Here is a 57,401-nt window from a genome sequence, read left to right on the forward strand (position 1 = left end):
CGCGGAGGTTGGACACCATCAGGTTGATGTTGTCCTTGAGCTCGGCGACCTCGCCGCGTGCCTCGACGGTGATGGAGCTCGACATGTCGCCCTGGGTGACGGCGCTGGCCACCTCGGCGATGGCGCGTACCTGGGTGGTGAGGTTGGAGGCGAGTTCGTTGACGCCGGTGGTGAGCCGCTTCCACGTGCCGTAGACGCCCTCGACGCGGGCCTGGCCGCCCAACTGGCCCTCGCTGCCCACCTCGCGGGCCACGCGGGTCACCTCGGAGGAGAACGAGGAGAGCGTGTCGACCATGGTGTTGATGGTGGTCTTGAGCTCCAGGATCTCGCCGCGCGCGTCCACGTCGATCTTCTTCGACAGGTCGCCCTGGGCCACGGCGGTGGCGACCTGGGCGATGTTGCGTACCTGCGAAGTCAGGTTGTCCGCCATGAAGTTGACGTTGTCCGTCAGGTCCTCCCACACGCCGGAGACGCCGCGCACCTGCGCCCGGCCGCCGAGGTTGCCCTCGGTGCCGACCTCGCGGGCCACCCGCGTCACCTCGTCGGCGAAGGCGCGCAGCTGGTCGACCATGGTGTTCACGGTGTCCTTCAGCTGCTGGATCTCGCCGCGCGCGTCCACCGAGATTTTCTTCGACAGGTCCCCGTCGGCGACGGCCGTGGTGACCTGGGCGATGTTGCGGACCTGCGAAGTCAGGTTCGACGCCATGAAGTTGACGTTGTCCGTCAGCTCCTTCCACACCCCGGACACCCCGCGGACCTGCGCCTGACCGCCGAGGTTGCCCTCCGTGCCCACCTCACGGGCCACGCGCGTCACCTCGTCGGCGAACGCGGAGAGCTGCTCGACCATCGTGTTGATCGTCGACTTCAGCTCCAGGATCTCGCCCTTCGCCTCGACGTTGATGGTCTTGCCGAGGTCGCCCTGGGCGACGGCGGTGGCGACCTGGGCGATGCTGCGGACCTGCGAAGTCAGGTTCGACGCCATGAAGTTGACGTTGTCCGTCAGGTCCTTCCACACCCCGGAGACCCCGCGGACCTGCGCCCGGCCGCCGAGGTTGCCCTCCGTACCCACCTCACGGGCCACGCGCGTCACCTCGTCGGCGAACGCGGAGAGCTGCTCGACCATCGTGTTGATCGTCGACTTCAGCTCCAGGATCTCGCCCTTCGCCTCGACGGTGATCTTCTGGCTGAGGTCCCCGTTGGCGACGGCCGTGGTGACCTGGGCGATGCTGCGGACCTGCGAAGTCAGGTTCGACGCCATGAAGTTGACGTTGTCGGTGAGGTCCTTCCACACCCCGGACACGCCCGGCACATGTGCTCGGCCGCCCAACTGCCCCTCGGTGCCCACCTCGCGGGCCACGCGCGTCACCTCGTCGGCGAAGGCCCGCAGCTGGTCGACCATGGTGTTCACGGTGAGCTTCAGTTCGAGCAGCTCGCCCATCGCCTCGACCGTGACGTGCTGGGTCAGGTCCCCTTGGGCGACCGCCGTCGTGACGACCGCGATGTCGCGGACCTGGGCGGTGAGGCGTGCGGCCATCGCGTTCACGGCCTCGGTCACGAAACGCCAGTCGCCCGAGAGCCCCTGCACCTTCGCCCGCTCGCCGAGCCGGCCCTCGGTGCCGACCTCGCGGGCGACCCGGGTGACCTCGCCGGTGAACAGTGAGAGCTGGTCCGCCATGCGGTTCACGCCGCGCCCCAGGCGGCGCAGATCGCCGCGGAGCTGGCGCTTGCCGTCGTGCAGTTCGACCCGCTGAGTCAGATCGCCGTCCGCGACCGCGTCGAGTACGCGCGTGACGTTCCCGACCGGCACGACGAGCGCTTCGAGAAGGGAGTTGGCCGCGTCCACGCTGGTGGTCCAGGCCCCGTGCCCCGGGCTGGCCGCGAGCCGCTCGTCCAGGCGGCCGCCCCTGATCACTTCCTGCCGTACGCGCTGGAGCTCCGCCGCCATGTGCGCGTTGCGCATGACGATCTGGTTGAACACCTCGGCCAGCTCCGCCGTCGCTCCGTCGGCCGGGACCTCCGCCCGTACGGAGAAGTCCCCGTCACGGAAGGCGATCATCGTGGCGAGGAGGGGTCTCAGCTCGGCTGCGCTCAGGCGGTCCCGCTCGGTCTCCCCGGAGGCCCGGACACCCTGGGAGACCGCCTCGGAGCCTGATCCGCGAGGAGGGTTGTCGAGCTGTTCCCGCTCACGCGCCATTCCGAAATGTCCTTCTTTGCGAGGTACGCAAGGATTAACCCTTCTAGTGAGATTTAGACTACATTCATCGCGCTGAGCGCCGGAACCGAGTCAGGAGGGGCCCGTGGGTACCTCCGCAGACCCCCTGGAATCCGTGTCGCGGCTCCGCCTGCCCGCCGACGACCTGGCCCCTTCCGCCGCCCGCAAGTTCCTCCGCGCCACCCTCGCCGGCCTGGCCGCACCCCCGGCTCCCGGCCTTCCAGCGGTCGTCAGCGAGCGCCTCGTCGACGACGCCGTGCTCCTCGTCAGCGAGCTGACCACCGCGACCCTCGCCCGCGGCGGCTTCGAGATCGAGATCGGCTGCCGCGTCGAGTCCGGCCCCGACACCCGCCACGGCCTCCCGGCCCCGCCGCCCCCGGACGGTACGCGGCGTCTTGGCATCGTCGTCGAGGTGCTCGACCGCCACCTCTCCGGCGCCGGGCCCGCCGGATCCGACCTGCGGAGCAGCCTGCACGGGCACGGCCTACGCCTGCTGAGCGCCCTCGCCGACACCTGGGGCGTGACCTGCCGGCAGGCCGAGGAGAGCGTGTGGTTCCGCCTCGACAGCCTCATCGAAGGCCGGCCCGGCCCCCCGGACCGCGAGACCGCCGCCCCCGATGCCCAGGGCACGGCGCCCGACCGCACCGGCCCCGCCCCCGAGCGGTCCGACCGGGCCGGGGCGTCCTTCCTCGCCGAGGTCAGCGAGCTGCTCGCGGGCCAGCTCGACGAGGACATGGTCACCGCGCTCACCAGCCAACTCCTCGTGCCGAGGCTCGCCGACTGGTGCGCCGTGTGGCTCACCACCACCAACGGCCGGATGCGGATCTCCCGCGTCTGGCACCGGGACGAACAGCAGATCCGTACGCTCCGCAGCGCCCTCGAACAGGAGCGCCCGCCGCCGGACACACTGACCACCACCACCGCCCTCACCTGGCCCTGGCCCGAGGGCGCGGACGCCGTCGAGCCGGGCGGCTCCGCGCTGCTGTTCCCGCTGGTCGCGAGCGGCCGCTGCCACGGCGCGCTGCTCGTCGGCCGGGCCGGGCTGCCCCGTATGACGGACGCCGTCGTACGCCTCACCCAGGACGTGGCGCGCAGAGCCGCCCAGGCGGTGGTCACCGCCCGCCACTACACCCGGCAGGCAGACATCAGCCACTCCCTGCAGCGCCGCCAGCTGCCCACCTCGCTCGCCTCGATCCCGGGCGTCGACACGGCCATCGTGTACGAGCCGAGCGGCGAGGGTCAGACCGTCGGCGGCGACTTCTACGACCTGTTCCCGATGGGCGAGAGCCGCTGGTGCTTCCTGCTCGGCGACGTCTGCGGCCACGACCTGGAGGCCATGTCCGTCACGGGCCTGGCCCGCCATCTCGTACGGCTGCTCGCCCGCGAGGGCCACGGTGTGGAGGCCCTGCTCCACCGGCTGAACCTCGCGATGGCCGAGGAGGGGGCGGAGGCGGTGGCGGTCGGCGGCGAGCAGGCCGGCTCCCGTTTCCTGAGCCTGCTCTACGGCGAGCTGGAGCCCGAGCCGGTCGCGGGCGGCGCGCGGCTCACGGTGGCCAGCGCCGGGCACCCGCTTCCGCTGCTCCTCTCGGCCGACGGCGCGGTACGCCCGGCCGCGGACCCGCAGATGCTGCTCGGCATCGACGAACGGGCCGAGTTCCGCGCGAACTCCTTCCACCTCGCGCCCGGCGAGATCCTGCTGTGCGTGACGGACGGCGTGACCGAACGCCGCCGGGGCAACCGGCAGTTGGACGACGACGACGGCCTCGCCGAACTCCTCCGCGGCTGCGCGGGCCTCGGCGCCAAGGCGGTCGCGGAGCGCGTACGCCAGGCCGCCCACGACTTCGGCCCCGACCCGATCGACGACGACCTCGCGGTCCTGGTCCTGGAGGCGCTGCCCGTGGCGGGGGCGGGGCGGGAGGCGGGTTCCGGTACGGGGGTGGAGGGCTGAGCAGCCGCCGCTGAGCACCTTCCGCTGCGCCGGACGGATGCGGAGCGGGTGCCTGTGGCGCGATCCTGGAACCGGGGCGCCGAGGAACGCCGAGGAACACAGCGGCCGAACACAGCGGACGACCACAGCGCTGGAGGACACCATGTCGCACACCACCGATTGGACCGCGCGCGTCCACCTGGTCGAGGAGGAGCGCACGACCAAGGTCAGCGTCGAGCTGGACACGGGCAGCAGTCGCCTCACCGCCCACGGCACCGCGCGCTGCAACCCCGCGGACAACGACGTACCCGCGATCGGCGACGAGCTCGCCGCCGCCCGAGCCCTGGAGAACCTGGCGCAGCAGCTCAAGCGCACCGCGTACCACGACATGGCTGCGGCGGGGACGTCCCGCGAGCAGCCGGTCGCCAGGCCTTATGTCGGCTGGCCGGACGTCGAGGAGGCCTAGTGGCCGGACGCCGCCTCAGTGACTTGTTCGGCAATCCGCCCTTGAGGAGGCGTAGTTGAGCTGGAGCAACGGGCCGAGGAAAGGCTGTGCGCGGCATGACGCGTAAACGGGTCGTCGTCACCGGCGAGGTGCAGGGCGTCTTCTTCCGGGACACCTGCCGCCGCACGGCGCTGGAGTACCGGGTGGCGGGCTGGGTGCGGAATCTGCCGGACGGTTCGGTGGAGGCGGTGTTCGAGGGCGAGCCGCACCATGTGGCGATCCTCGTCGAGTGGGCGAGAAAGGGTCCGCCCGCCGCGACCGTGCGGGACCTGTCCGTGATGAACGAGGAGGCGGAGGGCCTCGAAGGCTTCGAGGTCCGCCCCACGCCGTGAGACCTGTGCATCGGTGAGCCAGGCGCCCCGCACTCCTGCGCCCCGGCGAGGGCCCGGCGCCCGTGACGCCTGCGGCCCGGTGAGCCCGGCGTCCCGTGACTCCTGCGCACCGGTGACTTCTGCGGCCCTGTGAGCCCGACGCCCCATGTCGCCGCGCCACATGCCCCCGCGCCCTCGCGCGTCCACCCCCCCATGTCTCCGCACCCCGCGCCCACCTCGGCACCATGTCCCCTCGGCCCATGACCTCGTGCCGTCGCGCGTTCCACACCCCAGGACCCCGAGGCCCATGTCCCCGCATCACATAGCCCCGCGCCCCATGACCTAGCGGCCCCACGCCCCCGCGGCCCACGCCCCCGCACCCAACGTCCCCGTGCCCCCGTACGGCCCGCACCCCATGCCCTCGTGCCCCACGTCTCCCCGGCACATGGCCCCATGCCTCCGTACGTCCCGTGCCCCCATATGCCCCCGCGCCACCGGTGGCACCCTGGATGTGTGGACAGGCCACATGTGAACGAGCCGGGAGTCGGGCTCCCGAATGAGTCGGGGGTCGGGCTCCTGGTCTTCTTCCCCGACGAGCTCCGGCTGTTTCTGCCCGCCCGTTGCCGGGGCGCGGGGCCGGTCCCCGCGGGGCTCGACGGGACCTCCTCGCTCGGGCACGTCGTGGAGGCGCTGGGCGTGCCGCTGACGGAGGTCGGCTCGCTGTGCGTCGGCGGGCGCGCCGTCGATCCCGCGTACCGGCCGCGCCCCGGCGACCGCGTGACGGTGCGGCCCGTACGGCGGCCGCAGCGGCCGCGGCCGGAGCCGCCGAGGTTCGTCCTCGACGTCCATCTGGGCGCGCTCGCCCGGCAGTTGCGGCTGCTCGGCGTGGACACCGCGTACCGCAACGACATGGGGGACGCCGAGCTCGTCGCGCAGGCGAACGCCGAGCGCCGGGTGCTCCTCACCCGGGACCGCGGGCTGCTGCGCCGCAGGTCCCTGTGGCTCGGGGCGTACGTGCACGGGGCGGACCCGGACCGTCAACTCGCCGACGTGCTCGACCGGTTCGAGCCGCCCCTCGCGCCGTGGACCCGCTGCACGGTCTGCAACGCGGCCCCGCTCACGGAGGTGCGGAAGAGCGAGGTGGCGCCGCTGCTCGCCCCCGGCACCCGCCGCACCCACGAGTCGTTCACGCGCTGCCCGGGGTGCGGGCGGGTGTACTGGCGGGGTGCGCACAGCCGCAGGCTGGAACGGATCGTCGCGACCGCGCGGCACCGGACGACAGACCAGCGGTAACAGCCCCGGCGGCTCAGCGCTCCAGGAGCGCCATGGCCGCGTTGTGGCCGGGAATGCCGCTGACGCCGCCGCCGCGGATCGCGCCCGCGCCGCACAGGAGGACGTTCCGGTGGCCGGTCTCCACGCCCCAACGCCCGCTGCCCTCCTCTCCGTACGGGAAGGACAGGTCGCGGTGGAAGATGTGGCCGGACGGGAGGCCGAGTGCGGCTTCGAGGTCCTGCGGGGTCTTGGCCTCGATGCAGGGGCGGCCGTCGGCATCGACGGCCAGGCAGTCCGCGATCGGCTCGTCGAGGCAGGCGTCGAGGGCGGCCACGGTGGCGCGCAGGGCCTCGGCGCGCGCCGCGTCCGCGTCGCCCGCGAAGAGCCGGGCCGGCATGTGCAGGCCGAACAGGGTGAGCGTGTGGTGGCCGCTCGCCGCCAACTCCGGTCCGAGGATGGACGGGTCGGTGAGGGAGTGGCAGTAGATCTCGGACGGCGGCGTGCCGGGGATGCGGCCCGCCGCGGCCTCGCGGTAGGCGGTTTCGAGCTGGCTGTACGACTCGGCGATGTGGAAGGTGCCGGCGAAGGCGTCGCGGGGGTCGACGCTCCGGTCGCGCAGCTTCGGCAGCCGGCGCAGCAGCATGTTCACCTTCAACTGCGCGCCTTCGGGGGCAGGTTGGGCCGGGTCGTGGTCGTCGCCGAGGAGGCGGCTGAGGGTGGCCGGTGCGACGTTCGCGAGGACGGTGCCGGCGGCGGCCTTCGTCTCGCGCCCGTCGTGCCGCTCTCCTTCCACCGGCCGGAAGCGGACCTCGGCCTCGGCGCCGTCCGTGTCGATCCCCACGACCTCCTGGTCGAGGAGGATCTCGGCGCCGGCCGCGCGAGCGGCGTCCGCGAGCGCGCCGGTGAGCGCGCCCATGCCGCCCACGGGCACGTTCCAGTCTCCGGTGCCGTTGCCGATCACGTGGTAGAGGAAGCAGCGGTTCTGCAGCAGCGACTCGTCATGGGCGTGCGTGAACGTGCCGATCAGCGCGTCGGTGAGCACGACGCCCCGCACCAGGTCGTGGGAGAACCTCGCCTCGACGGCCTCGCCGAGCGGACGCTCGAACAGCGCCTCCCACGCCTCCTTGTCGTCGACGATGCGCTCCAGCTCGGCCCGGTCGGGCAGCGGTCCGGTCAGGGTCGGGAAGACCTTGCGGGCGACCTGCTGCGTCATCCCGTAGAACTGCTGCCAGGACTCGAAGTCGTGGTCAGAGCCGGTGAGTTGACGGAACGACTCGCGGGTCCGCGCGGCGTCCTCCTCGACGAGGAGCCCGCTCGGCCGGCCGCCCACGACGGTCGGCGTGTACGAGGAGATCCGGCGCTGCCGGGTACGGAACTTCAGCCCGAGGTCCTGGACGATCTTCTGCGGCAGCAGGCTGACCAGGTACGAGTAGCGGGACAGGCGCGCGTCCACGCCGTTGAACGCCTGCGCCGACACGGCGGCGCCACCGGCGTGGTCCTGCCGTTCCAGTACGAGGACGCTGCGCCCGGCACGAGCGAGGTACGCGGCGGCGACGAGGCCGTTGTGTCCGGCGCCGACGATCACGACGTCGTACGAGGAACGGGCGGGGGAAGAAACGGAGTGCACTGTGTTCTCCAGACGGTGGAGTACGGCGAATTGAGGGCTCACGGGCTGCAGTCGCACCGCTGCCCGGCGAATGTTTCCCGGCACGCGCCGCAACGGTATTCGGGCACGCGGAAGCCACCTGACCGGAAGAGACCGGAGGAAACCCGGAAGGACCGGAAGGGAGGAAAAAGGGAAGAGAGAAGAGGGAAACCTCGCCGGGCAGCGGCGAAACTACAGACCGGTCTGCCAGTGCGGCTCAGGAATGAGGTGACCCAGGACCGAATACCGGCGCACCAGCACCGATCCGGGTGCTGTCGCCGCGGCGCAGAGCGCGTCGCAGGTCCGTCGTTGGGTCACCGGAACTTTCTAACATCGCGCCGGATGCCGATCAATAGCGCGTCCACCACGGACATTTGACGCCGCGGAGTTCCGGGGCCACGACCACGGCCGAAGGTCACGCCGAGGCCCGTTCCTCCGTACGCGAGGCCTGTCCGGCGGGCCGCTCGCCGGAGCCCGTGACGGAGTCCGCGACGGACCCCGCGACAGGGGCGGAAGCGGTGGCTCCGCGACGCCGGCCCCGCCCCGCCGAGGCGACCGCGCTGGTGAGCCCGCCCGCGAGCAGGCCCCAGAAGGCGGAGCCGATGCCGAGGAGCGTCACGCCGGAGGCCGTGGCGAGGAAGGTGACGACGGCCGCCTCCCTGGACGCGGGGTCCGAGAGGGCGCCGGCCAGGGACGCCTCGATCGTGGCGAGCAGGCCGACCCCGGCGACGGCCAGGACGAGCGCGTGCGGCATGGCGGTGAGCAGCGAGGCGACGGTCGCGCCGAGCAGGCCGACGCACAGGTAGAAGCCGCCGGCCCACACCGCTGCGAGGTAGCGCCGCCGCCGGTCCGGGTGGGCCTCGTCGCCGGTGCAGATCGCGGCGGTGATCGCCGCCAGGTTGAGGCCGAACGCCCCGAACGGCGCCAGGACCGCCTGCACGGCCCCGGTCCACGTGAGGACGGGCGAGACCGGCACCTCGTATCCGGAGGCGCGCAGCACGGCGACGCCGGGGAGGTTCTGCGAGGCCATGGTGACGACGAACAGCGGTACGCCGACGCTGACCAGGACCTTCCAGTCGAACTCGGGGGACGTGAACACCAGTTGCGCGAAGGAGAGTCGGACCCGTTCCAGGTGCCAGCCGCCGGTGAGGACGGAGGCGACGATTCCGCCGCCGAGGGCGAGGAGAACCGCGTACCGGGGCAGCAGCCGGCGGGCGAGGAGGTACAGCGCGAACACCGGGAACGCGATCGCGAAGCTGCCGCCCATCTGGGAGAACAGCCCCGTCCCGAAGTCCAGGAGCACACCGGCGAGCAGCGCGGACGCCAGCGGTACGGGGATCCGGTCCATGATCCGCGCGAACCATCCCGTCAGGCCGCTCACCAGGATCAGTACGCCGCTGAACACGAACGCACCCACGGCCTTCTCCATGGAGACCCCGGTCAGGCTCGTGGCGAGGAGCGCCGCGCCCGGCGTGGACCAGGAGGTGAGGACCGGCGCCTTGTAGCGCAGCGAGAGGCCCGCGCTGGTCACGGCTATGCCGACGCCGAGCGCCAGCATCCACGAGGAGACCTCCCGCGTGTCCGCCCCCGCGGCCCGCGCCGCGGTGAAGACGATCGCCGCGGCGCTGGTGACGCCGACGGTGACCGCGATGAGCGCCGCCGTCACGGCCGAGGGAGGTGCGAGGGCGCGTATACGAGCGAGCGGGGACATGTGGGCATCACTTCCGGGAGGGGCGCGCGGGTTCAGCGCGGGAGGCGGCGACGGGCGGGGGTTCATCGACGCGCGAGGGTTCACGTCCAAGCGTTCCACGAACGGAACGTTCTGTCTGTGGAACACTAAGGACGCTGGCGGCGAAACGTCAAAGCACCCCCGGGGCGCGGTCGCGGACCCGGGCACAGGAACGGACGGGACGGACGGGCACGGGCGATGGGTCTGAACGACGAAGTCGGGCGCAGGCTGAAGCAGTTGAGGCAGGCCGACGGCCTGTCCCTGTCGGAGCTCGCACGCCGCTCGGGCGTCGGCAAGGGCACGCTCTCGGAGCTGGAGACCGGCCGCCGCAACCCCACGCTCGAAACGCTGTACGCCCTGACCACCGCGCTCGGCCGCCCACTCAGCGCCGTCCTCGACGACCCCGCCCCCGGCCCGGCGGCGCGCGCCGGCGGAGTCTCCGGCAGCGCCGTCACGGCGGTGCTCCTGGAGCGGTACGAGGACGCCGACGCGGCCACCGACGTCTTCCGCATCACCATCGCGGAGGGCGCGACCCAGGAGTCGGCCTCGCATGTCCCGCACACGACGGAGAGCCTGATGGTGCTCTCCGGGACGGCGGTCGTCGGCCTCCCCGACGCCCCGCAGACGGCGGGCCCCGGCGGCCACGCGCACTGGCCGGCCGACGCCCCGCACGTCTACCGCGCGCCGCACGGCGAGGTGCAGGGCGTGCTCTTCGTCCGGTACCCGAAGGACGCGCGGCAGCCGAAGGACGCCCGGTAGCCGAAGGACCCCAACGCTCGAAGGGCGCCCGGCAGCCGTAGGGCACCGACGCGAAGAGCCCCACCCGGTGAACGAATGTCCGACTTTGCACCATTGACTCCGTTAGCCACGCTCTCTACCGCATTAATGGCTTACGTAAATCATCGCCCGAATTACCCGCGACTCGCGCGAATTACCCCAGCTAATACACTGCCGTCCACATTCCACAGCAGTGCCCAATTCAGTGAATCGGGTCACATCGGGCGCCCGGGTGCAACCGTACGGCGAAAGCGCACATCCGCTTGCGCGCCAAGAGAGTTGGGCGTTGTCGATCTCGGCGGGCCGAGCTCCACGGAATGCGATAACACTCTCCGTGTATTCCTCGTTCGAATTCCTCTCTTGTTCCTTCCGGAGTTTCTCGCTTAACGTCACCGTCATTCCGGACGGAACGCCGAATCCTGCCGCTGTCCGGAAAACCTCACACCCACTCACGTACGCACGGCAGGAGCGGGGGACCCAGGTAAGCCGCCGATCCGGACTCCGGAACGGCTCGGGGTGAAGTCGCGCACAGCGCGGCCGGACATCTCCCGTCCGAACCCGACAGCTCACCTCGTAGGCGACGGAGAGGAAATTCGCCATGCCTGCAAACGGAAAGCACCGCCGTCTCAAGCCCCGTTCGCTCACCCGGGGAATCGCCGCCGCAGGCACGGGCGGCCTCGCGCTCGTCCTCCCGCTGATCGCCGCCAACGCCGCGAGCGCAGCGCCGGCCGCGACCGTGCAGACCAGCACGGCCGCCAAGCCCGCCGCCGCGAAGACCTATGTGGTCGTCGCGGGCGACACCCTCTCCGAGATCGCCCAGAAGCAGTCCGTCAGCGGCGGCTGGAAGAAGCTGTACGCGGACAACCGCAGCGTCGTCGGTGACGACCCGCGGCTGATCCACCCCGGCGTCAAGCTCACCCTCGGCAAGAAGGCCGCGGCGAAGGCGGACGCCTCCCGCGCCTCCGCCGAGCGCGCCGACCGCTCCGAGCGCACGACCGCCGTCCAGGCCGCCGCCGCCCCGGCGAAGAAGTCGTACACCAACGACCTCGACGGCTGGATCAAGGAATCCCTCGACATCATGGCCGAGCGCGGCATCCCCGGCACCTACGAGGGCATCCACCGCAACATCATGCGGGAGTCCTCCGGCAACCCGCTGGCCATGAACAACTGGGATATCAACGCCCAGAACGGCACCCCGTCCAAGGGCCTGCTGCAGGTCATCGCCCCGACGTTCGAGGCGTACCACGTGCCCGGCACGTCGACCGACAGCTTCGACCCGGTCGCCAACATCACCGCCGCCTGCAACTACGCGGCCGACCGGTACGGCTCGATCGACAACGTCAACGGCCCGTACTAGAACGCCCGTCGGCCCTCCTGAAGGCCGAGCCCCGAAGGGGGCGGCACGACCGCGGATCCCGTCCGCCGCCGCGCCGCCCCCTTCGCGTACGTCCGCTTCCCGTACGTCCGCTTCCCGTACGTCTGTCTCCCGTACGCGGGCCGGTCAGCCGCGCAGCGACGCCGAGATGTCCTCCAGGCTGCGGCCCTTCGTCTCGGGCAGCTTGCGGTGCAGGTAGACGACGCCGAGCAGGCCGAAGAGCCCGTAGATCCAGAACAGGCCGGTGGGCGTGAGGGCGTTGATGGTGGTGAGGACGGTGAGGGAGATCGCGAAGTCGAGGCCCCAGTGGGTGACGTTGCCGAAGGAGCTGGCCTTGCCACGCACCGCGGTCGGGAAGATCTCGCTGTTGATGAGCCAGATCGCCAGGCCCAAGCTGGGCGCGAACGCCGCGATGTAGAGGCAGAGGCCGGCCACGAGCAGGCCGCCGGAGACGGGCCGGCCGTCGTCGCCCATCAGGTACAGCGCCCCCAGGAGCACAAGGGCCAGGACCACGACCGAGGTGCCGCCGAGCAGCAGCGGCCGGCGGCCGACCCGGTCGACGAGGAGCAGCGCCGCGAACGTCAGGCACATGTTGACCAGGCCGATGCCGAGCGAGGACAGGATCGCGGCGGAGCTGCCGAAGCCGGCCTGCTTGAGCATGGTCGGCGCGTAGTAGATGACCGCGTTGACGCCGACCAGCTGGTTGGTGGCCGCGACGACCACGCCGAGGAGGACGGCGGGGCGCATCGCGGGGCGCAGCAGATCGCGGTAGCTGGTCCGGGTCTCAGCCGCCGACAGAGCCTCGATCTCGGCGAGTTCGGCCTCCGCGGCCTCGGGCGTACGGGTCCGCAGCAGGGCCGCGCGCGCCTCCTCCCGGCGGCCGCGGCCGAGGAGCCAGCGCGGGCTCTCGGCGAGGCGCAGCACGCCGAGGAGCATCGCGAGGGCGGGGACCAGGCCGAGGCCCAGCATCCAGCGCCAGCCCTCGCCGTCGTCGAAGAGGTAGCCGACCAGGTACGACACGAAGATGCCGACCGTGATCATGAGTTGGTTGAGCGAGACGAGGCGGCCGCGGGACTCGGCCGGGGCGATCTCCGCGATGTAGGCGGGCACGGTGAGCGAGGCCGTGCCGATCGCGAGGCCGAGCAGGACCCGCGCCACGATCAGGACCTCGACGCCCGGCGCCACCGCGGAGACGACCGCGCCGACGGCGAAGACCGCGGCCCCGACGAGCAGCGTGCGCCGTCGCCCCGCCGCGTCCGTGACGGCCCCCGCGCCCAGGACGCCGACGATCGCGCCGAGCAACAGCGAGGCCACGGTGACCTGTTGCATCCCGTCGGAGAGGCCGAACTCCGGCGCGATGAACAGCAGGGCCGACGAGATGATCCCCGTGTCGTACCCGAAGAGGAAGCCGCCGAGCGCGGCGACCGCGGACGCGCCGAGCAGCGAGCGGCGCGCGGCGGCGGTCAGCGGCGGGGAACCCGGCGGTGTGGTGGTTCCGACTGTGTGCGTCTGCGACATGGGGCGGCTCCTGACGGTGAAACAGGTCGAGGCGTACGGGAGTTGGGGTGCGGTCCCCCGATCGGCGGCCGGGCAGGGCTGACCGTCGGGGTCCGTCGGCCCGCACGGGTCGGCTGGGCGGGACGACGGACCCCGACCGGTGCTGCTGCCGAGGAAGTCGGGGGGATCGAGCGGCTCAGGGGCGGTCACGGACGCCGTCACGGCACGCGTCGTCGGATGCCGTCATGGACGTCCGGTCGGGAAGCGACCGGCCCCGGTGCAGCATCGTGACGGCAGCGAGCGATCTGCGCAACCGTTTGCGCAATCGTTTTCGCGAGTTGGCTCACGTACGATCGCCGTAACCACCGGGCGCACCGGAACCGGAACCGAACCGACCGGACCCACCGGCGCCGCCCCCGCCCTGATCTCACCGAGGAGCCGCTCATGGCGAAGATGGCCGATGTCGCCCGCCGGGCCGGCGTCTCCGTGTCGACCGTCTCGCACGTCATCAACGGCACCCGGTACGTCAAGGACGAGACCCGCGAGCTCGTCCTCGACGCGGTCCGGGAGACGGGGTACACGCACAACACCGTCGCCCGCTCCCTGAAGACGTCGAGCACCCTGACCCTCGGCCTGGCCGTGTCGGCGGTGGGGAACCTGCACTTCGCGGAGCTGGTGTCGGCGGTGGACGCGGCCACCCGGGCCTCGGGTTACACCCTCCTGATGGCCGACACCCACGATGACCCGGCCGAGGAGCTCAGCGTCGTCAGGACGCTGCACGAGCGGCGCGTGGACGGCCTGTTGCTCGCCACCGCCGCAGGCCCGCGCGGAGCGGCCCTGCGGTACGTGAAGAACGCGGGGCTGCCGACGGTCCTCATCGACCGCTGCGCGTCCCCCGCCTTCGACCAGGTCGCGACCGCAAACGTGGAGGCCACGGCACGGCTCGTCGACCACCTCGCCGACCTCGGGCACACCCGCATCGGCCTGGTCGCCGGGCGGCGCGGCCTGCGCACCAGCGGTGAGCGGCAGCGGGGCTGGAAGCGCGGCATGGAGCGCAAGGGCCTCACCGCGTCCGACGATCTCGTCGCGGTCGGCGACTCCCAGGCGTACCCGGCGGAGTTGGCCACCGAACGCCTGATGGCCGGCCCCGACGCCCCCACCGCGCTGGTCTCGGGCAACAACCAGATGACGCTCGGCGTGCTCCGCGCGCTGGCCCGGCTCGGCCGCAAGGTGCCCTCGGACGTGGCGCTCTGCGCCTTCGACGACTTCGAGTGGGCCGACCTGATGCACCCCGCGCCGACGGCGATCGCCCAGCCCGTGCAGGAGACCGGGCGGCGGGCCGTGGAGCTGCTCATGGAGCGCATCGCGGACCCGGAGGGCGAGCGCCGAACGGTCCTCCTGGAGCCGACCTTCGTCCACCGGGAGTCGTGCGGTTGCTCCCCCTCGGCGTGAGACGACCGCAGCAGGCTCTCAACCTCCGGTCGGGGCAAGGGGGTTGACGTACCCGCAGTCGATGGTTTTACGTGACGGGGCGGTGACCGGGCAGGCTCGTCGGCTGGCGGCCCGGACCGCCGCAGATCCCTTCAGCCCCGCATGTCCGGTCGATCGGGAACGGCCCGGTGCGGTGGCGGATCCGCTTTGCCGCGCGACCTTGCGCGACGACGCGCGACTTGCGCGACGACCCCTCACCCGAACCTCGCTCCTCGATGTGGAGAGACTCATGCCGTTCCCCAGCCGCCGCTCCGTCCTGGCCTCCGCCCTCGGAGTCACCGCCGCCACCGTCCCCCTCCTCGGCGGTACGGCCGCCGCAACCCCCGCCACCCGCGCCTCGTCGTCCGGCGCACGCGCCGAGACGTACCGCCCCCGGCTGCACTTCTCCCCCGCTAAAAACTGGACCAACGACCCCAACGGGCTGATCTTCCACGAGGGCCGCTGGCACCTGTTCTTCCAGTACAACCCCGAGGGCGACGTCTGGGGCAACATGTCCTGGGGCCACGCCGTCAGTTCGGACCTGCTGCACTGGGAGGAGCGCCCGGTCGCCATCGCGCACGACGAGCAGGAGATGATCTTCTCCGGCTCCGTGGTGTTCGACGAGCGCAACACCAGCGGCCTCGGCACCGCGGGCCGGCCCCCGCTCGTCGCGATCTACACCAGCACCCTCAAGGACGACTCGGGTCTGCAGCGCCAGTCCCTGGCCTACAGCACGGACGCGGGCGAGACCTGGACCAAGTACGCGGGCAACCCCGTACTCGACATCGGCGCACGGGACTTCCGCGATCCGAGCGTCTTCTGGCACGCGGACAGCGGCCGCTGGGTGATGGCCCTCGCACTGCCCACCGAGTACAAGATCCGCTTCTACGCGTCCGACGACCTCAAGTCCTGGCACCACCTCAGCGACTTCGGCCCGCTCGGCGCGACCGGCGGCATCTGGGAGTGCCCCAACCTGTTCCCGCTCGGCGACCGCTGGGTGCTGCTCGTCAGCCTCAACCCCGGTGGCCCGGCCGGGGGTTCGGCCACGCAGTACTTCACCGGCTCCTTCGACGGCACCACGTTCACCCCGGACCCGGACCAGGGCACGCGCTGGGTCGACCACGGCGCGGACTGCTACGCGGGCATCACGTACAACGACGCCCCCGACGGCCGCCGGGTGTTCCTGCCGTGGATGAACAACTGGCTGTACGCCGACCGCATCCCCACCGCACCCTGGCGCGGCGCCATGGGCTTCCCCCGCGAACTCGCCCTGCACGAAGGCCGGTTGGCCCAGGCCCCGGTGGCCGAGCTGGAGTCCCTGCGCACCCGTACGCTGCTGTCCCTGACCGGTGCCACCGCGCCCGAGGGTACCCGCCGACTCCTCGCCGACACCGGCCAGTTCTACGAGCTCGAAGCCGTGCTCGCCCCCGACTCCCCGACCACCTCCGACTTCGGCCTGGACGTGCGCACGGGCGGGGGCTCGTACACCCGGATCGGGTACGACACCGCCGCGGGCGAGCTGTACATCGACCGCCGCTCCTCGGGGGATGTCGGCTTCGCCGCGGAGTTCCCCGGTGTGCACCGAGCGCCCCTCGCCCTGCCGGACGGCGGCCTCGACCTGCGCATTCTGGTCGACGCCTCGTCGGTCGAGGTGTACGCGGCCGGCGGCGCGGTCTGTCTGACGGACCAGATCTTCCCGGACCCGAGCGCCTGCGCCCTGCGCGCGTACGCGGACGGCGGTCCGCTCCGGATCGAGACGCTGACGGCACGGGCGCTGCGGTCGGCGCTCCGGGCCTGAGAAACGGCCCAGGACGACGTCCTCGGGGGCGACCGGAAGACCTGACGACACTGCGCCACCGACCCGCACATTTTCGTCACCGTCCGGGTTTCGGACGCCCCCTAGACTCGCTGCAAGTTGATCAATGTGTTCCCTAAGGGAAAGGACAACTCGTGGCATTCCGCGCGTTCTTCAGCGCTCTGGGCATCAACGCCCCCGAGGCGGACACGGTGCCGGCCAGGACCGACGTACACCCGGGAGAGGAGCTGCCGTTCAGGGTGGCGGTGCGCGGCGGAGGCGCCGATGTCCAGGTCGACCGGCTCACGGTGGAGCTCGTGATACGGGTGGAGGAGTACGAGGCGGCCGAGACCGGCTGGGCCGCCCCGCAGGTCATCGCCAGTGTGGAACTCGGGTCCTGCACGCTCCCGGCGAAGCAGGAGCTGACCTTCGAGGGCACTGTGGCCATCCCCTGGGAAATGCCCCTCACTCATGCTCTGGGCCAGGGCCTGAAGGGCGCGCGGTGCGCTCTGCGCACCACGATGGCGATCGACAACGCGGTGGACCGGGGCGACTTCGACGAGATCGCCGTGCATGCCCGGCCCGTCCAGGACGCCATGTTCCAGGCGTTCGCGAACCTCGGCTTCCGCTTCGCCGAGGCCGAGGTGAAGAAGCACTATCGCAACCATCAGCGGACGCAGAAGCTGCCGTACTGCCAGGAGTTGGAGTTCTGGTTCCCGAGCTCCTACAACCGGCAGAGCCAGCTGGAGATGACGGTCATCACCGCGCAGCCTGACTCGGTCGAGGTCATCCCCGGATCGATCGGCTCGTACCTCTTCACCGCGGACCAACTCGACGTCGCGGCGTGGACGAACTGGCTGGACGACTTCTGCCGCTCGCGCTGGTCCGCGTAGTGCCGTGACCGCCACCGCCCGGCGGCTCACACCCCGGGGCCGAGGGGACCTGGGGGGGCCGGCATCACCCGAAGCCATTTGGTATACCGTTTGCCGATGTTGGACAGACGGACTGCTGAAACGACCGACGACACCACCCGTGCCGCATCGGTCTGGCGCGCGCCGGGCATGCCGGCCCTGCTCGGTTCCACCGCGCTCGGATTCGCCGGAGTCTCGCTCCTGTTGCCGGTCGCTCCCCTGTGGGTGCTCGACGGCGGGGCCGACGAGCTGGGCGCGGGCGTCGTCAACGCCGTGATGATGCTCTGCACGGTGGCCGCCCAACTCCTTGTGGGGCGGGCCCTGCAACGCATCGGCTGGCGCCGGACGCTCATGCTCGGAGCCGTCCTGCTCGGCGCGCCCGCACCGGCCCACCTCCTCACCGACGACGTACGGGTGGTGACGGCGCTCGCGGCGGTCCGTGGCCTCGGCTTCGGCATCATCACGGTCTGCGGCGCGACGGGAGTCGCCGCGCTCGTCGAACCCGCCCGCCGCGGCCGCGCCGTCGGGGCCTACGGACTTGCCATCGCGACACCGCAGTTCCTGCTCGTGCCCCTCGCGCCCTGGCTCGCCGAACGCGTCGGGTACTGGCTGGTGTTCACCGCCGCCGTCATACCCCTGCTCGCCCTGGCGCTCGCCCCTTCCGTGGCCCGCGCCCTGCACGCCCACGACGGCCCCGCCGCCGACGCCGCCCGGCCGGCTCCGGCGCCGCCGGACCGCACCCACCTGCGCCGCGCCCTGACCGGGCCGATCGCCGCACTCCTCGTGATCACCTCGGCCGGCGGCGCCGTGCTCACCTTCACGCCGAGCCTGGCCCCCGGCCCGGCCGTCGCCGTGGTGGCGCTCCTGGTGTTCACCGGGGCCTCGGCGCTGTGCCGTTGGGCCTTCGGCGGCTTCGCGGACCGGCGCGGCGCCGCCCCGGCGATCGCGCCGCTGCTGCTGCTCGGCGCCGCCGGTCTCGCCGCCATCGGCACGGGAACAGCGAGCGATTCGGACACCGCCACGGCCACGCTGCTCGTGACCGGCATGCTCGCCTTGGGCATCGCGTACGGCGGCCTGCAGAACCTCACCCTCGTCCACGCCTTCGCAGCGGCGGGTGAGGACGCACGGTCGGCCGTCGGCACGGCCTGGAACATCGGCTTCGACGCGGGCACCGGCCTCGGCGCACTCGCCGCAGGCGCGGTCGCGGCCTCGTTCTCGTACACGCTCGCCTACGCCGCCCTCGCGGCCGTCACCGCCCTGGTGGGCGTCTCCTGGATCGCGACCGCCCGGAAGGCGCAGATCCACCACCGCGGGAAGGACAACTCACCGCACGGTCAAGGACGTTGACGCTCACCTACGTCGGGCAAAGAGGCCGTACGAGCCGCACCAGACACACGAAAGGCCGTTCTCTCGTGGATGAGAGAACGGCCTCCGACCAGCGTTTCCGCGTGGTCGGGACGACAGGATTTGAACCTGCGACCCCTTGACCCCCAGTCAAGTGCGCTACCAAGCTGCGCCACGTCCCGGTGCTCGCTCGCGGGTGTTGCCCGCGCCGTGCAGTAAGTACCTTACCTCACCCCGGACCTGCGTCGATCACCCCCGTCCCGGCACAATCGGAGGGTGAACACGACTCCGTCCCCGGACGCCCAGGACCGCGATCGCGACGCCGAGGGCCGGGCCCGCAACGCCCGCCCCCGCGACGGCCTCGGCCGGCCGCTGCCGTACGGGGCGCCGGGGGTCGAGCGGCAGCCGGAGGGTGTCGTGCGCACCCCGGCCGAGACCCTGGCCGAGGCCCAGGCCCTGCTCGACCAGGGGCGGCCGTTCCATGCGCACGAAGTCTTCGAGGACGCCTGGAAGTCGGGGCCCGAGCGGGAGCGGGCGCTGTGGCGCGGACTCGCGCAGCTGGCGGTCGGCCTCACGCACGCGGCGCGCGGCAACGCGAAGGGCGGGGCGCGGCTGCTGCGCCGCGGCGCGGGCGTGATCGCGGCCGAGCAGCCCGCGCCGTACGGGATCGACGTGCCCGGCCTGGGCGTGTGGGCCGAGGAGTTGGCGGCCCGGGTCGAGCGGGGCGCGGGACCGGTGGACGCGGCGGAGTGCGCGCCGCGGCTGCTCGGGGCCCCGTAGCGAACGGCCGACATTCGACGGGGTCGCACCCTGGCCCTCGCCCGGCCGGCCCGCAAGTCCTGCTCGGCCGCCCGTGACCGCTCGGCCGGAAGTGCCACCGGTTCGGCCCCGCGCGGCGGGCGGTGACGTGTGGGGCGCACAACAGTTGGCCTGTGACCACCAGCGCCGAGGCCGCCGCCCCTGCCCCCGCTCCGCCCGTGCTCGACTCCCGTACCCGCAATGTCGTCTTCGTGACGATCATGCTGGGCGTGCTGCTCGCCGCGCTCGACCAGACGATCGTGGGCACCGCGCTGCCCACGATCGTCGCGGACCTCGGCGGCGGGGCCCATATGTCGTGGGTCGTCACGGCGTATCTGCTCGCGGAGACCGTGGCGACGGTCCTGGTCGGCAAGTTCGGCGACCTCTTCGGCCGCAAGGTGATCTTCCAGATCTCGGCGGTCGTCTTCATCACCGGCTCGTTCCTCTGCGGCCTCGCCGCCAACATGCCGCTGCTCATCGTCTGGCGCGGCCTTCAGGGCATCGGCGCGGGCGGCCTGATGGTGACCTCGATGGCGTTGATCGCCGATGTGATCCCGCTGCGCGAGCGCGGCAAGTACCAGGGCGCGATCGGTGCGGTCTTCGGCGTCTCGACGGTGGTCGGCCCGCTGCTCGGCGGCCTGTTCACGGACCATCTCTCCTGGCGCTGGGCGTTCTACGTCAACGTGCCCATCGCGATCCTCGTGGTGATCGCGGCCGCCAAGACCATTCCCAGCGTGCGGTCCGCGGCCCGCCCGGTGATCGACTACCTCGGCATCGCCCTGGTCGCTGCGGGGTCGAGTGCGCTGATCCTGGCGACCAGCTGGGGCGGCAACGAGTACGCGTGGGGCTCGGGCGTCATCATCGGGCTCTTCGCCGGGGGTGCGGTCGCGCTCGCGCTGTTCTGCCTGGTGGAGGGGCGGGCGGCCGAGCCGATGCTGCCGATGCGGCTCTTCGCCAACCCGGTGTTCACGGTCTGCTCGATCCTCAGCTTCGTCGTCGGCTTCGCGATGCTCGGCGCGATGACGTTCCTGCCGACATATCTGCAGTACGTGGACGGGGACTCCGCGACCGTGTCCGGGGTGCGGACGCTGCCGATGGTGGCGGGGCTGCTCGTCGCGTCGGTCTTCAGCGGCAACGTGGTCAGCAAGACCGGCGCGTACCGGATCTTCCCCATCGTCGGCTCGCTCGTGATGGCCCTCGGCCTGTATCTGCTCTCGCTGATGAGCGCGAGCACCGGCGTGTGGCTGGAGTCGCTGTACATGCTGGTGCTCGGCGCCGGCATCGGTCTGTGCATGCAGGTCCTGACGATCGCCGTGCAGAACACCGTCGACTACGCGGACCTGGGCACCGCCACCTCCGGCGTCACGTTCTTCCGCACGCTCGGGAGCGCCTTCGGCACCGCCGTGTTCGGGACGATCTACGCCAACACCCTGACGCCCAACCTCACCGACGGCGTGGTCGCCGCGGCGCAGGCGGGCGGCGATCCGGCGGAGCTCGCGCGGGCCGCGCAGAGTCCGCAGGGGCTGCACGCGCTGCCCGGCGAGCAGGCGGGCCCGCTGGTCGACGCGTACGCGGACTCGCTGCAGACGGTGTTCCTGCTCACCGTGCCCGTGGCGGTGCTCGGGTTCGTTTTCGCGCTGTTCCTGAAGCAGGTCGAGCTGCGCGACTCGGCGCGCATGGCGTCCTCGGACATGGGTGAGGGGTTCTCCTCGCCCACGGCGACCGGGGACTCGGCGAAGCTCCTCGAACTCTCCGTCGCCAAGATCGTCCGCGCCGCCGGTCCGGCCGAGGCGCGCGGGGTGCTCGCCGCTTCCGAGTCCCGGCTCGACGTGGCGGGGGCGTGGGCGGTGATGCAGGTCGAGCTGCTCACACGGCTCGTCGGGCACGCCAGCCTGGGTCTGATCGCCACGCGCCGCGAGGTGCCGCCCGAGGTGCTCGTGCCGGTTTTCGACCGGATGGTCGACGAGGGGTATCTGAGCCGCGAGGGCGCGTTCTTCGCGCACACCGCGGCGGGCGCGCGCGAGGCCGAAGTGATCCACCAGGCCTGGAGCGACTGGCTGGGCGACCGCCTCGAAGAGGACCGCGGCCGGCCGGCGGGGCCCGAGCTGCGCGCCGCCACGGACGCGTGCGCCAAGCGCCTCCTCGCCGAGGACCTCGCCCAGGGCATGCCGGGCGCGGCCCGGCAGCGCGTCTCCACCTGACCCGTGGGCCGCCGCATCGGTATACGTACACGCTCCGTACGCACCCCTGGTCAGCGGCTGTCCGTACCGCTCGGTATTCAGGGCTTGCCCTGATGTTCCGTACGCCCCGGCCGCCTAGTTTTGGACATCCGGCACCGCTCCGCACCGGTCAGATTCGGGGTACGGGGAACGGGGGCAAGGTCACGGGCACGGGGGCCCGGGGCCGCTGCCCGGTCGCGGAGCGGCAGCCGGGTCGGGGGTGCGCGGCGGCCTGTGGCGTCAGGCTTCGCGCAGGTGGGCGAGGACCGCGAGGACGCGTCGGTTGTCCTGCGCGTCGGCGTCGACGCCGAGTTTCGTGAAGATGCTGCGGACGTGCGACTCCACCGTCTTCACCCCGATGACCAGGGCCTGGGCGATGGCTTGATTGGAGCGCCCCTGCGCCATCAGCGCGAGCACGTCCCGCTCGCGGGCGGTGAGCTCCGCGAGTGCGCCGCCGCGCGCCCCGGCCATCAGGTGGGCGACGACCTCGGGGTCGACGACCGTCTCACCGGCCGCCACCCGCTGCAGGGAGCGGGCCAGCTCCTCGGCGTCGGCGACGCGCTCCTTGAGGAGGTAGCCGAAGCCCCGCCCGTCGTCGGCGAGCGCCCGCACGGTCGCGGTGGTCTCCACGTACTGCGAGAGCAGCAGGACGCCGATGCGCGGATGCCGGGCGCGGATCGCGGCGGCGGCGCGCAGGCCCTCGTCGGTGTGCGTGGGCGGCATCCGGATGTCGACGAGGACGGCGTCGGGTTGGTGCAGGTCGACCAGGCCGAGGAGCGGTCCGGGCTCGCCGCAGTGCGCGGGCACCTCGAAGCCCTCGTCGGCGAGCAGCCGTACGAGCCCCTGCCGCAGGATCGCCGAGTCCTCGGCCACGATCACGCGCATGGCAGCTCCGCTCGTACGCGCGTGCCGCCGCCCGCCGGGCTGTGCACGCTGAGCACGCCGTCGACGGCGGCTATCCGGTCGGCGAGGCCGCTGAGGCCCGAGCCGCGTGAGGTGTCGGCGCCGCCGACGCCGTCGTCGACGGTCTCGACGACGAGCGTGCCGCCCTGCCGCCGGGCGGAGACGCTGACGGCGCGCGCACGGGCGTGCTTGGCGGCGTTGGCGAGGGTCTCGCAGACGGTGAAGTACGCGGTGGTCTCCACGACCGGGTCGTACCGGCCGGGCTCTGCGGCGACCACGACGGGCAGCTCGGCCTGGAGCGCGAGTTCGGCGAGCGCCGGGGCGAGCCCCTCGCGGGTCAGCACGGCGGGATGGATGCCGTGGGCGAGGCCGCGCAGCTCCTCCAGGGCGAGGCGCAGGCTCTGCTCGACCTCGGCGACGGCGCCGCGCACCTTCGCGTCGGGGTGGTCGGCGACGCCCTTGCCGACGCGGCGCAGCGCCATGAGGGCGAACACGATGCGGGCCTGTGCGCCGTCGTGCAGATCGCGTTCGAGGCGGCGTCGTTCGTCGTCGGCGGCGCGCACCAGGCGCGTGCCGGCCTCGCGGGCCTCGGTGCGCAGCCAGGCGTTCTCCAGGCCGAGGCGGAGCGCGGCGCCGACGGCGGCGAGAAGTTCGGGGTCCTCGGCAAGCGCGGGGTCGTGGTCGAGGACGGCGAGCGGGGTGCCGCGCGCCGAGTCGACCCGGGTGGCGCGGGCGCCGTCGGCGCGTACGGGCCCGCCGTCCTCGTCGACGTAGCGGCCGGGTACGCCGTGGCCCTGCTGCCACAGGCCGAGCCGCAGCGAGCTGTCGCCGAGTACGCGGGCGAGGACCTCGCGCATCCGGGCCGGGGTGGGGTCCGCGCCGACCTCGATGACCAGGCCGCCGACCTCGGCGTGCTGCAGCCGCATCCGCAGAAGCCCGGCGAGGAACGCGAGCGGCACGGCGCACTGCGCGAGGTCGGAGAGGAGCAGCACGAGGTCCTCGCCGAGCCCGTCGATCCCGGGCGCCGCGAGCAGCACGACGTCCCAGAGCACGAAGACGAGGGCGACGGCGATGGCCACCCAGACGGGCAGCAGCGCGCGCCGGCGGGCGAGCGAGGCGCGCCGCCAGCGGTGCACCACCGCCGTGACGGTGAGCGCCGAGATCACCAGGGCGAGCCCGCGGTAGGCCAGGTCGACCGGCTCGAAGAGACCGGTGGCCGAGTCGATCAGGAGCGCGTTGGGCCCGCAGTCGCGGCAGTCCAGGTAGGTGGCGTCGGGCGCGCGGGCCGGGTCGTAGGTGAGCGCGCGCAGCAGTCCGCCGACGGCGACGGTCGCGTACGTGGCGTGGATCAGGCCGCGGGTGCGGGCGCCGGTGATCCGGCCGTCCGGGAAGGTCAGGACGAGGTGCACGAGGACGGCCAGGTTCAGCCCCTCCCACCAGGCGCCCACGGCGAACAGGGCCGGTACGGAGGTGCCTTGGAGGTTGCCGATGAACCAGGTGACGCCCTCGGCGACCATCAGCGGCCCGGTCCGGTTGCCGGGCCTGCGCCACCAGGCGACGAGCCCGGCGCCCGCGTAGGCCCAGCCGACCGCCAGGTCCCGGGCGAGGTCGCCGCTCCCGGCGCCCGACTGTGCGTACGACCAGGCGCCGGCCGTGCCCGCGCCGAGCGCGGCGCTCGCGCCCAGGGCAAGGCGGAAGCCGAGCCTCCGCGGCCCTGTGTCGCTTGTCGGTCCCACCTTCGTCCCCGCCCCTGTCACGGCCCACACGCTAAGGCATGGCCGGGTGCGCGCTTCCGGGCCCCTCCTCCGGGTCGACTACTCGCCCGCGGTCGGCTCGTCCTCTGCGGCGGCCTGGTCCTGGGCCGGCTTCTCGGACGCGTCGGTCTGGTTCGGCTCGGTCGGCTTCGGCTCGCAGGTGATCTTGTCGCGGGGCGTGTAGTGGGTGTGGAACGGCTCGCGCTTCACCTCCACGCCGTCGTTCTTGAAGATCCGCTCCACGGTGACGTCGAAGCCTTCGAGCGGGGTCTGGGGCTCGCACTGCTCGGAGGTGCTCTCGCGCTCCTCGGGCTCCTTGACGTTCTCGCGCGGGCCCTGGGTGGCGAGGACCTCGTCGTACTTCTTCGTGCCGAGGAACGTGACGGTCACGGAGGTGTCGGTGGACTCGGCCTTGATGTAGATCGCGTGGCCGGAGTCGTTGAGGAAGCGCAGGTCGAGGCTGCCCCAGGCGACGGTGGCCTCGCGGCCCTCGGGGTAGCGCTCGATGTAGAAGGAGTGCGCGCCGTGCTCCAGGGGCTTCACGCCGGCGAAGAACAGGGCGTTGTACAGCGTGGTCGCGACGGTCGAGACGCCTCCGCCGGCGGCCTTGGTGTACTGGTCGTTGAGGATGATCGTGCCGTCGACGAACCCGTTGGCCTTGGTCCGCTCGCCGACGGTGCGGTTGAAGCTCCACTCCTGGCCCGGCATGACGAGGGACCCGTTGATCAGCTCGACGGCCCGGCCGATGTTGGTGCTGCGGTACTGGGCGGGCTCGAAGTTGACCGTGAACGAGGACATCTTCTCGGTGAGGCCCAGCTGCTCGGCCTTCTCGCGGGTGATCTCCGGCTGTGTGGTCTTCGTGGCGACCTTGCCCGTACGCGCGTCGGCACCCGTCTTGGTGAGCAGCGGCATGACGGCCTTGCCGAGCGCGTCGGCGGTGACTTCCTGCCCGGCCCTGCCGTCGCTCGCGGCCACGACGCGGTCGCCGTCGAGCTCCAGCTCGGCGTTCTCGGCGCCGCCGGTGATGCGGGCGAGCGGCTCCGCGACGTCGGGGTCCTTGAACAGGCCCTCGCTGTCCAGCCGGGGCTTGAGCCGGCCGGAGTCGTCGGGCTCCAGGGCGAGGTGCTCGGCGAGGGTGTCCTGGCCGATGGTGAGCTCGCTGCCGCCGACGTCGAGGGTGACCGGCCCGGACATGGCGGGCTCGGCGAACTCGTGCAGGGCGCGCTGGGTCTCCGCTGCGGTGACCTTCGGCCGGGTCTCGCGCGTCGGCAGCACCGTCTCGGCGGCGGGCTTCTCGGGGAGGTACGCGGCGCGCAGCGCGGTCAGCGCCCCGTCGGTGTCGAGGGTGTGGCCCGTGCGGGCCGGGCGCGCCTCGGCCTTGCCGTTCTCGAAGGTGACGGCGCCGTTCCGGACCTTCTGCCGGTCCTTGGCGGCGAGGTCCTTGAGGGCGGCGCGCGCCTTGGGCTCGTCGACGTGCACGACGGGGTCCACGTCCCCGCCGGTGCGGAAGAGCCCGCCGATGACGGTGACCGGGTCGGCGCCGCTGCGGGCCGCCTTGTCGACGGTGGCCTCGGTGTCGACACTGAGCCCGGCGGCTCCGGGGTCGACAGCGGACTCGCGCTCGCCGAAGCGCACGGGCAGGGGTTTCGCGCCCTCGTCCGCGGCGAGCTCGCGCTCCAGCTTCTGCCGGGCCTCGGCCTTGCTGAGGCCGCCGACGTCCACGCCGCGTATCTGGGTGCCCGGGTCGATTCCGTCTCCGTTGACCAGCGATCCCGCCAGGTAGAGACCACCGGCACCGACCGCGAGCACACCTCCTGCGATCGCGGCGGGGCGCAGGTACGCGGGGCGTATTCGGTGCTGCATGGAGCTCCCTCGGAGACGGCTGCGGTCAGGGTCCCGGCAGTCGGCCGGGACAACTGATCAAGTAACCCATATTCGGGCATTCAGTTCATAGGGCACACATCACATCCGCGGCTGCGCAGTACGACTCACTCCCCCGTCAGCTCCGCGTATCCCTCGGCGAACCCCTCCACGTACCGGTCCATCCACTCCGCGAAGCGCTTTCCGTACGCCTCCTCCGCGTCGAGGAGGACGCCGTCGGGATCCTCGGCCGGGTCGAGGCCGAATTGCCGCTTCAGCCAGGCCACGTACACTTCGCGCACCTCGCCGGAGCCGCGGCCGCCCTCCGCGTCCTCCTCCTCGTCGGAGAGGGAGATGCCGTCCGGGAACACGTACACATACCGATCGCAGGCGAGGAGCCGCAGGAGTTGTCGCAGGTCGGTCGCGACGAGGTGCACGCCGCCCTCGTCGCCGAACGCCACGATCGGCAGGTCGGCCAGGTCCTCGCGGTCGTCCATGCGCCATATCGCGTAGAGGGAACCGGAGCCGTTGGCCATGGCGAAGGAGCGGAAGCGGTCGAGGAACTCCGGATCGCTCGACCAGGTGTCGATGCCGCTCGCCTCGCCGAACTTCTCCAACTCGAAGCCCTGGGAGAAGTAGTCGGCGAGGGAGGCGCTGAATTCGTGCAGCTGGTTCAGCTCGGGGACGGGCGAGTACGTGTCGTGATCCATACGCCCGACCGTACGACCCGGCACTGACAATCGCCCCTCGGTGAGCGGGAGTTGAGGACCCCGCCCGAGCCCCCGAGCCCCGAACCTCAAGCCCCCGCGCACCCGCCCCCGCTCACGCCCCCGGCGCGCTCCGCTCCACGAGCACGTCGACGATGTGGTCGATCCCGTGCGGCGCGAGCAGCTCCGGCACGGTCAGGTCGTCGACGATCACGCCGAGCATCGCGAGGTAGAGCAGCAGCACGGTGTCGCGGTCGCCGGGCAGGCCCGCATCGAGGTGCCAGGCGATGTTGTCGTCGAGCAGCTCCGTGAACGTACGGGTGAGGTCCTCCTGCAACTCCGGCCGGCGCGTGGCCTCCAGCCGCAGTTCCAGCATGGCCAGATGGCTGCTGCGGTCGGCCCGCATCCGCTCGACCAGCTGCCGCAGCAGGGTGGCGGTGAGCTCGCGGCCGGGCTCGACCTTCATGGTCTCGGCCATCGCGACCGGGTCCGGGGTGAGACGCTCCTTCGTACGGCCCATGATCTGGCGGAGCAACTCGGCACGGTTGGCGAAGTAGTTGGTGGTGGTGCCGGTGGGCACTCCGGCAGCCTTGTCGACGGCGCGCAGGGTGAGCCCCCGCGACCCCTCCTGGGCCAGGACCTCGATCGCGGCGTCGAGCAGCGCGGTCCGCCGGGCGGGATTCTGTCGCATGGGTCTTCCCTGCCAATCACAACTACGAATGCAGTACTACGTCTTTACCACTGCAGGCAGAGTACATTACGTACGAAGCAACTCCCGTACGCCACCAGCTCATTTCCACACCGATTCCGAGCATGAAAGGCCTGCCCCATGCGAGTGCGAGTCAAGGACTTCGACCACCTGGTCCTGAACGTCGAGGACGTCGAGCGCGCCTTGGAGTTCTACTGCGGGCCACTGGGCCTCGAACCGGTGCGCGTGGCGGAATGGCGCGCCGGAAAGGTGCCGTTCCCCTCGGTGCGGGTCAGCCCGACGACGATCATCGACCTGCTCGCCCGCCCGCGCGGCGAGTCCAACGTGGACCACATCTGCCTGGTCGTCGAGCCCCTCGACTGGCAAGAGGTCATCGACGCCGGCGAGTTGACGGTCGTCGACGGCCCGGGTCCCCGTTTCGGCGCACGCGGCAGCGCCCAATCGATCTACGTAGAGGACCCGGACGGCAACACGGTCGAATTGCGCTGGTACCCCCAGGACGCCTAATCCCGCGCCACCGGCGGGGAATTGACCATGGGGCCGGCTCCCCAGCCGGCCCCATTCGTCTGCTCAGCAGAAGAATTCGACCTTCGGCCGTCGATCCGCCGCCACCGTGGGCAAGGGCGCGTCACCTTCGCGCATCCGGGGTCCCCCGCATGCCGCAGCCGGCGTAACCCTCTCAGCCCATGGGCCGTTTTCAGGCAATACGCCGCTGACGACCCATGGAAATACATTGCCACGGTTCAGTGTGATTATCCCCGTCTATAAGGTGCAGGCATATCTTCACGAATGCCTTGAATCCGTCCTTGAACAGCCGTTCACGGATCTGGAGATCATCGCGGTCGACGACTGCTCACCTGACTCCAGCGGGGCGATCATCGACGAGTTCGCAGCCCGCGACCCGCGTGTGCGCGCCGTACATCTGACGGAGAACACAGGTCTCGGACCGGCCCGCAACACCGGCCTCGAACACGCCACCGGCGATTATGTGATCTTCCTGGACAGCGACGACTCCCTCACCCCCGACGCGCTGCACGCGATCGCGCACCGACTCGACGTCACGGGCCGCCCCGACGTCCTGGTCTTCGACTACGTACGGTCGTACTGGACGGGCGGCACCGCCCCCAACCCCGTCACCGCCCACCTCACCGAGGACGGTCCCGCGTCCTTCGCCCTCGACGCCCGCCCCGGCCTGCTGCGCGTCCTGCACGTCGCCTGGAACAAGGCGTACCGCCGCGACTTCCTGGAGCGCGCGGGCTTCGCCTTCGCTCCCGGCTACTACGAGGACGTCTCCTGGACCTACCCGGTCCTGGTCACCGCCGAGTCGATCGCGGTGCTCGACCGGGTCTGCGTGCGGTACCGGCAGCGCAGGAAGGGAGCGATCACCTGCTCCCCCGGCCGCCGCCACTTCGAGATCTTCCCGCAGTACGACCGGGTCTTCGCCTACCTGGACGCGCACCCGGAGACGGCACGGTGGCGGCCCCTCGTCTTCCGCCGGATGCTCGACCACTTCAGCACGGTGTTCACCGCGCCCGACCGGCTGCCGCGCGGCAGCCGCGCGGCGTTTCTGCGCGAGGCCCGCACCTACAGCCGCCGCTACCGCACACCGGGCCCAACTCCCCCCGTGCGCACCCGGATCCGGCACGCCCTGGTGGGCCTCGGCGCACACCGCAGCTACCAGGTCCTGCACTTGGCGCGCACCTGCCAGCGCCGGGCCCAGCGTGCCGCCACCACCGCACGGCGCGCCCTCAGGGCCGCCGCCCTCCAACTCCACTACCGCGTGCAGCGGTTGCTCCCGCTGCGCGCCGACGACGCCGTGTTCTCCGCCTATTGGGGCCGCGGCTACGGCTGCAACCCGGCGGCCGTCGAGGCGAAGGTCCGCGAACTCGCCCCCCACATCCGCACCGCCTGGATCGCCGACCCCGCGCACCAGCACACCGTCCCGCCCGGCACCCGCGTCCTCACCCCCGGCACGGCCGCGTACTGGACGGCGCTCGCCCGCTCCAAGTACCTCGTCAACAACGTCAACTTCGACCGCAGGCTCGTCAAGACCAAGGGCCAGGTGTTCCTGCAGACCCTGCACGGCACCCCGCTCAAACGCATGGGCCTCGACCTGCTCGACCGGCCGGCCGCCATCGGCGACACCGACGTCCGGCGCATGCTCGCCAACTGCGACAAGTGGGACTACGTCCTGTCCTCGAACCGCCACTCCACGGCCGTCTGGGAGCGGGTCTACCCCGCCGACTACACCACGCTCGAATACGGCTATCCCCGCAACGACGTCCTGCGGAAGGCCACCGGCGAGGACGTGGCCCGGCTGCGTGACGCCCTCGGCATCGCCCCGGACTCGATCGCGATCCTGTACGCCCCCACCCACCGGGACTACCGCCGCGCCCAACGGCACGCCATCGACCTGGAGCGGCTGCTGCGCTCGCTCGGCCCCCGCTTCATGGTGCTGACCCGCGCCCACCACCTGTCCCCGGCCGCTCCTCCGGGAGTGGACTCGTCCCGGCTCGTCGACGTCTCGGACCACCCGAGCGTCGAGTCCCTCTGCCTGGCCAGCGACGCCCTGATCACGGACTACTCCTCACTGATGTTCGACTACGCCAACCTGGACCGCCCGATCGTCGTGTACGTCGACGACTGGGAGGCCTACGAGGCGGCCCGCGGCACCTACTTCGACCTCCGCACCTTCCCGCCGGGCGAAGTCGCCGCCGACGAGGACGAACTCGTCCGCGTCTTCACGGCCGGCGATTGGCGCGGCCCCCGCTCCACCCTCCGCCGGGCCGCCTTCCGGACGCGCTTCTGCCCGTACGACGACGGGGACGCGGCCGAGCGGGTCGTACGGCATGTCTTCCTCGGCGAGACGACGGGGCTGCCGCCCGCGGCGCCGTGGGAGAGAGAGTGCCCGACGGCCGCGCCCGGCCCGCGGCAGGAGCCGGAGGCCCCCGCGACCCTGCCCATCAGCGCCGGTTGAACGGCCATCCAAGGAGAGTGCGTTGCCCCGCTTCAGTGTTGTCGTCCCGGCCCACGAGGTGCCGGGGCGGCTGCCCGACTGTCTCGACTCGGTGCTCGGCCAGGCCTTCGCCGACTTCGAGCTGATCGCCGTCGTCACCTCGCCGGAGGGGCCGTGCGCCTCGATCGTGTCCGCACACGCCGACCGCGACCCGCGGGCGGTGCACTCGCCGACGGCCGCAGCATGACGGCGAACCTGCTCGCCTCCGCGGGCACGGACACCTTCGACATCATGAGCAGCCCGCAGAAGACCGTGAACTGCTACCGGCGCTACAAGCCGGAGGGTTTCACACCGCAGGACGGCGCCTACCGCAACCAGTGGCGCCTGTTCATCGGCGTGCTCTGCCTGTCGCTCATCCCTGCCCTGCGCGGCAAGGCGGCTCGCGTCGTCCCGCCCCGGACGCCCGAGGAGACGTCTGCCGCAAGCCCGCCGAAAAACACGGAGTTCGCCCCGTAAGAAGCCTCCCGCTCGACCGATTCGGTCCGAACGACCAGGAGTTGTACACCATGTCGTCCACCCAGCTCTCGTCCGCAGTTCGAGCCGGTGCGGCCGTGCGGACCACGGCCGCGAAGGTACGGGACCTTCGGGCCCATGTCCCGCCGAGACTGCGACTGCCGCTGGCCGTCTTCCTGCTGTGCCAGATCAGCTACCTGGTGTGGTGGGCGGCGTACCACCCGGGTCTGATGACCATCGACTCGGTGGTCTACAGCTGGCAGGTCACCACCGGCAACTGGCGCTCGGACCACTCGGTGCTCTACAGCTCGCTGGTCTGGCTGTCCCTCAAGGGCACTGGGGACTTGGCGGCCCTGACGCTGCTGCAGACCGTCGCGATGTCCGCCGTGCTCGCCCACACCTGCGCGGGCCTGCGGACGCTGGGCGTACGGGGACGGTGGAGCGCACCGGCGGCGGTGGCCTGCGCGGCCGCTCCACCGCTCGGGTCCTTCGTGGTCTTCGTGTGGAAGGACGTGCCGTTCACGATCTCCGCGGTCCTCGTGTTCGCCGTGTCGGTACGGATGTTGGGCAGGCGTGCGCAGGGCACATGGGTCGGCCGCCCACAAAGCTCGGAGCTTCTGCTGCTGTGCGTCGGGCTGTTGGGGGTCGACCTCTTCCGCAACAACGGCTTCCCGGTGGCCGTGTTCGCCTCGCTGGCTCTCCTCCTGGCGCTGCCCGGGGCCCGGCTCCTGATGGCCGGGCTGGCCGCAGCGACCACGAGTCTGACGCTGCTGCTCGCCCTCGTGATCTATCCGGCGGCCGGCATCGAGCAGCCGAGCAAGGCGTTCTACTACAACCTGCACCACCACGACCTCGCCGTGACGTACGCGCGTAAGCCTGGGCAGTTCACCCCGGACGACCTGCGGCTGATGGCTCGGGTGGCGCCCCTCCCGACCTGGCGGGAAGCGGGCTCCACCTGTTACACGTCCGACGTGTTCTACTACAGCCCCTCGGTGAACCGCACCGCCGCAACCCGACTCACCGAACCCCTGGCGCAGTTGTGGTGGCGCACCCTGCGCAAGTCCCCACAGCAGGTCCTCGACGCACGCCTGTGCCGGGCCCACATCGCCTGGGCCGTCTTCCCCGGGCCGGCGGACAAGGACGGCAGAACGTGGACGTACAACTCAACGATCCCTGCCGATCTGTGGGGTTACAAAGGGATGGCGGGCAACCCGTACCGGCCGCTGCTCAAGGCCCGGCCGCTGTCGGACACTCTCCACCATGCCGCCACGTTCGCCCGCGAAGCCTCCCGCGTCCCCCAACTGGAGTGGCTCCTCTGGCGCGGCGCCACCTGGTGCTACGCCACCTATGCGCTCATCGCCCTGCTCTCCCGGGCCCGTCGCTGCCGTGCGCTGCTCGCGCTCGGGAGCGTCTCCCTCGGCATGCAGCTCACCGTGCTGGCCGCCAACCCGGCGCCGGCCTTTCGCTATATGACCGCGCCCATGTTCATCGGAGTGCTCTGCCTTTCGCTGATCCCCGTTCTGCTCGCCCGGTCTTCCGCGGCGACGCAGGAACCGGAAAAAGCCGCGACCTGATTCCCCCGGTTGTGTCATCCCAACCGTCTGCCGCCCGGCCGGATCGTGTCGATTCTTGCGCCCGGACAAGGGACCCACAATTATCCCTGGCCACGACGGCTTATCCGGAAGGGCACCGAGAGATATGGCTTACGACTGGCAGCAGCGCTTCTTGAACTTGGTGCCCGGCGGCAACGGAATTATTTACGCGATTCAAGCGGACGGAAATCTCTACTGGTATCGGCATATCGGTTGGAGCAGCGGCACTACATCGTGGGCCAACTCCGGCCAGGGCCGGCTCATCGGGACCAGCTGGCAGAAGTTCCGTTTCGTACTGGCCGCGGCCGACGGCCAGATCTTCGCCTGCCTGCCCAACGGCGACCTGCTCTGGTACCGCTACATCCTCTCCAACAGCACCACCGGTGCCGGAAGTTGGCACTCGGCAAGCGGCCGAAGGATCGGCACCCAGTGGAACTTCCCCCGAGTGATCGGCGGCTGGAACAACGTCCTCTACGCGGAGGACGGCAACGGCGACCTGCGCTGGTACAAATACACCGGCACCAACGGCTCCTTCAGCTGGGCAGCGAATTCTGGTTCCAAGATCGGTACGCAATGGCATACCTACACGCAGCTTTTCGCCGACCCTAACGGTGTTATTTTCGGAACGCGACACGGCAGTGCGCTCGGCTGGTTCCGCTATCTCGGGAACGGCGAATTCAACTGGGCGAACGGCGGCAAACCCGTCGACACCATGATTCTCGGTCCGTTCGAGAGGGGGCTTTTCTCCAACGGCTCCGGCGCCATCTACAAGATCCAGACGAGCTCCGCCAATCCACCGGGCCCGGACAACCGACTCCAGTGGTACCGCCTGCTGAACTCGGAGACCGTGAACACCAGCGGTGTGACGTGGGCGGACGGATCCGGCAAGGTGGTCGGCTCGGGTTTCTCCCGCGAGGAATCGGCGGCGCTGCAGGGCTATGCGGCGTCGCTGTCCACCTCGCAGAGCTCGACTCTCGGAATCCATGTCTCGACGACGTTCTCCTCGTACACGTCGTCCACCCTCCGCCTTGCTCCGACCGCGAGCGCGCCCGCCGTGGTCACGCCGCCCACCACCCGGGCCGGTAAGTTCCAGCTGCTGCAGAGCGGATATCACGCAGCGGGCTGCGGATGGGCGCAGTCGTTCTCCATCTCCGTGGGAACGGGCACGAGTTGGCCTTCGGGCATCTATGCCTCACAGCTGAAATCGCCCGACGGCAAAGAGCACAACGTGATGTTCGTGGTGCGGCCCTCGACGCCCCTGCGCGACATCGCCGTACTGGTGCCCACCAATACGTACAGCGCCTACAACTTCTGGGGCGGGCACAACCAGTACACGACCGGCTCAGGACAGCGCACCATCTCCATGCAGCGCCCCAACATGGGCACCTCATGGGACAACACCTACTCGACCGCGCCCGGCATCATCGACCATCTCCTCTACAGCGACCTGCAGTTGCTGCGATGGATGACCTCGCAGAGCATCGCGTACGACTGCTACGCCGACACCGATCTGCATGCGACGGGTGCCACCTGGCTCAAGACGCCGGCGCAGGGCGGGAATTACAAGGCGCTGGTGCTGACCACCCACCCCGAGTACTTCTCGCAGACCGCGCGTGACAACGTCGTGGCCTTCCAGAACAACGGCGGGCGCATCATCTATCTGGGCGGCAACGGAATTTACGAACGGGTTCAGTTCACCGCCGACGGCAGGGCGAACATCTTTCGGCGTCCGGACGGCGCACGCGATCCCTTCGCGGATTCCGGACAGTCCGAGGCGCAGATCCTGGGCGTATCGCACTACGGCCCCACGTATATGTCCTTCTCCCCGTACGAGGTGCAGGACACCGCCAACAACCCCTTCACCGCGGGTACCGGTCTGAGTGTGGGCGACACGTTCGGCGCCGTCGCCTACGACATCGCCGCCAGCGGCTGGGAAGTCGACCGCAGGCCTGCTCCCCTGCCCGGTTCCGTGCTCATCGCGGAGGGCCTCAACCAGTCGGGCGGCGCCGAAATGCTGTACGTACCGGCCGCCGCCGGCAAGGGCTGGGTGTTCTCGGTCAGTTCGCTGACGTTCACCGGCAGCGTGCCCATCGACTCCGCGGTCCAGAAAATCCTGACGAACGTTTTCACGGAAGCGGTGGCCTAGGTTCCCCGGGCCCCGATCGCACCGAAAGGGAGAAGAGGACATGACGGAGATCTCACGGCGCACGGTGTTCGTCGGCGCGGCGGCATCGACCCTCGCGCTCGGCCTTTCCACCTCGGCCTCCGGCGCCGAACCCGTGCGCGCGGCACAGCCCAGCAGCGAATGCAAAGAGCTGGGCAGCACCCAGGTCTGCGTCCATGCCCGAGAGGTCCAGGACGTCACCGGCCTGCAGTACGTCATCACCAACAACGGCTCGCAGACCATGACGTACAGGGTCTGGTACGTGGATGTGACCGGCGGGCCCGAGTCCGGCAAGGTCACGGTGACGGTGGAGGCGGGAGAGACGTTCGTCGGGTACTTCTACGGCACGCTCCAGCACTATTTCACGCTGCATATGTGCGACGAGACAGAGACCGAATGCGTCGTCCTCGGGCCCGTCGTCGGTGAACTCCCGATCGGCTGGTAGTCACGCTCACCCCCCCTCCGCCCTCTCCTTGTCCCAGCCGACAGAAAGGGACAGTCATGCGGAAATTCCCAGCAATCGCGGGCGCCCTCCTCGGAATCGCCCTGTCCGCCACACCCGCCCACGCCGGCCCGACCGTCTGCCATCAGAACGGTCTGGCCAAGCTGTGCGCCTACGCCCAGGAAGTCCAGGACGTCACGGGCATCCGGTACAACGTGACCCAGCTGGACGGCCCGGGAAGCTACGAAGTCCATTACGTCGACATCGACAACGGCTTCACCTCCATCCCGCAGCCCGTCGGCCCGTTGAAGTTCATGGAGACCAAGGGCGGCCATCTCTACGGCACTCTGCAGCACTGCTTCCGAGTGATCCTCACGAGTCCGTCCGGCACCGACCTCGAAGTACAGCCGGTCTGCCCCTGACGGAACCGCGATCCAAGACCATCGTGGAGAACCCATGCCTCAAAGCGACAGAAGCCGACGACGTACGACCCGTTCCGTGTGGACCGTCCTCGCGGCCCTCGTGATCCCCTTCATCGCCCCGAGTACACCGGCCCAGGCCGACACCGCCTGCACGACGCCCTCGGTGAGCAACTACCACGTGGACGACGAGGGTCAACTGCGGCGCTGGACCTACACCGCCCCGCTGACCGGCGACGCCACCTGGCAGCAGACCAGCATCGCCCCGTCGTGGAGCGCCGCCAAGACCATCTCCGGCGGCGACGGCGTCCTCTTCACCATCACCCCTTCCGGCGCGCTGCGTTGGCACAAGGACAACAACTACAACGGCGTCGGCGGGGCCAGTTGGCACACCAGCAGCGGCGCGACGATCGGCACCGACTGGTCGGAGTTCACCACCGTCGTCGCCGGCGGGGACGGCGTCCTCTACGCGGTGGACTCGAACGGAAGGCTCTACTGGTACCGGTACCTGGGCACGGCAGGCGAGTTCAGCTGGGCCAACGGCGGCGTCGGCCGACTGCTCGGCACCGGCTGGGGCACCTTCCCGCGGATCGCGGCCGGCGGCAACGGCATCCTGTACGCGGTGACGTCGACGGGGCAGCTGCGCTGGTACCGCCACCTGAGCCCGACGGGAGGCAACGCCAGCTGGGCCAACGGAGGCATCGGGACCACGGTCGGCACCGGATGGGGCGGGTTCACCAAGCTCGTGTCCTTCGGCGCCGGCGTCCTCCTCGGCCGGAACAGCACGGGCACCGTCAACTGGTACCGCCACCTTGATCCGCTCACGGGAACCGGCACCTGGGCCAACAACGGCGTGGGCCTGCCCCAGGGCACCGGTTGGAACGACAACGAGATCGTGGCCGACGTGAGCGGCTGCAGAATCACCTGACTCGTGCGGGGGACGAACGGGCCGACTCCCCGCACCCGGACACCCGTTGGTTCGTTCCACAGCACATGAAGCAGAACACTGAAGTGTCCCTCGCTCCGGTCCGGACGGCAGCCGGGGCCCAGGTCGACGAGTCGGCCGCGCTGGGCCCCGGCACCGCCGTGTGGGAGCTCGCTCAGATCCGTGAGAAGGCCGTGCTCGGCGACAACTGCGTCGTGGGGCGCGGTGCCTACGTAGGCCCCGGCGTCCGCATCGGCGACGGGGTCAAGATTCAGAACCATGCCCTGGTGTACGAGCCCGCGGAGCTCGGCGACGGCTCGTTCGTCGGCCCGGCGGTCGTCCTGACGAACGATCACAACCCGCGCTCGGTCGACCCCGAGGGGCGGCCCAAGGGGCGTGACGGCTGGGAGCCGGTGGGGGTCACGGTCGCCGAGGGCGCCTCGCTCGGCGCGCGCTCCGTCTGTGTGGCTCCGGTCCGTGTCGGCCGCTGGGCGATGGTCGCCGCCGGCGCCGTGGTCACGCGGGACGTTCCGGACTACGCGCTCGTCGTCGGCGTTCCCGCCCGCCGCGTCGGCTGGGTGGGCCGTGCGGGGCAGCGGCTCCGGGAACTCCCGGACCGGCCCGGCACATGGGAGTGCCCGCAGACCGGCGCGCTGCACATCGAGAAGGACGGCGTTCTCACCGAGGCCTGACCAGAACCCGAGTGCCTGACCAGAACCAGGAGAAGCGCCGCCCCGTAACCGCTGCCGCCGGTCAGGAGCCCACGACTCCGGCGGTGGCGGCTTTGCGGTCCGGACTTTCCTGGATATCGAGCATGAGCGCCCCGATGAGAAAGTGCATGCCGGTGAGGATCGGCAGAGTCGCGAACAGAACACTGCCCGCACTGGCACTGGCAGGTCCGAGTGTGTGGATCAACACCCATGTGCTCGCCGCGCAGCCGACCGTGATGAGGAAAAGCCCCGCCAGGAGCAGCAGAGCGATCGGCGAGAAAGAGAAAACGACGTACTTCAGTACGATCCGCCGTCCGATTCCGCGGGTCAGCTGCGCGATAAGGGCGGGAATGACCTTGTGCATTCGCATGGTGGACACCTCGGTCCCGTACACCGCGGGAATCGGGACATCGCAGGCCGGGATCCTGAGGATGTTCAGGTTGATCAGCAGGTCGTTCTCGAACGAGTAGTCCTTGGCCACCCGGTCGAGATTCAGTCGTTCCAGTGCTGTTCGGTGGATCGCGGTGTAACCGTTCTGCGGGTCGAACAGGTGCCAGTATCCGGACGCCAGCTTGGTCATGAACGAGAGAATGATGTTGCCGAGAATCCGGTATTTCGGCATGCCCAGGTAGGAGTCCCGGGAGTAGAAGCGGTTGGCCTTCGTGAAGAGCGCGGTGCCGTCGCAGATCGGGGCGAGGAGAGCGGGCAGGTAGGCCGGGTCCATCTGACCGTCGCCTGCCATGACCACGGAGACGTCGCAGCCGAGGCGCAGCGCCTCCTGGTGCCCGTCGCAGACGGCGCCGCCGACTCCGGTGTTGTCCTCGTGCCGGATGAGCACGGTCCGCGGGTCGCCGGCGTCGGCCGCCTCGGAAGCCGTCTCGTCGGTGCTGGCGTCGTCGATGACCACGATGTGGTCGACGAAATCGGGCATGGTGCTGATCGTTCGCGCGATCAGCTTTTCCTCGTTGTACGCCGGAACCACGACGGCGATTTTCATGTTCTGATACACGAAGAAAAACCCTCTCACGGTTCTTTTGTCTGCAACCCGTCTGCGACGACGGACTTGAGCACGGAGGAAGGTACCAGAAATCATTCGGCGAATGTGGACCACTCTCCGCCCCTTCTTATCGGCCGATACGACAAGATTCCTTCTCGTCGGAGGGCTGTGCTACGCCATCGACGTAGGGACGCTGGTGCTGCTGCACGGCGTGCTGAATATGCAATTGGCCGCGGCCACTTCACTGGCTTTCGTCACCGTGCTCGTGGTCAATTTCGGCCTGAACAGATCATTCGTATTCCGAAGCGGCAACCTGGCCGGTCAGGCCTTTGTGAAATACCTTGCGCTGGTCGCACTGAATTACTGCGCAACAGTGGCGACGGTCACCGGGTTGACAGCTCTCGGCCTCGCCTACGTGGTCGCCAAGACGGTGTCGACCGTCGCCAACGCCGTGGCGAACTACTGCGCGTTCCGCTGGTGGATCTTCCGAGCGCCCGCCGCGCAGGAGTCCGATGCTCCGGGCAGACCCGAGCCGGTCCGGGAGTCCTGACCGCGACCCGCGCTGCGACGAGCGTGCGCCGGCGCCTGTGTGCGTTCCGCCCATGGAGAGCGAAGCCGACAGACAGGGGCAGGGGGCAGTTCAGGACCGCTGCGAGACCGACGCCAGGTTCCGTGGGTACGGGTTCTGCAGCGGTAGGGACGCCTTGTGCCGGGCCGAGTCCAGGACCACTTCGGCGACCTCCACCGTCCGCAGCCCCTGGGCGAGGGTGACGATGTCGGTGGCCTTGCCCTCGACGGCGTCGCGGAACCGCTCGTGCTCGACGAGCAACGGCTCGCGCTTCGGGATCGCGTACCGCACCATGTCGCCCTCGGCGGCTCCACGGAAGGCGCTCAGCGCTTCCCACTCGGTGGCGAAGGCCCCGTTGGCGTGGAAGGTGAGATCCGCGGTGAGGGTGTCCGCGATGAAACAGCCGCGCTCGCCGGTCACCGCCGTGAAGCGCTCCTTGAGCGGGCTGAGCCAGTTCACCAGGTGGCTGACCATGGTGCCGTCGGTGAGCTCGCCGACGACGGCGACCATGTCCTCGTGCGGACGGCCGCTCTTCGAGACGGTGTACGCCGACAGGGAGTCGTAGCGGCAGCCCGTCACCCAGCTGGTCAGATCGATGTCGTGGGTGGCCAGGTCCTTGACGACGCCGACGTCCGCGATGCGCTGCGGGAAGGGCCCCTGCCGCCGGGTGACCACCTGGAAGATCTCACCGAGCTCGCCCTCCTCCAGACGCGAACGCAGGCTCTGCAGCGCCGGGTTGAAGCGCTCGATGTGTCCGACGCCGGCGATCAGACCAGCCCCGTCGAAGGCGTCGACCAGGCGTCGGGCGGCGGCCGCGGAGTGGGCGAGCGGCTTCTCGATCAGGGCGCACACGCGGTCCGCGGCGAGGGCGAGGCCGATCTCCTCGTGCAGCACCGTGGGGCAGGCGACCACGGCGTAGTCGAGGCCGAGCGCAAGGAGTTCCGGCAGAGTGGCAACGACCGGGGCGCCGCGGGCGGCCCCTGTGCGGTCCCCCGCCGGGTCCATGACGCCGGCGAGTTCGACCCCGTCGAGCGAGGCGAGGACCCGGGCGTGGTTGCGGCCCATGGCGCCCAGACCGATGAGCCCGGCGCGCAGTGTCTGCTTGCTCATCGGGCGCCTCCGGCCATGCTCACGGCGCGGGCGATGCGCTCCAGGTCGCCAAGGCCGAGGCTCGGGTGGACCGGCAGCGAAAGGACCTCTGCGGCGGCGCGGTCGGTCTCGGGCAGCGCGGGTCCGGCCGCATCGCGGAACGGCTTCAGCCGGTGGATCGGCGTCGGGTAGTACACCGCGCTGCCGATGCCCTGCCGCGTCAACTCCTGCTGTACGGCGTCCCTGCGGCCGTCGGGTACGGCGACGGTGTACTGGTGGTAGACGTGCCGGGCGCCGTCGGCCACCTGCGGCACCGGCAGGCCCTCGATCCGGGAGTCGAGCACCTTGGCGTTGGCCCGCCGCTGCTCGGTCCAGTCCGGCAGCTGCTGCAGCTGCACCCGGCCCACGGCCGCGGCGACGTCGGTCATACGCAGGTTGGCGCCGACGATCTCGTTCTCGTACCGCCGCTCCATGCCCTGGTTCCTCAACAGCCGCAAGGTGCGGGCGAGTTGGGGGTCGGCGGTGGTGATCATGCCGCCTTCGATGGCGTGCATGTTCTTCGTCGGATAGAAGCTGAAGCAGCCGGCGTTGCCGAACGTTCCGACGGGCTGTCCGTGCAGCGCGGCGCCGTGCGCCTGGCAGGCGTCCTCCACGACGGCGAGGCCGTGGCGATCGGCGAGCGGCATCAACCGGTCCATGGCGGCCGGGTGCCCGTACAGGTGGACGGGGATCAGGGCCGCGGTGCGCGGGCCGATCACCGCCGACGCGGCGTCCGGGTCGAGGCAGTAGGTGCCGGGCGTGATGTCGGCGAAGACGGGTTCGGCGCCCACCAGCCGTACGGCGTTGGCGGTGGCGGCGAACGAGAAGGAGGGCACCACCACTTCGTCGCCCGGTCCGACACCGAGCGCCATGAGGCTCAACTGCAGTGCGGACGTACCCGAGTTGACGGCGACACAGGCACGGTCGCCGACCAGCTCCGAGAACTCCTCCTCGAAGGCGGCCACCTCCGGCCCCTGGATGACATGGCCGCTACGCAGGACTCGTACGACGGCTTCGATCTCGGCTTCGCCGATCACGGGCCGGGCAGCGGGAATTGGCAGGTTGGACCCAGACACGAGCAGTCTCCGTAAGAGAGCGAGGGAGTCGGCCTGCGTTTAACCCGCGTTCACTGCGAGGGGTTTCTGTCGCTGTGCTTCATCAACCCTTAAGCAGTATGCGTAGGATCAATTGATTGGACGCACAGCTGTTCTTCATCGACATATGCAAAAGCGTCATGTCGTACGGCTGCGTAAGGCTTCGCATGGCGGAGGCGGCCCGGCCAGGGGTTCCTGGTCGGGCCGCCTCGTCGTCGGCGCGGTGGGTGTCAGAGCTCGCCGCGTGCCGTCGCGATCAGTCGGTCGAGTACGGCCGCGTCGGCTCGTACGCCGTCGTGGGCATGGGCGTCGGTGATCCACGGGCGCAGTCCGCGGACCGCCGCCGCCGTCTCGAGGGACTGCTCCCGGTCGACGAACATGTCGTCGGCGTACACAGCGGCCGCCACCGGCACCTCGTTGTCCGCCAGCCGGTCCGGGTCGTAGAGGACGGGCCAGTCGGTGCGCGCGGCGAGCAGGTGCGCGGCCTCGCGCAGCGGTACGAGGGCGGGGTCCTCCTCGAACTGCCAGGGGTAGATCATCTCGCCGGTGAACCGGAAGGGCCCACCGTCGGCCGCGTCGAACTCGGGGAACTCCTCCCGGATCCGGTGCGCCGACCAGTCGGTGGCCCGGCCGCCCTGGGCGTAGATCGACTCGTGCAGGGCCGCGTACAGGGGGCGCGGCGCGAAGGACAGGGTGGTGTCCGCGCCCCGCAGGAAGGTGTCCGAGAGGACCGGCCCGGCCGGGCCCGCGACGAACGCGCCCTCCAGCAGGTAGTGCAGCGCGTCGAATCCGGACGACGTGCCGAGACCGATGCCGAGGGTCTGGAAGCGCCGTACGCTCAGCCGCTCCCCCGACGGCATGCGCACCTCGTGCTCGGCGAGGTGCTCGGCGATCCGCCGGGCCGCCTTCTCGTCGTCCGGATAGCGGGCGAAGAAGCGCTCGTTGTGCCGGGCGGTGCGCCGGTACGCGGCCCGGTACACGTCGTCGGCGTGCCCGGTCAGGGTGGGCAATCCGCCCGTGATGAAGGCCTGTTCCAGGCCGTGCGGGGCGAGACCGAGATAGCTCAGGGCGCAGAACCCGCCGAAACTCTGGCCGAGTACCGTCCACGGCCGCTCCCCGGCCAGGTGGGCGCGGAGCAGCTCGGCGTCGCGGACGATCGAGTCGGCGCGGAAGTGCGTCAGGTACTCGGCCGTGGCCTGCGGCGTGGCGTGGGCCGCGAGCGTGTTCCGGTCGGCGGGTGTGGAACGGCCGGTGCCGCGCTGGTCCATGAGCACCACCCGGTACTCCTGCAGCGCGCGCTTCAGCCAGGCGCCGGCCGCGTTCGGTCGCTCGGCTCGGCCGCCGGGGCCGCCCTGGAGCCAGAGCAGCAGGGGCAGTTCGCGATGCTCCTGCCCGGCGGCGACGACCTCCCGGGCGAACAGCGAGAGCGCGGGCCCCTCGGGGCGGGCGTGGTCCAGGGGTACGTCCAGGGTGTGGTCCGAGCACACCATGCCGCCGTGCCGGTAGGGGCGAGATGTGTGCGTGGCGCACATGTGGTCCATCAGTAGCCCTCGACGCCCAGCTCGCGGCAGATCTCCACGAGTTCGGGGTGGACGTACACGCCGTCCTTCTCGATGCACTCGCCGTCCAGATGGATGGTCGGCGCGCTGACCGAGCCGTCGGTGTGTGCGGCGGCCACCCAGGGCTCGCCGCCGATCCACGCGCCCTTGGTGCCGATGCCCAGCTCGACGCAGCCGAAGACGCGCTCGTCCTCGACGATGCGGCCGGTCGGCGCGGGCACGCCCGGGTTGAAGCCGAGCGACCAGTGGGCGATGCGGTACATGTTCGGGTCGTCCCAGGACTCCATCCAGCGGCGGAAGACCTCGGCGTCCCTCCCGTCCCCGGAGATGTCCGTCACGACGCCCTTCTCGACGGTGAGGCGGACCGGCGAGCGCAGCAGGCCGAGCTGGTCCGGCGGCCACAGCGCGCCGTCGAAGACGAGGACGCCGTCCTGGGTCTCCTCCAGGGGGTTCCAGGAGATCTGGCCCGACAGCATCACGGTCTCGCCGGGCTTCTCCGCGGGCTTGCCGCGCAGGTTGATCGGCCGGTCGCCGTTGCGGCCCACGAGGTCGGTGCCGGCGGCCGAGGTGATGCGGACTTCGTCGGCCTGTTCCAGGAGTCGTACGAGCGCCTTGCCGAGCTTGATGACGCCCTGGAAGTCGGGCCTGCCCACGGTGGCCACCAACATGTGGACGTCCATGGCGGTCAGGTTGGTGTAGCGGCAGCCGTTGGCCATGGCGGTGCGGAAGGCGTCGGAGTGCATCACGTACGAGACGGCGAACTCGATCCACACGTCGGCGTCGGCGATCGCGCCCGCCACGGGGCGCGGCGGCTCCATGGAGGAGCTGGGCAGCGTCTCGTACCAGACGACGACGGGGTGGGCGCCGGCCGCGGCGACGGCCTGCGCCGTGGCGTCGAGGACGCGTCGGTCGCTGCTGGTGTCGCCGGTGAGGACGACGTGCTCGCCGGGCTTGACGAGCATGACCTCCTCTACCAACTTGCGGGCCGCGAGGGCGAGTTCGAACCCGAGGTACTCGGGGCGCGGTTCGAGACGGCTGAACATGTCCATGGGTGGATCTCCTTGCTTGCGGGCACGCCGACGCCGTTTCGGGCATGGCGGTGCCGTGGGGATGGCGGCTTGAAGTGCCGCCCGTACGGGGGAAGTTGGGTGCCGTCGGCGGGTCCTGCCTGCCCTGCCGGCGCCGGTCAGCCGGCCTTGATGATCTGGGCGGAGTCGCCCAGGGACGCGCCGGCGATCAGTCCCGCGCCCACGAGGTTGAGTTCCTCGTCGGCCCGCGGACCGCGCAGGCGCCGGTAGCAGACGCGGACGGCGAGGGCGCCGAGCACCAGCCAGCAGGCGTGCGGGGTGAGGATGAGGAGGCCGGTGGCGAGCATGACGCCCAACTGCCGCCTCGTCCCGCCGAGGAGTTGGATGAGCGCACCGGGCACGGCCCAGATCAGCAGGGTGCGCAGCACGTCCGGGGAGTCGAGGCCGCTCTTGACGGTGTCGGCGTACACCTTGGCGACCGGCGGGATGAGGCCCTGGCGGAAGTACGACTGCCAGAGGACGGCGACCACGACGAGGGCGGCGGCGAAGCCGATCAGGGCGGCCCGGAACTGTTCGCGCCTGCCCTCCCGCTCGAACGGGTCCCAGGGCTGGTGCTCACGCCTGAGCAGCCAGCCGGCCTTGAGGTCGTACCCCATGTCGGCGAAGGCGGGGCCGGTCGCCGAGACGTATCCGACGAGCAGCGCGAGCGGTACGGACGGGATGCCGATGAGCAGGCCGAGCACGAGGAAGATCAGGGTGACCGCGAAGGACGGGAACCAGCCGGACTGCATGGCGGCGAGGCCCACGATCAGCTCGTGCACAAGAGCGGCGAACGCGGCGAACAGCACCCAGCCGACCAGGGTGCCCGGACTCATGTCGTCGTAGAGGCCGCCGACGAGCGACAGGACCACCGCGCCGGCGGTGAACAGGGCGTAGCCGCGCAGCAGGGTACGGCGCAGCGCGCGCTCGTCGACGGTGACGGCGGCCGTGGGGTCGACCGGGGGCCGGGCGTCCTCGACCTGGTCCTGCACCCGCTCCTGCACCCCGGCCGTACGGTCGGCGCGGCGGCGCAACAGCATCACCGTGGCCTGGCCGAGGGCGACGACGCCGGCGCCGACCATCACGCCGTGCGGCACGTAGCCCGCGCCTATGTCGGTGTGGAACACATCGGGGCTGAACTCCCGTACGCCGAGGCCGATTCCGAACATGGCGAGTGCCCACACATTGCCGAGGAACGCGACGCCTGCGGCGGAGAACGGCAGGCTGAGCAGGGTGCCGCCGATGCCGATCAGGGTGCCCGCGCCCAGGACGAGGGCGCGCTTGCCGCCCTTGTCGCCGGCCTTGATGGTCTCGGCGGCGGCGGTGCCGGGCGGCCAGGCGGCGGTGGCGGGGAGCAGCCGGGAGCCGAAGGCCCGGTAGAGCACCCACGCGTCGACGACCAGGCCGATGAAGGAGCCGGTCAGCATGGGCCAGACGAGGTCATGGCGTCCGAACACATAGGGCACGGCCACAGAGGTGAGCAGCGCGTTGGCCGAGGCGAAGGTGGCCGCCGAGATGGCGGACTGGGCCAGGTTCTGCCGGTGGACCGAGCGCATCCGGCGCAGTCTGGCCAGCGGGATCCGGCCGACGAGCATGGCGATCAGGGCGCCCACGACCGAGGTGTTGGCGGAGATGCCGAGCTTGGCGACGAGGTCCGCGCCGATCACGGCGCCGACGACGGAGAGCGCGGCGAGCAGGACGAAGAGGAAGGGCTCGCGGACCCGCGGGTGGTGGGCCGGCTCCTCGGCCGGCGTGGGCGGGTGCGCGTGGGGTGGTGCGGAGGTGTGGGACACGGGGGACACCCCTTGGGTGAGCGGGCCGGTCGCGCCGGGGAACGCGACGGGCGGCACGGTGGGGAGGCTTGGGGCCTGCTGAACGGGAGAAAAGAGGACGGGAGGGGCAGGGAGGGACAGGGGCCGGCGCGAGGGCCGGGTGCGGAGGGCCGTGCCGTACGGAAGTGGAGCACAGGCGGGCTGTCGGGGGGGGCGGCACGGTGCCGGTCAGCGGGGAGAACCGAGCGGCTCGGTGGTGCAGGCCGGGCGGGTCAGGCGGGTCAGGCGGGTCAGGCGGGTCAGGCGGGTCAGCCGCCGAACGCTGTCGTCGCCTCCGCGGCCGCGGTGGTGACGAGCTCGGTGAGCCGGTCGGCCGAGGCGGTGATCCGGTGGGCCGGGCCGATGACCGTCAGGGACGCGGCGATCGTGCCGGCCTGGAAGACAGGTGCGGACACGGCGGCCACGGCCTCGTCGTACTCGCCGCGGCTGAAGCTGAAGCCGCGTTCGCGCACTTCGGCGTAGCGGGCGAGGAGGGTGTCGAGGTCGGTGACGGTGTGCTCGTTGAAGCGCTGGAGCGGGGTGGCTCCGAAGGTCTGCCGGATCTCCGCCTCGGGGTAGTGGGCGAAGATCGCGTGGCCGGAGGCTCCGGCGTGGCCGGGGATGAGGGCGCCCACGATCGCGGTGTAGCGGACCGGTCCGGTGCCGTCGACCGCTGCGGCACAGCGGTAGCCGCCGCCGTTCGGGACGTTGAGGACGACGCTCTCGCCCGTCTCGCCGAGCAGCCGGGCCAGGATCGGCCGGGCCAGGGAGGGCAGTACGCCGCTGTGCTCGCCGACGCGGGCGAGCCGGTGCACGGACGGGCCGAGGCGGTAGCGCCGCGTGTCCGGGTCGCAGGTGAGGAAGCCGCGCACGGTGAGCGTGGTCAGCAGCCGCTGCGCGACCGCCTTGTCCCAGCCGTGGTGGCGGGCGATCTCGCTGACGCCCCACTCGGGCCGCCGCTCGGTGAACGACAGCAGGGCGACCAGGGCGCGGTCGGCGCTCTGCAGCACTCCGCGTGGCGTTTCGGCCTGCGGTTCGGCAGTCGACTCGGCCATGGCATCCCTCGATCTTTCGGTGGCTCGCACCGGGCGGCCGATCGACCTTCCGGTGCGCTCAGCGCTACGGCGTTGCGCTGAGCGGCCAGAACTATCGGCTCGACCCTGCGGGGGTGTCAAGGGTTACGCGGCAGTCATTTTCGTCCGGCACCGACGACGACGGAGAGTGCCGTGAACGCACCGAAGGCCGCTGCATTCCAGCCCGCCGCCACTCCGACCGGCGCCGCCGACGGGAACCACGACGCCCTCGTCATGAGCTGCGCGGCTCTGGGCCGGAGGCGGTCCTGACGGAGCCCCTGGGCGAGGCAAGGCACTCCCTCCCCATCGGCGAACTGCTGCGCACAGCCTTCGACGACGCCATCGCCGCCGGCCGAAAAAACGGCACGGACGACTGGGCGGCCATAGCCGAACAGCAGCCACGATGACGATCGACCAGTGAATCTGGACCTTGCAGATTGGACCCTGCAGATCTGGACCGCGCAGATCGGGACCGTGCGACGTCGAGAGCACGATCAAGGACGCCGGTCCCCAACTCGACGGCTGCGGATCCCCGAGAATGACCAAGGGCCGGTTTCGGATTTCTCCGAAACCGGCCCTGATCTGCGACTCTTACAAGTCGGGACGACAGGATTTGAACCTGCGACCCCTTGACCCCCAGTCAAGTGCGCTACCAAGCTGCGCCACGTCCCGTTGCCCGTTGTGACCTGGGGTTTCCCCCGGCCGAACGTGCACGGAAACAATACCGCACTCCGACGGGTGGTCGTGAACCCGTTTCCGGAGGCGTACGGAGCGTCATGTCCGGATCTCGACCGGCGCACCGCCCACGCCCATTGACCTCAAGCTCACTTGAGGTTGCACGCTTCGTCTCATGACGACGACCGCGACCACGACCACCACACCCCGAGGCCCCGCGTACGGGTACGCCGACCTCGGCCGGCTCATGTCCCTGATGAGCGGCGACGAGAAGCACGGGCCCGCCGCCACCTCCACCCTCGACGCGCTCTGGGTGCTCTACGACCGTGTGCTGCGCGTCTCCCCCGGCGCCGTCGACGCACCCGACCGGGACCGGTTCCTGCTCTCCAAGGGGCACGGGCCGATGGCGTACTACGCGGTGCTCGCCGCGAAGGGCTTCCTGCCCGTTGACGTGCTGCCCGGGTTCGGGTCGTACGAGTCTCCGCTCGGGCACCACCCGGACCGGGTGCTGGTGCCGGGTGTGGAGATCGGGAGCGGGTCGCTCGGGCACGGACTGCCGCTCGCCGTCGGCACGGCGCTCGGGCTGCGTGCGCAGGGGCTGACCGATCCGGCGGTGTGGGTGCTGGTCGGCGACGCCGAGCTGGACGAGGGCAGCAACCACGAGGCCATCGCGTACGCCGGTCCCGCCGGGCTCGACCGGCTGCACGTCCTGGTGATCGACAACTCCTCGGCCAGCCACGCCAGGCCCGGCGGGCTCGCGGCGCGCTTCGCGGCAGCCGGCTGGTCGACGGTGACCGTCGACGGCCGCGACCACGAGGCCCTGCACGCCGCCTACACCGCCGCGCACCCGGGACGACCGCACGCCGTGATCGCCCGGGTCGAGCCGAAGAACCCGGCCGAGGCGCGCTGACGCTCGCGTCGGACCCGCCGCTGGACCTCCGCCCACCCTTCGCCCGACCTCCGCCCAACCTCCGCCCGCCCCAAGCCACTTCAGGGACTGATGACCATGGACTCCATGCGCGACCGCTTCGCCAGGACCATCACCGAACTGCTCGACGAGGACCCCCGGCTCGCGCTCGTGCTCGCCGAGATCAGCCGGGACCGGCTCACGGAGGCCGAGCGACGGCACCCGGACCGGGTGATCAACGTCGGCATCCGCGAGCAGTTGCTCGTCGGCGCCGGGGCCGGGCTCGCCCTGACCGGGCTGCGGCCGGTCGTGCACACCTTCGCCTCCTTCCTCGTCGAGCGGCCCTTCGAGCAGGTCAAGTTGGACTTCGGGCATCAGGGCGTCGGCGGCGTGCTGGTGAGCGCGGGCGGCTCGTACGACTGGCCCGCCGGCGGGTTCACGCACATGGCGCCCGGCGACGTGGCGCTGCTCGACACCCTCGACGGCTGGACCGTGCACGTGCCGGGCCACGCGGACGAGGCCGGGGCCCTGCTGCGGCACGCGGTCGCCGCCGGGGACGACAAGGTGTACGTACGCCTGTCGGAGCAGGCCAACCGGGACGGGCTGGACGTGGACGGGGCACGCATGCTCACCCTGCGCGAAGGGCGCGACGGGGTGGTGGTCGCCGTCGGGCCGATGCTCGACAGTGTGCTCGCGGCGGTCGAGGGGCTCGACGTGACCGTCCTCTACGCGACGACCGTGCGGCCCTTCGACGGCGAGGCCCTGCGCCGGGCGGCCGGGGACCGGCCCGATGTGGTGATCGTCGAGCCGTATCTCGCCGGGACGTCCACGGCCGCCGCGAACGAGGCCCTGCAGTCCGTGCCGCACCGGGTGCTCGGGCTCGGGGTCGGCCGGCGTGAGCTGCGGCGCTACGGCGACATGGCCGAGCACCTGAGCGCGCAGGGCCTCGACCCGGCCTCCCTGCGGGCCCGCATCACCGGGTTCCTGCCGACCCCCGCAACCGCCTGAACCCGCCACGGCGAGTCGCGGTGCGGTGCAGGGCGCGCGGCCGCCTCGCCTCACTCCGGTCTGGGCACGCCCAACTCCGGGTACTGCGCGACGAGTTGGGGAGGAGCCGCCTGGCGCCAGGAGTCCGCGAGGATGTCGCGGAGTTCGTCCACGTCCTCCAGCTGGGCGATGCGGGCGCGGACCCAGGCGAACTGGGCCTCGTGGTCCGCGATCCAGAACTTGCGGGGCTCCGCGAGGACCAGCTCGTCCCGCTCCTCCTTCGGGCAGCGGACGGCGATCGACGTCTCGTCCTCGGGGAGCGTCGCGAACATCTTGCCCGCCACCCGGAAGGTGGGCATGGACCAGGCGATCTTCTCGGTGGTCTGCGGCAGCGCAAGGGCTGCCGCTCGGACGTCTTCGGAGGTCAAGGACTGTGCGGCCATGCCCCCGACAGTAGGACACGGCACTGACAACGGCCCCCGGACGAGGGCCGGTTGCCCCTCCTGACGGCTCGCCGCGCCCGGCTCAGACGTGCTTGTCCAGCCACTCCGTCAGGTCGCGCTGGACCTCGTCGCGGTTGGTCTCGTTGAGGATCTCGTGGCGGGCGCCCTCGTACCCCTTCCAGGTGAGGTCGGTGACGCCGACGTAGCGGAGGTCCTCCAGGAGTTCGTAGACCAGGGTCATGCGCTGGTTGCAGGGGTCCTCCGTGCCGACCGCGATGTGGATCGGCAGGTCGGCCGGGATGCGGGCGAGGTTGCCCGGGTCGTTGATCTTGCGGACGTTGCGGACCCAGTCGAGGGCGAGGCCCGCCGAGAAGGGGAAGCCGCAGCGCTCGTCGGCGACGTACTCGTCCACCTCGGCGGCGTCGCGGGAGAGCCACTCGAAGCCGGTGCGGTGCTCGTACGGGTCGTTGAAGGAGGCGAAGAGGCGCGGGATGTAGTCGGACAGGGCGGTGCGGCCGCGCTCGGCGATCTCGCGCTCCAGGAGGGCCGTGTCCTGCTCGGTCTCGGCGCCGGGCAGCGAGCGGAACGTGCCGGAGAGGATCAGTCCGGCGAGGTCGTCCGCGTACTCCTGTGCGTAGTCGCGCGCCAGCAGCGAGCCCATGCTGTGGCCGAGGAGGACGAGCGGCACGCCGGGCTGCAGGGCGCGCACCGGGTCGCCGACGGCCTTCAGGTCGTCCACCATCGCGCGCCAGGAGTCCTCGATGTCCGCGCCGGTGACGCCGTGGCCGCCGGTGCCCTTGGCGGTGGCACCGTGGCCCCGGTGGTCGGAGGCGATGACGCCGAAGCCGTGGCCGGCGAGGTGGCGGGCGAACCGGTCGTAGCGCAGGCCGTGTTCGGCGGCGCCGTGGGCGATCTGCACCCAGGCGCGCGGGCGTCCGGTGTCGGGCTGCCAGGTGTAGGTGGCGATCTGCACGCCGTCGCGGGCGGTGGCCATTCCCACGGAGTACGTCATCGGGTGCTGCTCCTTCGCGGTACGGGGCGTCCGGGTCCTCCGGTCGACCCTCCCCCGTACACACCCCCGCACACCAGTCCTGCGCCGGGAACGGACGCCCCATTGACCCCTCGGAACCCGTGAACCTACTCTGAACGACGCACTTCAGAAAGCGCTTTCTATTCTGCCAGGCCACCGCGGTAGTCCATCCCCGAGTCCAGGGAGCGCCCAATGAGTCATCGCGTACGTGCTGTCCGAAGACCACTGATCACCCTGCTCGCGTTACTGGCGCTGATCCTCGCCCTGGGAGTCTCCTCGGTCCCGACTCCCGCGCAGGCAGCGCCTTTTCGCGTGCTCGTCTTCTCGAAAGTGACGAACTTCTACCACGACTCCATCCCCGCGGGGATCGACGCGATCAAGAAGCTGGGCGGCGAGCACGGCTTCGAGGTGGAGGCGACCGACGACGCGGCCGCGTTCACCGACGCCAACCTCGCCCGCTTCCAGGCCGTGGTGTTCAACAACACCAACTCCACGCCGGAGAAGGGCGATCTGCTGAACGCCGAGCAGCGCGCCGCCCTGCAGAAGTACATCCGGGGCGGCGGCGGCTGGGTCGGCCTGCACGCGGCGTCGGCGAGTGAGCGCGACTGGGACTGGTACGAGGGCCTGGTCGGCGCGATCTTCGACAAGCACCCGGCCGTGCAGACGGGCCGGATCAAGGTGCTCGACCAGGCGCACCCCTCCACCAAGGGCCTGCCCGAGCTCTGGGAGCGCAGCGAGGAGTGGTACAACTGGCGCGCCAATCCGACCGGGAAGGTGCACACGCTCGCGCAGATCAAGGTGCGCGACGGCATCGACGGCCTGGACGAGGGCGTCGACCACCCGTGGTCGTGGTGCCAGAACTACGACGGCGGCCGGTCCTGGTTCACGGCCGGCGGGCACGACAAGTCGGCGTTCTCCGAGGAGGGTTTCCTCAAGCATCTGCTCGGCGGCATCGAGTGGGCGGCGGGCGCGAAGCCCGGCGACTGCACGGCGACCAAGACCGGGGCGTTCCAGCGCACCCCGCTGGCGACCGCCGACCTGGCCGACCCGTTCGAGCTGGCGGTCGCCCCCGACCGGCGGGTGTTCTTCGTCCAGCGCACCGGCAAGCTGAAGGTCATCGACCAGGAGACGCTGCGGGTCAGCACGGCCCTGGACTTCGACTACACACCGGAGATGACGAGCCAGTCGGACGGCCTGCTCGGGCTCGCGCTCGACCCGAAGTTCCAGGACAACCACTGGCTGTATCTGCTGCATTCGGACAAGACCGAGAAACAGCTCAACCTGTCGCGGTTCACGGAGAGCGGCGGCAAGGTCGACATGGCCTCCGAGAAACGCCTGTTGACGATTCCGACGTACCGGAACGAGGGCCGCGCCAATTCGCATATGGCGGGGTCGATCGCGTTCAACAAGAAGGGCGATCTGTACGTCGCGACCGGAGACAACACCGACCCGTTCGCCTCGGACGGATTCACGCCGATCGACGAGCGTGAGGGCCGCAGGGCCTGGGACGCGCAGGGCACCGCGGGCAATACGAATGACCTGCGCGGCAAGATTCTGCGCATCACGCCCAAGGACGACGGGAGTTACTCGGTCCCGGAGGGCAATCTGTTCGCGCCCGGCACCGAGAAGACCCGTGCCGAGATCTACGCGATGGGCATGCGCAATCCGTTCCGCATCACCACGGACCCGCTGAGCGGCGCCCTCCTCGTCGCGGACTACGGGCCGGACGCGCGCACCGCCGATCCGGACCGCGGGCCCGAGGGCACGGTCGAGTACAACCGCATCACGAAGGCGGGCAACTACGGCTGGCCGTACTGCATCGGCAACAACACTCCGTTCAACGACTACGACTTCGCGACGAAGACCTCGGGGGAGAAATTCGACTGCGCGAAGCCGGTCAACGACTCGCCGAACAACACCGGCCTGAACGAACTCCCGCCCGTACAGCCCGCGTTGGTCTGGTACGCGTATTCCGCCTCGGCCGAGTTCCCCGAGCTGGGCACCGGGGGCGGCGGCCCGATGAGCGGTCCGGTGTACGACTACGACGCGGACAACAAGTACCGCACGAAATTCCCCGAGGCGTTCGAGGGGAAGTGGCTGAACTACGAGCTGACCCGGAAGTATTTCAAGTCCTTCTCGATACAGCAGCAGGACCAGACGTTCCAGGACCCGCGCTTCGCGCCGGCGAAGGCGGGGGATCTGCATTCCATCAACTCGGTGTTCGAGGACCTGAAGTGGAATCAGCCTTTCGACGCGGACTTCGGCCCTGACGGCGCGCTGTACGTGATCGACTTCGGGATCGGCAGCGGCACCGGGCGCGGCGGCTCCAACGAGGGCGCCGGCATCTACCGCATCGACTACGTGGGCGACGACCGGCTGCCGGACGCGCGGATCTCCGCCTCGCCCGACAACGGCCCCGCCCCGCTCACCGTGAAGTTCTCCAGCAAGGGCTCCGGCCTTCCCGACGGCACCCCGGTGACGTACGCCTGGGACTTCGACGGGGACGGCGACACCGACTCGACCGAGGCCGAGCCGACGCACACGTACGAGCAGAAGGGCCGGTTCAGCGCCCGCCTGAAGGTGACCGCGCCGAAGGAGCTGACCGCGCTCGCCGTGCAGGGGGTGACCGTCGGCAACACCCGGCCCGAGGTGACGATCCAGACGCCGGACGACGGCGGGATGTTCTCGTTCGGCGACACCATTCCGTTCACGGTGAAGGTGAAGGACCCGGAGGACGGGCAGATCGACTGCTCGCGGGTCGTCGTGCAGTCGCAGCTGGGGCATGACTCGCATCTGCATCCGCTGGACAACCACACCGGCTGCGAAGGCGAGATCGTCACGGATTCCGGTGACAGCCACGGCCCCGGCCAGAACCTGTACTACGGCGTCACCGCGCAGTACGAGGACAAGGGCGGCTCCGGTGACGTCCCCGCGCTCACCGGGTCGGACGCGCTCACGCTGCGCACCTCGTTCCGGGAGGCCGAGCACTTCACGTCGACCGGCGGCGCGCACGGCGGCGCCGAGGTGGCGGCACGCGCGGACGCCTCGGGCGGCAAGCGGCTCGCCGAGATCGAGCACGGCGACTGGGTCCGCTTCGCGCCCACGCACCTCAAGGGCGTCGAATCGGTGACCGTGGGCGCGGCCTCGGCCGGGCTCGGCGGCGACATCGAGTTCCGCGCCGACTCCCCCACGGGCGAGCTGCTCGGCAAGGTGTCCGTGCCGGACACGGGCGGCTGGGGCAACGTCGTCTCACCGACGACCGAGCTCAAGGACCCGGGCAGGACCGTCACGTTGTACGCGGTGTTCACCAACCCGGAGTGGGCCGACGGCAAGCCCGACCTGCTCGCCCTGGACTGGCTGCACTTCAACGGGCACGGCGTGGAGCAGCAGCCCGCGTCGCAGGTCGTCGTCGAGGCCGCGCCCGCGGAGGGCGGCGCGCCGCTCGCGGTGAAGCTGTCGAGCACGGTGAATCCGCTGCCGGGCCGTCAGATCACCTCGTACCACTGGGACTTCGGCGACAACTCGAAGCCCGCGGGCGAGGAGGGCGGCACTGCGGAGCACACGTACGAGCGCAAGGGCAGCTACACCGCGCGTCTGACCGTCACCGACGACAAGGGCGACACCACGACCGGCGCGGTCCGGATCACGGTCAAGTGAGGGAGTTTTCCATGGAGTTGAGAGCACGCACCACCAGCACGACTCGCCGCTCCTTCCTCGGCGCTTCGCTCGGCCTCGCGGCGGCCGCGGTCTCCGCCGGACCCGCGCGGGCCGCCGAGGAGCCGGGCAGCCGGTACATTCCGCGCGGCGGCATCGGCATGCACCTCTACACGATGCGCACCCCGCTCGCCGCGGACTTCCTCGGCACTCTGGAGCAGCTCGCCGAGATCGGCTACGCGACGGTCGGCGTGAGCGGCCGGCACGGGAACAGCGCGGCCGACATCCGGCGCATGCTCGACACCACCGGGCTGCGCGCGGTCCTGGAGCACGTCGCGTACGACACGCTGCGGGGCCCCGGTCTCGCGCAGGCGCTCGCCGATCTGCACACGCTCGGCGCGAAGTGGCCGGTGGTGCCGAGCCTGCCGGGCGCGCTGCACACTCCGGCCGGATTCCGGGAGGTGGCAAGGGAGTTCAACCGCATTGGCAAGGCCTCCCGGGACGCCGGTCTCGGCCGGCTCCTCTTCCACAACCACGGCACGGATCACGCCACGGTCGAGGGGGAGGTGCTCTACGACATTCTCGTACGGGAGACCGATCCGGAGCTCGTCGGCTTCGAGCTGGACGTGTACTGGGCGGCGAGGGGCGGCGCGGACCCCGCCACGTACTTCGTGCGCCATCCGCGGCGGTTCCCGGCGCTGCACGTGAAGGACATGGCCCCGGACGGCTCGTTCGCGGACGTCGGCTCGGGCGTCCTGGACTTCGCTGCGATGTTCCGGGACGCGCACGTCGGCGGGGTCAAGCAGTGGCTGGTCGAGCACGACTCGCCCGCCGATCCGTTCGCCACGGCCCGCAACAGCTATGGGTACTTGGCGGCGCTGCGGTACTGAGGCACCGGGGGTGCGGCCTGTCCCGGCCGCGCCCCTGCTCAGTTCAGCTGCTTGTAGAAGAGCGTCGTCGGGCGCAATGTGCCCTGCGGGTCGGCCGCGAAGTCGGGGATGGTGCCTACGCGGGTCCAGCCTTCCGCCGCGTAGAAGCCCTCGGCTCTGCTGCCGGTCTCGGTGTCGAGCACGAGCAGGGTCACGCCTCGCTCGGCCGCCGCGCGCTCGGCGGCGGTCAGGAGCGTGCGGCCGAGTCCGAGGCCGCGTGCGGAGCTGTGCACCATCAGCTTGACGATCTCGGCGCGGTGCCGGCCGTTGGCCTTGTCGACGAGGTCGACGCCCACGGTGCCGACGACGCGTCCTTCGTGCCGTACCGCGAGCAGCAGGAGCCTGCCGCCGTCCACCTCGGCGGCCCGCCCGCGCCACCACGCCTCGGCCTCGGCGCGGTCCAGGCCGGCGAGAAAGCCGAGGGAGTTGCCGCCGGCCACGATGTCGAGCAGGAGGTCGGTGAACTCCTCGCTCAGCGCTCGGAGTCGGGGGCCGGTGAGGAGTTCGACGGGTGCTGTCGTCTTAGCCGTCTGCTCGCTCGTGCGCGTGCTCATCCCTCGTACCGCCTTCGTCTCGCTGCCCGGTGGGGCCCTCGTGCCGGAGCGAGCGTAGAGGCGGGGCATTACGGAGACGTTTCCGAGGCCGCCCCACTAGGGTCTACGGGTGACCGAACTCGACACCTTGCACGCGACCCGCGAGGCCTACGACGCCATCGCTCCCACCTACGCCGAGATGTTCCAGGACCCGTTGCGGGAGCGGCCGTTGGAGCGTGCCCTGCTGAGCGGATTCGCGGAGCTGGTGCGGGAGAGCGGGGAGGGCCGGGTCCTGGACCTCGGCTGCGGGCCGGGCGACTTCACGGCGCACCTCGACGGGCTCGGCCTGCAGGCCTTCGGCCTCGATGCCTCCCCCGTGATGGTCGAGCTCGCCCGTGGGGCCCACCCGGGGCTGCGGTTCGAGGTCGGTTCGATGGCTTCGCTGGACGTCGCGGACGGGGTGCTCGGCGGGGTGCTCTCGCGGTGGTCCGTCATCCACACGCCGCCGCGGGACGTGCCGGTCATCCTCGCCGAGATCGCGCGGGTCCTCGCGCCCGGCGGGCATCTCCTCATCGACTTCCCGGCGACGGACGGGCCGCACGTCGAGACGCAGTCCTACGACCATGCGGTGGTGACGGCGTACCGGTGGTGTCCCGATCACTTGGCGGGGTTGTTGCGGGGGCATGGGCTGGCGGAGGTGTCTCGGCTGGTGCTGGAGCCGAAGCCGGAGGATCGGCGGCAGTTCCGGGAGGTTCAACTTCTGGTGCGGAAGGGGTAGTTGGGGCCTGGGCATTTTTTTATCCCCTCCCCGCCCCTTCCCGAAAGACTGCCGTCGGCACCGGGGGCCACGCCCCCGGAACCCTCGCTCCCCGGGGCTGCCGCCCCTGACCCCCACCACGGGGCTCCGCCCCGGACCCCGACTTCGGGGGGGCCAGCCCCTGGACCCCGCTTCGGGGGCCAGCCCCCGGAACCCCGACTTCGGGGGCCGGCCCCCGGACCCCCTCTCCCCCCCGCAGGGGCTGGTCTTTTAGGGGCGCGGGGAACTGCGCGACCAGCCACGACGAAGCGGCACCCGAAAGACGGCCCGGCGACTCGGGGCGAAGCCCCGGACCTGATAGGGGCGCGGGGCTGTGACATCTGCCGCTCCGCCGCGTGGGCGCGACCAGCCACAACGGCGCCGCAGTCGAACGACGGGGGAGGCATGTTTCAGCCCGTCCGGCGCTTGAGGACGAGCGCGTTCAGCGCGATAGGGGTCCGGGGCGGAGCCCCGCAGCCGAGGGTCCGGGGGCGACGCCCCGCAGCGGGGGTCAGGGGGCTTCGCCCCCTAACCACCCTCCCCCGCACTGCCCAACAACCCCCGAACCCGCCCCGTCGCCGACGCGAACTCGGGCCGGGCCATCGTCTCCCCGTACTCCCGCTCCGCCGGCAGCCCCACCTCGATGACCTCCCTGATCGTGCCGGGGCGCGGGCTCATGACGACCACGCGGTCCGCGAGATACACCGCC

The 57,401-nt window shown here is 71.0% G+C and carries 48 protein-coding genes, 2 tRNA genes and 1 riboswitch (2 of these 51 only partly in view); of the genes, 28 read left to right on the plus strand and 22 right to left on the minus strand.

Annotation, left to right across the window (positions count from 1 at the left end; genetic code table 11):
• Positions 1-2,056 carry the 5' portion of a HAMP domain-containing protein gene (locus QIS96_RS08970; protein ID WP_282542001.1) on the minus strand. Its footprint begins 2,261 nt before the window's first position, so the window shows 2,056 of its 4,317 coding nt (coding positions 1-2,056); its start codon is at positions 2,054-2,056; its stop codon lies off the left edge, out of view.
• Between the two features lie 241 nt (positions 2,057-2,297).
• Here QIS96_RS08970 and QIS96_RS08975 point away from each other — a divergent pair, with 241 nt between their 5' ends.
• The 4 genes from QIS96_RS08975 to QIS96_RS08990 all read left to right on the plus strand — a co-directional run bounded on the left by QIS96_RS08975 (position 2,298) and on the right by QIS96_RS08990 (position 6,248).
• On the plus strand, positions 2,298-4,160 hold the full coding sequence (locus QIS96_RS08975) for an ATP-binding SpoIIE family protein phosphatase (protein ID WP_282541903.1): 1,863 nt from the start codon (positions 2,298-2,300) through the stop codon (positions 4,158-4,160).
• Between the two features lie 142 nt (positions 4,161-4,302).
• Positions 4,303-4,605 carry a dsRBD fold-containing protein gene (locus QIS96_RS08980; RefSeq protein WP_282541904.1) on the plus strand — a complete coding sequence of 101 codons (303 nt, stop codon included), beginning with the start codon at positions 4,303-4,305 and terminating at the stop codon, positions 4,603-4,605.
• Positions 4,606-4,700: 95 nt separating this feature from the next.
• Positions 4,701-4,976, plus strand: coding sequence for an acylphosphatase (locus QIS96_RS08985; protein WP_282541905.1), 276 nt, complete (start codon positions 4,701-4,703; stop codon positions 4,974-4,976).
• Positions 4,977-5,468: 492 nt separating this feature from the next.
• Entirely contained in the window at positions 5,469-6,248 is a 780-nt protein-coding gene (locus tag QIS96_RS08990; RefSeq protein ID WP_408907144.1) for a Mut7-C RNAse domain-containing protein, read from the plus strand.
• 13 nt (positions 6,249-6,261) lie between these two features.
• Here QIS96_RS08990 and QIS96_RS08995 read toward each other — a convergent pair whose 3' ends face one another.
• Both QIS96_RS08995 and QIS96_RS09000 read right to left on the minus strand, forming a co-directional pair.
• Positions 6,262-7,854: a phytoene desaturase family protein gene (locus tag QIS96_RS08995; protein ID WP_282541906.1), complete on the minus strand. Its 1,593-nt coding sequence runs from the start codon at positions 7,852-7,854 to the stop codon at positions 6,262-6,264.
• A 433-nt stretch (positions 7,855-8,287) separates the two neighbouring features.
• Positions 8,288-9,583 (minus strand): benzoate/H(+) symporter BenE family transporter, encoded by a 1,296-nt coding sequence (locus tag QIS96_RS09000; protein WP_282541907.1) that lies wholly within the window; start codon positions 9,581-9,583, stop codon positions 8,288-8,290.
• A gap of 216 nt (positions 9,584-9,799) precedes the next feature.
• Between QIS96_RS09000 and QIS96_RS09005 the strand changes: the two genes are divergently transcribed.
• Together QIS96_RS09005 and QIS96_RS09010 are read left to right on the plus strand one after the other, a co-directional pair.
• Complete coding sequence (locus tag QIS96_RS09005; protein ID WP_282541908.1) at positions 9,800-10,360, plus strand: helix-turn-helix domain-containing protein; 561 nt, start codon at positions 9,800-9,802, stop codon at positions 10,358-10,360.
• Positions 10,361-10,810: 450 nt separating this feature from the next.
• A riboswitch (cyclic di-AMP (ydaO/yuaA leader) is annotated at positions 10,811-10,973 on the plus strand.
• 3 nt (positions 10,974-10,976) lie between these two features.
• The gene (locus QIS96_RS09010) at positions 10,977-11,735 is read left to right on the plus strand and encodes a LysM peptidoglycan-binding domain-containing protein (protein WP_282541909.1); all 759 of its coding nucleotides are present in this window, start codon (positions 10,977-10,979) and stop codon (positions 11,733-11,735) included.
• Positions 11,736-11,879: 144 nt separating this feature from the next.
• Here the strand turns inward: QIS96_RS09010 and QIS96_RS09015 are convergent, their stop codons facing one another.
• A complete protein-coding gene (locus QIS96_RS09015; RefSeq protein ID WP_282541910.1) occupies positions 11,880-13,271 on the minus strand; it encodes a sugar porter family MFS transporter in 1,392 nt (463 codons plus the stop codon).
• A gap of 423 nt (positions 13,272-13,694) precedes the next feature.
• On the opposite strand from QIS96_RS09015, the gene QIS96_RS09020 reads away from it, so the two are divergent.
• From QIS96_RS09020 to QIS96_RS09035, 4 genes are all read left to right on the plus strand, one after another.
• Positions 13,695-14,702: a LacI family DNA-binding transcriptional regulator gene (locus tag QIS96_RS09020; protein WP_282541911.1), complete on the plus strand. Its 1,008-nt coding sequence runs from the start codon at positions 13,695-13,697 to the stop codon at positions 14,700-14,702.
• 268 nt (positions 14,703-14,970) lie between these two features.
• Positions 14,971-16,518, plus strand: coding sequence for a glycoside hydrolase family 32 protein (locus QIS96_RS09025; RefSeq protein WP_282541912.1), 1,548 nt, complete (start codon positions 14,971-14,973; stop codon positions 16,516-16,518).
• A gap of 152 nt (positions 16,519-16,670) precedes the next feature.
• Complete coding sequence (locus tag QIS96_RS09030; RefSeq protein ID WP_282541913.1) at positions 16,671-17,408, plus strand: sporulation protein; 738 nt, start codon at positions 16,671-16,673, stop codon at positions 17,406-17,408.
• A gap of 96 nt (positions 17,409-17,504) precedes the next feature.
• The gene (locus tag QIS96_RS09035) at positions 17,505-18,773 is read left to right on the plus strand and encodes an MFS transporter (RefSeq protein ID WP_282541914.1); all 1,269 of its coding nucleotides are present in this window, start codon (positions 17,505-17,507) and stop codon (positions 18,771-18,773) included.
• A gap of 102 nt (positions 18,774-18,875) precedes the next feature.
• Here QIS96_RS09035 and QIS96_RS09040 read toward each other — a convergent pair.
• Positions 18,876-18,952 (minus strand) — tRNA-Pro (locus QIS96_RS09040).
• A gap of 94 nt (positions 18,953-19,046) precedes the next feature.
• On the opposite strand from QIS96_RS09040, the gene QIS96_RS09045 reads away from it, so the two are divergent.
• Complete coding sequence (locus QIS96_RS09045; RefSeq protein ID WP_282541915.1) at positions 19,047-19,550, plus strand: DUF309 domain-containing protein; 504 nt, start codon at positions 19,047-19,049, stop codon at positions 19,548-19,550.
• A 152-nt stretch (positions 19,551-19,702) separates the two neighbouring features.
• Positions 19,703-21,769 carry an MDR family MFS transporter gene (locus QIS96_RS09050; protein WP_282541916.1) on the plus strand — a complete coding sequence of 689 codons (2,067 nt, stop codon included), beginning with the start codon at positions 19,703-19,705 and terminating at the stop codon, positions 21,767-21,769.
• A gap of 258 nt (positions 21,770-22,027) precedes the next feature.
• Here QIS96_RS09050 and QIS96_RS09055 read toward each other — a convergent pair whose 3' ends face one another.
• The 5 genes from QIS96_RS09055 to QIS96_RS09075 form a co-directional block, all read right to left on the minus strand.
• Positions 22,028-22,672, minus strand: a complete 645-nt coding sequence (locus tag QIS96_RS09055; protein WP_282541917.1) for a response regulator transcription factor — start codon at positions 22,670-22,672, stop codon at positions 22,028-22,030.
• The gene (locus tag QIS96_RS09060; protein ID WP_282541918.1) at positions 22,663-24,426 is read right to left on the minus strand and encodes a sensor histidine kinase; all 1,764 of its coding nucleotides are present in this window, start codon (positions 24,424-24,426) and stop codon (positions 22,663-22,665) included. Before QIS96_RS09060 ends, QIS96_RS09055 begins: the two co-directional genes overlap by 10 nt.
• 78 nt (positions 24,427-24,504) lie before the next feature.
• Positions 24,505-26,307, minus strand: a complete 1,803-nt coding sequence (locus QIS96_RS09065; protein ID WP_282541919.1) for a VanW family protein — start codon at positions 26,305-26,307, stop codon at positions 24,505-24,507.
• A 125-nt stretch (positions 26,308-26,432) separates the two neighbouring features.
• Complete coding sequence (locus tag QIS96_RS09070) at positions 26,433-27,014, minus strand: hypothetical protein (protein ID WP_282541920.1); 582 nt, start codon at positions 27,012-27,014, stop codon at positions 26,433-26,435.
• 112 nt (positions 27,015-27,126) lie between these two features.
• Positions 27,127-27,702 (minus strand): TetR/AcrR family transcriptional regulator, encoded by a 576-nt coding sequence (locus QIS96_RS09075; protein WP_282541921.1) that lies wholly within the window; start codon positions 27,700-27,702, stop codon positions 27,127-27,129.
• A 138-nt stretch (positions 27,703-27,840) separates the two neighbouring features.
• On the opposite strand from QIS96_RS09075, the gene QIS96_RS09080 reads away from it, so the two are divergent.
• The 10 genes from QIS96_RS09080 (at position 27,841) to QIS96_RS09125 (ending at position 37,423) form a co-directional block, all read left to right on the plus strand.
• Positions 27,841-28,227 (plus strand): VOC family protein, encoded by a 387-nt coding sequence (locus tag QIS96_RS09080; RefSeq protein WP_282541922.1) that lies wholly within the window; start codon positions 27,841-27,843, stop codon positions 28,225-28,227.
• Between the two features lie 226 nt (positions 28,228-28,453).
• Positions 28,454-30,697, plus strand: coding sequence for a bifunctional glycosyltransferase/CDP-glycerol:glycerophosphate glycerophosphotransferase (locus tag QIS96_RS09085; RefSeq protein ID WP_282541923.1), 2,244 nt, complete (start codon positions 28,454-28,456; stop codon positions 30,695-30,697).
• A 22-nt stretch (positions 30,698-30,719) separates the two neighbouring features.
• Positions 30,720-30,923 (plus strand): glycosyltransferase family 2 protein, encoded by a 204-nt coding sequence (locus tag QIS96_RS09090; protein ID WP_282541924.1) that lies wholly within the window; start codon positions 30,720-30,722, stop codon positions 30,921-30,923.
• The gene (locus tag QIS96_RS09095; RefSeq protein ID WP_282541925.1) at positions 30,920-31,192 is read left to right on the plus strand and encodes a hypothetical protein; all 273 of its coding nucleotides are present in this window, start codon (positions 30,920-30,922) and stop codon (positions 31,190-31,192) included. The genes QIS96_RS09090 and QIS96_RS09095 overlap by 4 nt, the downstream gene beginning before the upstream one ends.
• A gap of 50 nt (positions 31,193-31,242) precedes the next feature.
• Positions 31,243-32,763 (plus strand): hypothetical protein, encoded by a 1,521-nt coding sequence (locus QIS96_RS09100; RefSeq protein ID WP_282541926.1) that lies wholly within the window; start codon positions 31,243-31,245, stop codon positions 32,761-32,763.
• A 124-nt stretch (positions 32,764-32,887) separates the two neighbouring features.
• The gene (locus QIS96_RS09105) at positions 32,888-34,927 is read left to right on the plus strand and encodes a N,N-dimethylformamidase beta subunit family domain-containing protein (RefSeq protein WP_282541927.1); all 2,040 of its coding nucleotides are present in this window, start codon (positions 32,888-32,890) and stop codon (positions 34,925-34,927) included.
• A gap of 40 nt (positions 34,928-34,967) precedes the next feature.
• A complete protein-coding gene (locus QIS96_RS09110; protein ID WP_282541928.1) occupies positions 34,968-35,390 on the plus strand; it encodes a hypothetical protein in 423 nt (140 codons plus the stop codon).
• 56 nt (positions 35,391-35,446) lie between these two features.
• Positions 35,447-35,809, plus strand: a complete 363-nt coding sequence (locus QIS96_RS09115; protein WP_282541929.1) for a hypothetical protein — start codon at positions 35,447-35,449, stop codon at positions 35,807-35,809.
• Positions 35,810-35,843: 34 nt separating this feature from the next.
• Entirely contained in the window at positions 35,844-36,734 is an 891-nt protein-coding gene (locus QIS96_RS09120; RefSeq protein WP_282541930.1) for a tachylectin-related carbohydrate-binding protein, read from the plus strand.
• A 65-nt stretch (positions 36,735-36,799) separates the two neighbouring features.
• Entirely contained in the window at positions 36,800-37,423 is a 624-nt protein-coding gene (locus QIS96_RS09125) for an acyltransferase (protein ID WP_282541931.1), read from the plus strand.
• A gap of 61 nt (positions 37,424-37,484) precedes the next feature.
• On the opposite strand, the gene QIS96_RS09130 is transcribed toward QIS96_RS09125, so the two are convergent.
• Positions 37,485-38,450, minus strand: coding sequence for a glycosyltransferase family 2 protein (locus tag QIS96_RS09130; RefSeq protein WP_282541932.1), 966 nt, complete (start codon positions 38,448-38,450; stop codon positions 37,485-37,487).
• A gap of 91 nt (positions 38,451-38,541) precedes the next feature.
• Here QIS96_RS09130 and QIS96_RS09135 point away from each other — a divergent pair, with 91 nt between their 5' ends.
• Positions 38,542-38,988, plus strand: coding sequence for a GtrA family protein (locus QIS96_RS09135; RefSeq protein WP_282541933.1), 447 nt, complete (start codon positions 38,542-38,544; stop codon positions 38,986-38,988).
• A gap of 90 nt (positions 38,989-39,078) precedes the next feature.
• On the opposite strand, the gene QIS96_RS09140 is transcribed toward QIS96_RS09135, so the two are convergent.
• From QIS96_RS09140 to QIS96_RS09170, 7 genes are all read right to left on the minus strand, one after another.
• Complete coding sequence (locus QIS96_RS09140; RefSeq protein WP_282541934.1) at positions 39,079-40,116, minus strand: Gfo/Idh/MocA family protein; 1,038 nt, start codon at positions 40,114-40,116, stop codon at positions 39,079-39,081.
• Positions 40,113-41,210, minus strand: a complete 1,098-nt coding sequence (locus QIS96_RS09145) for a DegT/DnrJ/EryC1/StrS family aminotransferase (protein ID WP_282541935.1) — start codon at positions 41,208-41,210, stop codon at positions 40,113-40,115. The genes QIS96_RS09140 and QIS96_RS09145 overlap by 4 nt, the downstream gene beginning before the upstream one ends.
• A 248-nt stretch (positions 41,211-41,458) precedes the next feature.
• The gene (locus tag QIS96_RS09150; RefSeq protein ID WP_282541936.1) at positions 41,459-42,769 is read right to left on the minus strand and encodes an alpha/beta fold hydrolase; all 1,311 of its coding nucleotides are present in this window, start codon (positions 42,767-42,769) and stop codon (positions 41,459-41,461) included.
• Positions 42,769-43,836, minus strand: a complete 1,068-nt coding sequence (locus QIS96_RS09155; RefSeq protein ID WP_282541937.1) for a M29 family metallopeptidase — start codon at positions 43,834-43,836, stop codon at positions 42,769-42,771. The genes QIS96_RS09150 and QIS96_RS09155 overlap by 1 nt, the downstream gene beginning before the upstream one ends.
• A gap of 137 nt (positions 43,837-43,973) precedes the next feature.
• On the minus strand, positions 43,974-45,647 hold the full coding sequence (locus QIS96_RS09160) for an OPT/YSL family transporter (protein WP_408907145.1): 1,674 nt from the start codon (positions 45,645-45,647) through the stop codon (positions 43,974-43,976).
• Between the two features lie 287 nt (positions 45,648-45,934).
• Complete coding sequence (locus QIS96_RS09165; protein WP_282541938.1) at positions 45,935-46,720, minus strand: IclR family transcriptional regulator; 786 nt, start codon at positions 46,718-46,720, stop codon at positions 45,935-45,937.
• Between the two features lie 616 nt (positions 46,721-47,336).
• Positions 47,337-47,410, minus strand: a tRNA-Pro gene (locus QIS96_RS09170).
• A gap of 178 nt (positions 47,411-47,588) precedes the next feature.
• Here QIS96_RS09170 and QIS96_RS09175 point away from each other — a divergent pair.
• Together QIS96_RS09175 and QIS96_RS09180 are read left to right on the plus strand one after the other, a co-directional pair.
• Positions 47,589-48,323, plus strand: coding sequence for a thiamine pyrophosphate-dependent enzyme (locus QIS96_RS09175; protein ID WP_282541939.1), 735 nt, complete (start codon positions 47,589-47,591; stop codon positions 48,321-48,323).
• A gap of 96 nt (positions 48,324-48,419) precedes the next feature.
• On the plus strand, positions 48,420-49,328 hold the full coding sequence (locus tag QIS96_RS09180; RefSeq protein ID WP_282541940.1) for a transketolase family protein: 909 nt from the start codon (positions 48,420-48,422) through the stop codon (positions 49,326-49,328).
• Positions 49,329-49,378: 50 nt separating this feature from the next.
• Here QIS96_RS09180 and QIS96_RS09185 read toward each other — a convergent pair whose 3' ends face one another.
• Together QIS96_RS09185 and QIS96_RS09190 are read right to left on the minus strand one after the other, a co-directional pair.
• The gene (locus QIS96_RS09185) at positions 49,379-49,750 is read right to left on the minus strand and encodes an MmcQ/YjbR family DNA-binding protein (protein WP_282541941.1); all 372 of its coding nucleotides are present in this window, start codon (positions 49,748-49,750) and stop codon (positions 49,379-49,381) included.
• 82 nt (positions 49,751-49,832) lie between these two features.
• Entirely contained in the window at positions 49,833-50,762 is a 930-nt protein-coding gene (locus tag QIS96_RS09190) for an alpha/beta fold hydrolase (protein ID WP_282541942.1), read from the minus strand.
• Between the two features lie 210 nt (positions 50,763-50,972).
• Between QIS96_RS09190 and QIS96_RS09195 the strand changes: the two genes are divergently transcribed.
• Together QIS96_RS09195 and QIS96_RS09200 are read left to right on the plus strand one after the other, a co-directional pair.
• Positions 50,973-54,437, plus strand: a complete 3,465-nt coding sequence (locus QIS96_RS09195) for a ThuA domain-containing protein (protein ID WP_282541943.1) — start codon at positions 50,973-50,975, stop codon at positions 54,435-54,437.
• Positions 54,438-54,448: 11 nt separating this feature from the next.
• Complete coding sequence (locus QIS96_RS09200) at positions 54,449-55,324, plus strand: sugar phosphate isomerase/epimerase family protein (RefSeq protein ID WP_282541944.1); 876 nt, start codon at positions 54,449-54,451, stop codon at positions 55,322-55,324.
• Between the two features lie 38 nt (positions 55,325-55,362).
• Here the strand turns inward: QIS96_RS09200 and QIS96_RS09205 are convergent, their stop codons facing one another.
• The gene (locus QIS96_RS09205) at positions 55,363-55,917 is read right to left on the minus strand and encodes a GNAT family N-acetyltransferase (protein ID WP_282541945.1); all 555 of its coding nucleotides are present in this window, start codon (positions 55,915-55,917) and stop codon (positions 55,363-55,365) included.
• A gap of 109 nt (positions 55,918-56,026) precedes the next feature.
• Here QIS96_RS09205 and QIS96_RS09210 point away from each other — a divergent pair, with 109 nt between their 5' ends.
• Positions 56,027-56,674, plus strand: coding sequence for a class I SAM-dependent DNA methyltransferase (locus QIS96_RS09210; RefSeq protein WP_282541946.1), 648 nt, complete (start codon positions 56,027-56,029; stop codon positions 56,672-56,674).
• Positions 56,675-57,220: 546 nt separating this feature from the next.
• On the opposite strand, the gene QIS96_RS09215 is transcribed toward QIS96_RS09210, so the two are convergent.
• Positions 57,221-57,401, minus strand: the 3' end of a protein-coding gene (locus QIS96_RS09215; protein WP_282541947.1) for an ABC transporter ATP-binding protein. It continues 635 nt past the right edge of the window; the window shows 181 of its 816 coding nt (coding positions 636-816); the start codon falls outside the window, past its right edge; it ends in the stop codon at positions 57,221-57,223.

Source organism: Streptomyces cavernicola (assembly GCF_029968035.1).
In the GTDB taxonomy this organism is placed as follows: domain Bacteria; phylum Actinomycetota; class Actinomycetes; order Streptomycetales; family Streptomycetaceae; genus Streptomyces; species Streptomyces cavernicola.

Excerpts from the sequence above, each read along its gene's own strand:
- QIS96_RS08980 (WP_282541904.1), top strand. The coding sequence starts at position 4,303 with ATGTCGCACACCACCGATTGGACCGCGCGCGTCCACCTGGTCGAGGAG.
- QIS96_RS08985 (WP_282541905.1), top strand. The coding sequence starts at position 4,701 with ATGACGCGTAAACGGGTCGTCGTCACCGGCGAGGTGCAGGGCGTCTTC.
- QIS96_RS09000 (WP_282541907.1), bottom strand. The coding sequence starts at position 9,583 with ATGTCCCCGCTCGCTCGTATACGCGCCCTCGCACCTCCCTCGGCCGTG.
- QIS96_RS09005 (WP_282541908.1), top strand. The coding sequence starts at position 9,800 with ATGGGTCTGAACGACGAAGTCGGGCGCAGGCTGAAGCAGTTGAGGCAG.
- QIS96_RS09010 (WP_282541909.1), top strand. The coding sequence starts at position 10,977 with ATGCCTGCAAACGGAAAGCACCGCCGTCTCAAGCCCCGTTCGCTCACC.
- QIS96_RS09015 (WP_282541910.1), bottom strand. The coding sequence starts at position 13,271 with ATGTCGCAGACGCACACAGTCGGAACCACCACACCGCCGGGTTCCCCG.
- QIS96_RS09020 (WP_282541911.1), top strand. The coding sequence starts at position 13,695 with ATGGCGAAGATGGCCGATGTCGCCCGCCGGGCCGGCGTCTCCGTGTCG.
- QIS96_RS09025 (WP_282541912.1), top strand. The coding sequence starts at position 14,971 with ATGCCGTTCCCCAGCCGCCGCTCCGTCCTGGCCTCCGCCCTCGGAGTC.
- QIS96_RS09035 (WP_282541914.1), top strand. The coding sequence starts at position 17,505 with ATGTTGGACAGACGGACTGCTGAAACGACCGACGACACCACCCGTGCC.
- QIS96_RS09055 (WP_282541917.1), bottom strand. The coding sequence starts at position 22,672 with ATGCGCGTGATCGTGGCCGAGGACTCGGCGATCCTGCGGCAGGGGCTC.
- QIS96_RS09065 (WP_282541919.1), bottom strand. The coding sequence starts at position 26,307 with ATGCAGCACCGAATACGCCCCGCGTACCTGCGCCCCGCCGCGATCGCA.
- QIS96_RS09070 (WP_282541920.1), bottom strand. The coding sequence starts at position 27,014 with ATGGATCACGACACGTACTCGCCCGTCCCCGAGCTGAACCAGCTGCAC.
- QIS96_RS09075 (WP_282541921.1), bottom strand. The coding sequence starts at position 27,702 with ATGCGACAGAATCCCGCCCGGCGGACCGCGCTGCTCGACGCCGCGATC.
- QIS96_RS09080 (WP_282541922.1), top strand. The coding sequence starts at position 27,841 with ATGCGAGTGCGAGTCAAGGACTTCGACCACCTGGTCCTGAACGTCGAG.
- QIS96_RS09095 (WP_282541925.1), top strand. The coding sequence starts at position 30,920 with ATGACGGCGAACCTGCTCGCCTCCGCGGGCACGGACACCTTCGACATC.
- QIS96_RS09100 (WP_282541926.1), top strand. The coding sequence starts at position 31,243 with ATGTCGTCCACCCAGCTCTCGTCCGCAGTTCGAGCCGGTGCGGCCGTG.
- QIS96_RS09105 (WP_282541927.1), top strand. The coding sequence starts at position 32,888 with ATGGCTTACGACTGGCAGCAGCGCTTCTTGAACTTGGTGCCCGGCGGC.
- QIS96_RS09110 (WP_282541928.1), top strand. The coding sequence starts at position 34,968 with ATGACGGAGATCTCACGGCGCACGGTGTTCGTCGGCGCGGCGGCATCG.
- QIS96_RS09115 (WP_282541929.1), top strand. The coding sequence starts at position 35,447 with ATGCGGAAATTCCCAGCAATCGCGGGCGCCCTCCTCGGAATCGCCCTG.
- QIS96_RS09120 (WP_282541930.1), top strand. The coding sequence starts at position 35,844 with ATGCCTCAAAGCGACAGAAGCCGACGACGTACGACCCGTTCCGTGTGG.
- QIS96_RS09125 (WP_282541931.1), top strand. The coding sequence starts at position 36,800 with ATGAAGCAGAACACTGAAGTGTCCCTCGCTCCGGTCCGGACGGCAGCC.
- QIS96_RS09135 (WP_282541933.1), top strand. The coding sequence starts at position 38,542 with ATGTGGACCACTCTCCGCCCCTTCTTATCGGCCGATACGACAAGATTC.
- QIS96_RS09140 (WP_282541934.1), bottom strand. The coding sequence starts at position 40,116 with ATGAGCAAGCAGACACTGCGCGCCGGGCTCATCGGTCTGGGCGCCATG.
- QIS96_RS09150 (WP_282541936.1), bottom strand. The coding sequence starts at position 42,769 with ATGGACCACATGTGCGCCACGCACACATCTCGCCCCTACCGGCACGGC.
- QIS96_RS09155 (WP_282541937.1), bottom strand. The coding sequence starts at position 43,836 with ATGGACATGTTCAGCCGTCTCGAACCGCGCCCCGAGTACCTCGGGTTC.
- QIS96_RS09165 (WP_282541938.1), bottom strand. The coding sequence starts at position 46,720 with ATGGCCGAGTCGACTGCCGAACCGCAGGCCGAAACGCCACGCGGAGTG.
- QIS96_RS09175 (WP_282541939.1), top strand. The coding sequence starts at position 47,589 with ATGACGACGACCGCGACCACGACCACCACACCCCGAGGCCCCGCGTAC.
- QIS96_RS09180 (WP_282541940.1), top strand. The coding sequence starts at position 48,420 with ATGGACTCCATGCGCGACCGCTTCGCCAGGACCATCACCGAACTGCTC.
- QIS96_RS09185 (WP_282541941.1), bottom strand. The coding sequence starts at position 49,750 with ATGGCCGCACAGTCCTTGACCTCCGAAGACGTCCGAGCGGCAGCCCTT.
- QIS96_RS09190 (WP_282541942.1), bottom strand. The coding sequence starts at position 50,762 with ATGACGTACTCCGTGGGAATGGCCACCGCCCGCGACGGCGTGCAGATC.
- QIS96_RS09195 (WP_282541943.1), top strand. The coding sequence starts at position 50,973 with ATGAGTCATCGCGTACGTGCTGTCCGAAGACCACTGATCACCCTGCTC.
- QIS96_RS09200 (WP_282541944.1), top strand. The coding sequence starts at position 54,449 with ATGGAGTTGAGAGCACGCACCACCAGCACGACTCGCCGCTCCTTCCTC.
- QIS96_RS09205 (WP_282541945.1), bottom strand. The coding sequence starts at position 55,917 with ATGAGCACGCGCACGAGCGAGCAGACGGCTAAGACGACAGCACCCGTC.